The organism is Dictyoglomus sp. (assembly GCA_025060475.1).
GTDB lineage: Bacteria > Dictyoglomota > Dictyoglomia > Dictyoglomales > Dictyoglomaceae > NZ13-RE01.
Window position 1 is genome coordinate 57672 of record JANXBZ010000006.1, and the last position, 57671, is coordinate 115342.

53 protein-coding genes, 1 pseudogene and 1 riboswitch (2 of these 55 cut by a window edge) are annotated in these 57671 nt (G+C 30.7%); of the genes and pseudogenes, 19 read left to right on the plus strand and 35 right to left on the minus strand.

Going from position 1 to position 57671, the window contains the following annotated elements:
* The 6 genes from NZ841_04385 to NZ841_04410 form a co-directional block, all read right to left on the minus strand.
* A protein-coding gene (locus NZ841_04385; protein MCS7201993.1) for a cell wall-active antibiotics response protein crosses the window boundary here: on the minus strand, positions 1 to 610 show its 5' portion. Its footprint begins 242 nt before the window's first position; only the first 610 of its 852 coding nucleotides appear in the window; it begins with the start codon at positions 608 to 610; its stop codon lies beyond the left edge, outside the window.
* Between the two features lie 13 nt (positions 611 to 623).
* Positions 624 to 1040 carry a PspC domain-containing protein gene (locus tag NZ841_04390; GenBank protein ID MCS7201994.1) on the minus strand — a complete coding sequence of 139 codons (417 nt, stop codon included), beginning with the start codon at positions 1038 to 1040 and terminating at the stop codon, positions 624 to 626.
* A 107-nt stretch (positions 1041 to 1147) separates the two neighbouring features.
* On the minus strand, positions 1148 to 1780 hold the full coding sequence (locus NZ841_04395) for a cyclodeaminase/cyclohydrolase family protein (protein ID MCS7201995.1): 633 nt from the start codon (positions 1778 to 1780) through the stop codon (positions 1148 to 1150).
* A gap of 14 nt (positions 1781 to 1794) precedes the next feature.
* Positions 1795 to 2994, minus strand: coding sequence for a pyridoxal phosphate-dependent aminotransferase family protein (locus NZ841_04400; protein MCS7201996.1), 1200 nt, complete (start codon positions 2992 to 2994; stop codon positions 1795 to 1797).
* Positions 2995 to 3074: 80 nt separating this feature from the next.
* Positions 3075 to 3989 (minus strand): TIGR00269 family protein, encoded by a 915-nt coding sequence (locus NZ841_04405; protein MCS7201997.1) that lies wholly within the window; start codon positions 3987 to 3989, stop codon positions 3075 to 3077.
* A 3-nt stretch (positions 3990 to 3992) separates the two neighbouring features.
* Entirely contained in the window at positions 3993 to 4208 is a 216-nt protein-coding gene (locus tag NZ841_04410) for a MoaD/ThiS family protein (GenBank protein ID MCS7201998.1), read from the minus strand.
* 94 nt (positions 4209 to 4302) lie between these two features.
* Positions 4303 to 4413, plus strand: a riboswitch (TPP riboswitch).
* A 49-nt stretch (positions 4414 to 4462) separates the two neighbouring features.
* Here NZ841_04410 and NZ841_04415 point away from each other — a divergent pair.
* Together NZ841_04415 and NZ841_04420 are read left to right on the plus strand one after the other, a co-directional pair.
* Positions 4463 to 5272, plus strand: a complete 810-nt coding sequence (locus NZ841_04415) for an energy-coupled thiamine transporter ThiT (GenBank protein MCS7201999.1) — start codon at positions 4463 to 4465, stop codon at positions 5270 to 5272.
* Complete coding sequence (locus tag NZ841_04420) at positions 5269 to 5910, plus strand: thiamine diphosphokinase (GenBank protein ID MCS7202000.1); 642 nt, start codon at positions 5269 to 5271, stop codon at positions 5908 to 5910. The genes NZ841_04415 and NZ841_04420 overlap by 4 nt, the downstream gene beginning before the upstream one ends.
* Before the next feature lie 11 nt (positions 5911 to 5921).
* Here NZ841_04420 and NZ841_04425 read toward each other — a convergent pair whose 3' ends face one another.
* Positions 5922 to 6239 (minus strand): ABC transporter permease, encoded by a 318-nt coding sequence (locus NZ841_04425; protein MCS7202001.1) that lies wholly within the window; start codon positions 6237 to 6239, stop codon positions 5922 to 5924.
* Positions 6240 to 6394: 155 nt separating this feature from the next.
* Positions 6395 to 6601, minus strand: a complete 207-nt coding sequence (locus tag NZ841_04430; GenBank protein MCS7202002.1) for an ATP-binding cassette domain-containing protein — start codon at positions 6599 to 6601, stop codon at positions 6395 to 6397.
* Here NZ841_04430 and NZ841_04435 point away from each other — a divergent pair.
* From NZ841_04435 to NZ841_04470, 8 genes and pseudogenes are all read left to right on the plus strand, one after another.
* Positions 6585 to 6860, plus strand: coding sequence for a hypothetical protein (locus NZ841_04435; GenBank protein MCS7202003.1), 276 nt, complete (start codon positions 6585 to 6587; stop codon positions 6858 to 6860). The genes NZ841_04430 and NZ841_04435 overlap by 17 nt on opposite strands.
* A 191-nt stretch (positions 6861 to 7051) precedes the next feature.
* A complete protein-coding gene (locus tag NZ841_04440; protein ID MCS7202004.1) occupies positions 7052 to 7180 on the plus strand; it encodes a hypothetical protein in 129 nt (42 codons plus the stop codon).
* 19 nt (positions 7181 to 7199) lie between these two features.
* On the plus strand, positions 7200 to 7598 hold the full coding sequence (locus NZ841_04445) for a hypothetical protein (protein ID MCS7202005.1): 399 nt from the start codon (positions 7200 to 7202) through the stop codon (positions 7596 to 7598).
* 14 nt (positions 7599 to 7612) lie between these two features.
* On the plus strand, positions 7613 to 9436 hold the full coding sequence (locus tag NZ841_04450) for a DUF5060 domain-containing protein (GenBank protein MCS7202006.1): 1824 nt from the start codon (positions 7613 to 7615) through the stop codon (positions 9434 to 9436).
* A gap of 343 nt (positions 9437 to 9779) precedes the next feature.
* Positions 9780 to 10773, plus strand: a pseudogene (locus tag NZ841_04455) (transposase).
* Positions 10774 to 11170: 397 nt separating this feature from the next.
* On the plus strand, positions 11171 to 13600 hold the full coding sequence (gene gyrA / locus NZ841_04460; GenBank protein MCS7202007.1) for a DNA gyrase subunit A: 2430 nt from the start codon (positions 11171 to 11173) through the stop codon (positions 13598 to 13600).
* Positions 13597 to 14013 (plus strand): archease, encoded by a 417-nt coding sequence (locus tag NZ841_04465; protein ID MCS7202008.1) that lies wholly within the window; start codon positions 13597 to 13599, stop codon positions 14011 to 14013. Before gyrA ends, NZ841_04465 begins: the two co-directional genes overlap by 4 nt.
* A gap of 1 nt (position 14014) precedes the next feature.
* Entirely contained in the window at positions 14015 to 15025 is a 1011-nt protein-coding gene (locus NZ841_04470) for a DUF933 domain-containing protein (protein ID MCS7202009.1), read from the plus strand.
* Positions 15026 to 15034: 9 nt separating this feature from the next.
* On the opposite strand, the gene NZ841_04475 is transcribed toward NZ841_04470, so the two are convergent.
* The 3 genes from NZ841_04475 to NZ841_04485 are packed head-to-tail and all read right to left on the minus strand — an operon-like array spanning position 15035 to position 16533.
* The gene (locus NZ841_04475; GenBank protein MCS7202010.1) at positions 15035 to 15469 is read right to left on the minus strand and encodes an OsmC family protein; all 435 of its coding nucleotides are present in this window, start codon (positions 15467 to 15469) and stop codon (positions 15035 to 15037) included.
* Between the two features lie 13 nt (positions 15470 to 15482).
* Positions 15483 to 16109, minus strand: coding sequence for an iron-sulfur cluster assembly scaffold protein (locus tag NZ841_04480; protein ID MCS7202011.1), 627 nt, complete (start codon positions 16107 to 16109; stop codon positions 15483 to 15485).
* A 4-nt stretch (positions 16110 to 16113) separates the two neighbouring features.
* Positions 16114 to 16533 carry an Rrf2 family transcriptional regulator gene (locus NZ841_04485; protein MCS7202012.1) on the minus strand — a complete coding sequence of 140 codons (420 nt, stop codon included), beginning with the start codon at positions 16531 to 16533 and terminating at the stop codon, positions 16114 to 16116.
* A 187-nt stretch (positions 16534 to 16720) separates the two neighbouring features.
* On the opposite strand from NZ841_04485, the gene rhaI reads away from it, so the two are divergent.
* The 5 genes from rhaI to NZ841_04510 are packed head-to-tail and all read left to right on the plus strand — an operon-like array spanning position 16721 to position 22722.
* Positions 16721 to 17914, plus strand: a complete 1194-nt coding sequence (gene rhaI / locus NZ841_04490) for an L-rhamnose isomerase (GenBank protein ID MCS7202013.1) — start codon at positions 16721 to 16723, stop codon at positions 17912 to 17914.
* A gap of 13 nt (positions 17915 to 17927) precedes the next feature.
* Positions 17928 to 19400, plus strand: coding sequence for a rhamnulokinase (locus tag NZ841_04495; protein ID MCS7202014.1), 1473 nt, complete (start codon positions 17928 to 17930; stop codon positions 19398 to 19400).
* 6 nt (positions 19401 to 19406) lie between these two features.
* Positions 19407 to 20351: a MoxR family ATPase gene (locus NZ841_04500; GenBank protein ID MCS7202015.1), complete on the plus strand. Its 945-nt coding sequence runs from the start codon at positions 19407 to 19409 to the stop codon at positions 20349 to 20351.
* Positions 20352 to 20354: 3 nt separating this feature from the next.
* Positions 20355 to 21488: a DUF58 domain-containing protein gene (locus NZ841_04505; protein MCS7202016.1), complete on the plus strand. Its 1134-nt coding sequence runs from the start codon at positions 20355 to 20357 to the stop codon at positions 21486 to 21488.
* On the plus strand, positions 21469 to 22722 hold the full coding sequence (locus tag NZ841_04510; protein MCS7202017.1) for a hypothetical protein: 1254 nt from the start codon (positions 21469 to 21471) through the stop codon (positions 22720 to 22722). The genes NZ841_04505 and NZ841_04510 overlap by 20 nt, the downstream gene beginning before the upstream one ends.
* A gap of 105 nt (positions 22723 to 22827) precedes the next feature.
* On the opposite strand, the gene NZ841_04515 is transcribed toward NZ841_04510, so the two are convergent.
* The 8 genes from NZ841_04515 to NZ841_04550 are packed head-to-tail and all read right to left on the minus strand — an operon-like array spanning position 22828 to position 36026.
* Positions 22828 to 24828, minus strand: coding sequence for a cellulose biosynthesis cyclic di-GMP-binding regulatory protein BcsB (locus NZ841_04515; GenBank protein ID MCS7202018.1), 2001 nt, complete (start codon positions 24826 to 24828; stop codon positions 22828 to 22830).
* Positions 24825 to 26084 carry a glycosyltransferase family 2 protein gene (locus NZ841_04520; protein MCS7202019.1) on the minus strand — a complete coding sequence of 420 codons (1260 nt, stop codon included), beginning with the start codon at positions 26082 to 26084 and terminating at the stop codon, positions 24825 to 24827. The genes NZ841_04515 and NZ841_04520 overlap by 4 nt, the downstream gene beginning before the upstream one ends.
* On the minus strand, positions 26081 to 27538 hold the full coding sequence (locus tag NZ841_04525; GenBank protein ID MCS7202020.1) for a DUF2334 domain-containing protein: 1458 nt from the start codon (positions 27536 to 27538) through the stop codon (positions 26081 to 26083). The genes NZ841_04520 and NZ841_04525 overlap by 4 nt, the downstream gene beginning before the upstream one ends.
* Positions 27528 to 28379 carry a GGDEF domain-containing protein gene (locus NZ841_04530; GenBank protein ID MCS7202021.1) on the minus strand — a complete coding sequence of 284 codons (852 nt, stop codon included), beginning with the start codon at positions 28377 to 28379 and terminating at the stop codon, positions 27528 to 27530. Before NZ841_04530 ends, NZ841_04525 begins: the two co-directional genes overlap by 11 nt.
* Entirely contained in the window at positions 28376 to 29473 is a 1098-nt protein-coding gene (locus NZ841_04535) for a hypothetical protein (GenBank protein MCS7202022.1), read from the minus strand. The genes NZ841_04530 and NZ841_04535 overlap by 4 nt, the downstream gene beginning before the upstream one ends.
* Entirely contained in the window at positions 29473 to 30879 is a 1407-nt protein-coding gene (locus NZ841_04540) for an alpha-L-fucosidase (protein ID MCS7202023.1), read from the minus strand. Before NZ841_04540 ends, NZ841_04535 begins: the two co-directional genes overlap by 1 nt.
* Positions 30869 to 33220, minus strand: coding sequence for an alpha-xylosidase (gene yicI / locus NZ841_04545; GenBank protein ID MCS7202024.1), 2352 nt, complete (start codon positions 33218 to 33220; stop codon positions 30869 to 30871). Before yicI ends, NZ841_04540 begins: the two co-directional genes overlap by 11 nt.
* A gap of 13 nt (positions 33221 to 33233) precedes the next feature.
* Complete coding sequence (locus tag NZ841_04550) at positions 33234 to 36026, minus strand: glycoside hydrolase family 3 C-terminal domain-containing protein (protein ID MCS7202025.1); 2793 nt, start codon at positions 36024 to 36026, stop codon at positions 33234 to 33236.
* Between the two features lie 80 nt (positions 36027 to 36106).
* Between NZ841_04550 and NZ841_04555 the strand changes: the two genes are divergently transcribed.
* On the plus strand, positions 36107 to 37066 hold the full coding sequence (locus tag NZ841_04555; GenBank protein ID MCS7202026.1) for a DUF523 and DUF1722 domain-containing protein: 960 nt from the start codon (positions 36107 to 36109) through the stop codon (positions 37064 to 37066).
* Positions 37067 to 37098: 32 nt separating this feature from the next.
* Here NZ841_04555 and NZ841_04560 read toward each other — a convergent pair whose 3' ends face one another.
* The 5 genes from NZ841_04560 to NZ841_04580 all read right to left on the minus strand — a co-directional run bounded on the left by NZ841_04560 (position 37099) and on the right by NZ841_04580 (position 41779).
* Positions 37099 to 37515, minus strand: a complete 417-nt coding sequence (locus NZ841_04560) for a secondary thiamine-phosphate synthase enzyme YjbQ (GenBank protein ID MCS7202027.1) — start codon at positions 37513 to 37515, stop codon at positions 37099 to 37101.
* Between the two features lie 16 nt (positions 37516 to 37531).
* A complete protein-coding gene (locus tag NZ841_04565; protein ID MCS7202028.1) occupies positions 37532 to 38083 on the minus strand; it encodes a nitroreductase in 552 nt (183 codons plus the stop codon).
* Between the two features lie 104 nt (positions 38084 to 38187).
* The gene (locus NZ841_04570) at positions 38188 to 39891 is read right to left on the minus strand and encodes an ABC transporter substrate-binding protein (protein ID MCS7202029.1); all 1704 of its coding nucleotides are present in this window, start codon (positions 39889 to 39891) and stop codon (positions 38188 to 38190) included.
* Between the two features lie 80 nt (positions 39892 to 39971).
* Entirely contained in the window at positions 39972 to 40859 is an 888-nt protein-coding gene (locus NZ841_04575; GenBank protein MCS7202030.1) for a carbohydrate ABC transporter permease, read from the minus strand.
* Positions 40860 to 40870: 11 nt separating this feature from the next.
* Positions 40871 to 41779: an ABC transporter permease subunit gene (locus NZ841_04580; protein ID MCS7202031.1), complete on the minus strand. Its 909-nt coding sequence runs from the start codon at positions 41777 to 41779 to the stop codon at positions 40871 to 40873.
* A 166-nt stretch (positions 41780 to 41945) separates the two neighbouring features.
* On the opposite strand from NZ841_04580, the gene NZ841_04585 reads away from it, so the two are divergent.
* Both NZ841_04585 and NZ841_04590 read left to right on the plus strand, forming a co-directional pair.
* Positions 41946 to 43700, plus strand: a complete 1755-nt coding sequence (locus NZ841_04585) for a sensor histidine kinase (GenBank protein ID MCS7202032.1) — start codon at positions 41946 to 41948, stop codon at positions 43698 to 43700.
* A gap of 6 nt (positions 43701 to 43706) precedes the next feature.
* On the plus strand, positions 43707 to 45218 hold the full coding sequence (locus NZ841_04590; protein ID MCS7202033.1) for a response regulator: 1512 nt from the start codon (positions 43707 to 43709) through the stop codon (positions 45216 to 45218).
* Here the strand turns inward: NZ841_04590 and NZ841_04595 are convergent.
* On the minus strand, positions 45202 to 46641 hold the full coding sequence (locus tag NZ841_04595) for a DUF4388 domain-containing protein (protein MCS7202034.1): 1440 nt from the start codon (positions 46639 to 46641) through the stop codon (positions 45202 to 45204). The genes NZ841_04590 and NZ841_04595 overlap by 17 nt on opposite strands.
* 119 nt (positions 46642 to 46760) lie before the next feature.
* On the opposite strand from NZ841_04595, the gene nth reads away from it, so the two are divergent.
* Complete coding sequence (gene nth / locus NZ841_04600) at positions 46761 to 47393, plus strand: endonuclease III (GenBank protein MCS7202035.1); 633 nt, start codon at positions 46761 to 46763, stop codon at positions 47391 to 47393.
* On the opposite strand, the gene NZ841_04605 is transcribed toward nth, so the two are convergent.
* The 10 genes from NZ841_04605 to NZ841_04650 form a co-directional block, all read right to left on the minus strand.
* Complete coding sequence (locus NZ841_04605) at positions 47383 to 48531, minus strand: 4Fe-4S binding protein (protein ID MCS7202036.1); 1149 nt, start codon at positions 48529 to 48531, stop codon at positions 47383 to 47385. The genes nth and NZ841_04605 overlap by 11 nt on opposite strands.
* Positions 48532 to 48546: 15 nt before the next feature.
* Positions 48547 to 49311 (minus strand): IclR family transcriptional regulator, encoded by a 765-nt coding sequence (locus tag NZ841_04610; protein MCS7202037.1) that lies wholly within the window; start codon positions 49309 to 49311, stop codon positions 48547 to 48549.
* On the minus strand, positions 49308 to 50270 hold the full coding sequence (locus NZ841_04615) for a sugar kinase (GenBank protein MCS7202038.1): 963 nt from the start codon (positions 50268 to 50270) through the stop codon (positions 49308 to 49310). Before NZ841_04615 ends, NZ841_04610 begins: the two co-directional genes overlap by 4 nt.
* Positions 50271 to 50348: 78 nt before the next feature.
* Positions 50349 to 51488: a hypothetical protein gene (locus NZ841_04620; protein ID MCS7202039.1), complete on the minus strand. Its 1140-nt coding sequence runs from the start codon at positions 51486 to 51488 to the stop codon at positions 50349 to 50351.
* Positions 51489 to 51501: 13 nt separating this feature from the next.
* Complete coding sequence (locus NZ841_04625) at positions 51502 to 52500, minus strand: pectate lyase (protein ID MCS7202040.1); 999 nt, start codon at positions 52498 to 52500, stop codon at positions 51502 to 51504.
* Between the two features lie 13 nt (positions 52501 to 52513).
* Positions 52514 to 53893 (minus strand): alpha-glucosidase/alpha-galactosidase, encoded by a 1380-nt coding sequence (locus NZ841_04630; protein ID MCS7202041.1) that lies wholly within the window; start codon positions 53891 to 53893, stop codon positions 52514 to 52516.
* An 18-nt stretch (positions 53894 to 53911) separates the two neighbouring features.
* Positions 53912 to 54751, minus strand: a complete 840-nt coding sequence (locus NZ841_04635) for a carbohydrate ABC transporter permease (GenBank protein ID MCS7202042.1) — start codon at positions 54749 to 54751, stop codon at positions 53912 to 53914.
* Positions 54751 to 55656, minus strand: a complete 906-nt coding sequence (locus tag NZ841_04640) for a sugar ABC transporter permease (protein ID MCS7202043.1) — start codon at positions 55654 to 55656, stop codon at positions 54751 to 54753. The genes NZ841_04635 and NZ841_04640 overlap by 1 nt, the downstream gene beginning before the upstream one ends.
* A 65-nt stretch (positions 55657 to 55721) precedes the next feature.
* The gene (locus NZ841_04645) at positions 55722 to 56996 is read right to left on the minus strand and encodes a sugar ABC transporter substrate-binding protein (GenBank protein MCS7202044.1); all 1275 of its coding nucleotides are present in this window, start codon (positions 56994 to 56996) and stop codon (positions 55722 to 55724) included.
* 149 nt (positions 56997 to 57145) lie between these two features.
* Positions 57146 to 57671 carry the final stretch of a hypothetical protein gene (locus tag NZ841_04650; protein MCS7202045.1) on the minus strand. 659 nt of this gene lie beyond the right edge of the window, so only the last 526 of its 1185 coding nucleotides appear in the window; its start codon lies off the right edge, out of view; its stop codon occupies positions 57146 to 57148.

Genomic DNA, 57671 nt, shown 5'->3' on the forward strand with positions numbered 1-57671 from the left:
CATTACCTACACCGCCCTTTATATTTAAATAATTTAACTTTAATCCTCTGAAGTCTAATTTACAGCTACCCACTCCTGCCTCTAAGGTGAGATTTATATCAATGTTGGAAGGGAAATAGACATCTATAGCTCCTTCTTCACTGAAGAAAGAAGAGAAATTATTTTCTATTTCTATATCTAATATTGCGTTTTCTCCTTTTATTTTTCTTCTTTCTTTAATATCAAATTCTCTTAAGGACGAAATAGAGATAAGACTTTTTTTATCAAAAGATGGTCTTATATATAAATTTCTTAATCCTACCTTTAAAGTTACCTCCATACTTTTAATGTTAGGATCATAGGGAAGAAACCAATCCCTATAAATTCCCTTATGCATTCTAAAAGGCATAAAGAAGAAAATAGCGCTTAAAAAAAATATTAATACGAGGAGAGCAATCCATAAAAACCATCTTTTCTCTCCCATTAAAATATCAATACCCCAGAATATAAATATTACAGGCCAGAATTTTAAAATATCATACCATTTTATATTTAGATAACCCAACTCTGAAGCCAATAAAATTGCCCCTAAAATTATTAAAAAAATTCCAAGTAAGGATATCTTTCTCATTATTTTCACCTCTTTACTTTATCTTTATTAAGAGGATTATTCCAAGAACTAATATAAATAACGGGACTAAAATTCTAAAGGGAATAAAAAGCCATCCCAGATTCGAAGAAAGAAGAAGAACTCCTAATCCTAAAAGAAACCATCCCCAAATTTCTTTGGAAGAGCTTTTATACTGAGTCTTCATCTCATCCTTGATTTTCTCTATGTAACTCTCATCAATTTCTTTTTTAAACTCTTCTCCATTGGGAGCTTCAGGAATAATTAAGGCGGATATAAAATAAAATATTGGTAAAATAGGTCCTGTAACAAATATTAGAAGAATAAAAATAAGACGGACAATAGTTGGATCTATAGAAAAATATTCTGCTATTCCTCCACATACTCCTAAAAGTATCCTTTCCTTTTTACTTCTATAAAGTCTTTTTTCCATTAAAAATTCCTCCCTATTTAAATTTCTAATAATAATACGGAGAAAATTATAAAAAGGTTGCAGAGAGTAAAAAAGAAGATAAATGGAAAGGGGGATTTATTTACCCCCTATTTTATTAAGAATTGTTCTACTTGGTTATAAATCTGATCTGCAATTTTTATTCCTTCTAATAAAAGATTTTTTGCTTTTTCTTTTATTTCTCTAGTAAAATCCTCATCTTTTATATATTTAAGATTGATAATAACATTAAGCCAGCCACCTTGAATCGCAGATTTCATACAAAGAGCAGAAACACCAATATCACTCACAACATTAGGATTAGTTTTTCCTACACATTTCTCTAATAACTTGAGAAATGATAATCCCTTCTCCATTATGGATAAGGGAACCAAAGTAGCATCCTTTAATGCTTTTTCTAAAGCCTCTCTTCTTGCTTCCTTTTGTTCTTCAGTATCCTTTGGCATTTTATAGGCTCGAGAAACTTTATTAAAAGCAGTAGTATCTTCTTCTATTAAGTTTAGAAATTCCTTTTGTAGATTCTCAGACTCCTTTAATATTTCCAGTAAAAATTCCTCTTGATCTTTGAACTTTTCCTTCCCCATAGTGAGATTAATAACCATAGAGGATAAAGCAGAACCTATTGCTCCTAAGAGGGCAGAAGCAGAGCCACCCCCAGGTGCTGGTTCTTTAGACGCTAAAAGCATTATAAATTGCTCTACACTGTGATTAATTATTGGCATAAAAATCCTCCTTTTTATATTATTCCAATCTTTTTACCTGCCTTCTCAAATATTTCTAAGGCTCTATCAATCTGCTCCTCAGTATGAGTTGCCATATAACTTGTTCTCAATAAAGATTGATTGGGAGGAACACCAGGAGGAAGAACGGGATTACAGTATACTCCTAATTCAAAGAGTTCCTTCCACATAAATATGGTCTTCCATCTATCCCTTATATATACAGGAATTATGGGAGTACAACTATTTCCCACATCAAACCCTAAAGATTTTAAGCCCTCTCTCATTCTATTAGATATTTTCCAAAGTCTTTCTATTCTCTCAGGTTCTTCTTGCATGACTTCTAGGGCTGCCAATGCAGCTGCAGTATTTGCAGGAGACATGCTAGCACTGAATATAAAAGATCTGGCATTATGTTTAATATAGAATATTACTTCTTCGTCTCCAGCTATAAAACCCCCTAAACTAGCAAAAGATTTACTAAAAGTTCCCATAATAATGTCCACACTATCCTCTAATCCAAAATAATTAGCAGTTCCTCTTCCATGATCCCCTAAAACTCCAATGGAGTGAGCATCATCTACCATTAGTCGAGCAGAATATTTTTTACAAAGCTTAACAATCTCTGGAAGAGGTGCTATATCTCCAGCCATAGAAAACACTCCATCCACTATAACCAGTTTTCCTGCATCTTCAGGACAACTTCTCAATACATTCTCTAAATCCTCCATATCATTATGCTTAAATCTTAACATTTTACCGTAGGACATCTTACATCCATCAATTATTGACGCATGATCTTCTTTGTCTGTTATTGCAATATCATCCTTTCCAATAAGAGCTGAAATTGTACCCACATTAGTCTGATATCCTGTTGAAAAAACTATACATGCTTCTTTATGTAGAAATTCTGCTAATTTTTCCTCCAATTCTCTATGTAAGGCTAAAGTTCCATTCATAAAACGAGATCCTGTACAACTAGTACCATATTTTCTAATGGCATTAATAGCAGCTTCTTTTACCTTAGGATGAGTGGTAAGTCCTAAATAATTATTAGAACCTAGCATAATAAGCCTTCTTCCATTAATAACCACCTCAGTTCCTTCAGTTTCCTCCAATGGCAGGAAGTAGGGATAAATTCCCTGCTCAATAGCATATTTTGCATCAAATAAAGGATGCCCTGGAGCTAAATTTAAACATTTTTCAAATAAATCCATTTAAGCATCCCGACCTTTCTTTTTTTCCTATATTTTAAGCTTTAAGAAAGAGAATATCAACTAAAAGAGTTTGAATTTTATTAAAGATTTTGAAGCTTAAGTTTTAGATTACATACGGAACATATCTCAGAAGCTGAAGGTTCGTTACAAATTTTACATTTTTTTATTTTATCTTCCTTTTTGTTAATCAGCAATGGATAGATCTTTTTTAAGAAATTATTGAAAAATCTTATCTTTGTTCCTGGAAATTGCTCCTCAATATCTCCAAGGATTTTTTTATACTTTAAAGAAAGAGCTCCCTTACTTAAAGGGCATTCTTCCTCTATATATTTTATTTTCATAAGAAAAACATATATAGCACTCTCTTTCTCTGTAATTCTACAATATGGTTTTACCTTTCTAATAAATGTATTTTCTAACTCCATAAGCACAGGATATTGTCTTGAAAGATATTCCATATTCCAATTTAGAGTATTTCCAAAAAGTACAGATGTCTCATCGTCAAGATTATGCCCTGTTGCAAGAATATTATAGCCCTTTTCTTTAGCTATTTTATTCATGTAATATCTTTTTATTGTTCCACAAAGGGAACAGGCGGGTTTATTGAATATTTTTTCCTTTATAACAGGAATAGGTGCGATTTCATTTCTCAAATCAACGATATATAAGTTTCTTCCTATTTTTTCTGCAAATTCTTCTGTATATTTTCTACTTTTTTCTGAATATTCATTAATTCCTAAATCAATGTGAAGTCCATCTACCCTATAACCAAGTTTATTTAGAACAAACCATAACCCTAAACTATCTTTACCTCCAGAAACTGCAACTAATATTTTATCCTCTTTTGTAAACATATGAAATTCTTTTATGGTACTTTGTACTCTTCTTTCAAACCATTCAATGAAATGCTCTTTACATAAACTTAGGTTATAGGAAGGTAAATTTACCAATGCTTCCTTCTTAATATTTTTGGTCTTACATATCTTACAATTCATTAATTATCCTCCTGAGACTGCATTTATAACTTCTATCTCATCTTCGGGAGATAAAATACCACTTGACAACACTATTTCTCCATTCTTTACTACAAAAGCATATTCCTTTGAAAGTCCCAAAAATTCTAAAACTTCTTGAGAATTTATTCTATTTTTTTCTAAAGTCAAAGTATATACTTTCCCTCTATATTTAATGTTGAATACATGTTTCTCTTTCATAATTTTAACCTCCTTACTTTAATTTATCTCTTCTTATATCTTCTTCTCACAAGCTTTTATGATATGATATAATAATTCCTAAAAAAATTAAAGAAAGACCTCCCAGGGGAGCTCCTGATATTGGAGCTGAGAGGGTAGCAAAAGCTACCGACCCTTGGAACCTGATCTGGGTAATGCCAGCGAAGGGAGAGGGAGAAAAAAGTTCCTTGCCTTAGCTGGTAAGGAACTTAATTTTTATAAGGAGGATTTTAGAAATGGAAGGAAAAACCATTAGAATCTTAACAGAAGGTGGAATGAGTATCGCTTTAGCTTTACTTCTTTGGTATTTGAAGATTGGAGAGATGCCCCAGGGAGGAAGTATTAGTTTGCAAATGCTTCCTTTATTTATATTTGCTTTAAGATGGGGATTAATTCCTGGGCTTTTTGTGGGATTAGTTTATGGCTTGGTTCATTCTCTTCAAGATCTTTACGTAGTTCATTGGTTTCAATATATATTAGATTATCCTATTGCTTTCTCTTTAATTGGTTTGGCAGGTTTAATAAAAAATTTTAAAACATCTAAAATAGTATCCTTTATAGTAGCTCTTTTGTTTCTTTTGGGTTCAGTAATATTCTTCTTGAATATTTCTTCGGAACTTCCTCAAGCTCAAAAGAATTTAGAGGAGCTAAAATCAAAAATTGAAACTGTATCAGGGGAAGAAAGGGAAGAAATAAAAAAGGAAATTGAAGATCTAGAATTTAAAATAAGATGGTATCCTATTTCTCGAATTGTTATTCTTATTGCAGGAATTTTAGGTAGTGCTCTTCTTATTTATGGGGCACATTTAAGAAAGATAGCTGAACCTCTTGAATTAGGAATATTTATTGGTGGATTAGGAAGATTATTTGCCCATTTTCTATCAGGAATAATTTTCTTCTCCCAGTATGCTCCCCCTGAAACTCCTGCCTGGCTCTATTCTCTAACATATAATCTCTTTGTAGTTGTTCCTAGCACCTTTGTTTGTCTTCCATTAATTCTTCTAATTTATCCAAGAATACAACAAGCTCTTTCCTCGGAAAAATGAAAATATTAATCTTTGCCAATGGGGAAAACAATTTATTAAGAGAAGAGTTAGAAGAAATATTTCCAATTGATAAGATTATTTGTGCAGATGGAGGTACAAAATTTGCTTTAAATATGAATCTGACACCAGATATTATAGTTGGAGATATGGACTCTATTTCCCATGAGATTATCGATAAGATTAAAAGAGAAAAAATAGAATGGAAAATATATCCCAAGGAGAAGGATGAGACGGACTTAGAATTAGCAGTAAAAGAAGCTTTAAAGTATAAACCTAAAATTATTTATTTTGTTGGACTTTTAGGAGGAAGAATAGATCATACCCTGTCCAATTTATTTTTCTTGGAAAGTATAAAAGAAAAGGGAATAGAAGTTATAATACTTGATAGAAAAATAAGAATCACTTTGATGATAGGAGAAGAAGAAAAAATATTTTGGGGAAATGAGGGAGAAATTATCTCCCTCATCCCACTATCGGAAAGGGTGGAAGGTATAATCTTAAAAGGTTTAAAATACCCTTTGAATAATGAAACATTATATAGAAATCTTACAAGGGGAATAAGTAATGAATTCATATCAAAAGAAGCAAAAATAAAAATTTCTTTTGGGACCCTTATAGTTATTCACTTCCTTTCTTAAAATTTTTCTTTCTATGCTATACTTCTTTTAAATTCATTTCTTGCAATAAAAAGCATTATTAAAGCTAAGAATAATATATAAGAAAATCCTTTAATTAAATCTTCCATTTCCCATCCTGAAATCACAAGAGTTCTTAGAGGATTAACAACATAAGTAATAGGATTCCATCTTGCTATAGTTGCAAGCCAATCTGGCATAATTTGTATTGGAAACATGGCACTACTCGAAAACATAAGAGGCATTGTAAGAAAATTTATTACTGCAGTAAGTACTTCCATACTTTTAATTCTTGAAGCAATAGCTATGGAAAAGCCTGCCTGCTCTTTCATAAAGTCTTAATAATTTTAGAAATTCTTCGGAACGTTCCTTTATTATATCCTTAGGAATATGGTAGAACCTCCCTTGAATATATGTTTTCCCATCCTGTTAAAGTATCATCAACTGTTAGATTCTGAGACACATAACCAATATCTCTTCTCACCTCTTAAGGTTGACGAGCCACATCATATCCTAATATTTTTACAGAACCGCTGGTTTGTTTAAGCAATGTGGTAAGAATCATTATAGTAGAAGTTTTTCCAGCCCCATTAGGTCCTAAAAAACTAAAAATTTCTCCCTCTTCTACTTCAAAAGATATTCCTTTTACTGCCTCAATATTTCCAAAGGGCGAGAAAGTGGAATATAGTTCCATAGAGAAGTTTATAAGAAATTCACTACATCCTTATTCTCAAGGGATTATAGGTTCCACTTTGGATGTAGGGACAAAAGAGGTCTCCTTAAGACCAATTCCTGGAAATCCTCCAAATCTTATAAATCCCCCTATAGAATGTAGATTTCATCCAAGATGCCAATATACTCTATGTAAAGAAATTGAGCCAAAATTAGAAGGAATAGAAGACAGTCATAAAATCTCATGTCATTTAGTGAAGGGAATAAGGTTAAATGCCTAAGCTTCTTTTAGTAAAAAACTTAAAAAATATCTTCCTAGGGGAAGAAAAGTTTTAAAAACAGTAGATAATATTTCTTTTTCTATAAATGTAGGAGAGAACAGTTCTAAAAATCTACATTAGGTAGAACTATTTTAAGACTTCTTGAACCAAATGATGGAAAAATTATCTTTGATAGTGTAAACTTAAGAAGAATGGAAGAAGGATTAAGAAAAATAAGAATGTTTATGAAAATAATATTTCAAGATCCCTTAGCTTTTTTAAATCCTCAAAAGACTATAGGACAGGCTATTGAAGATCTATTGATCATTCAGAATATATGAATAAAGAAAAAAATTAGTTATGGATCTTCTTGATACTGTGGGTATTGGAAGGGAATTTATAGACTCTTTCCCTTATGAGTTCTCTGGTAGACAACAGCAAAGTGTTGGAATTGTAAGAACTTTGGCATTAAATTCCAAGTTTATTGTATGTGATGAACCAGTATCTTCTCTAGATGTATCTAAAGAAAGAACTTTTTGGAAATCTATTACACCCATATACAAATTATTCCTTTTGTCAGTACCAAAAATGCCTAAGGACGGAGACTGGCAAAAAACCTTCCCTTCATTAAAGGGAAAAATCCCATCTCCAATTGACCTGCCTGCAGAATGTAGATTCCATTCCCATTGTGAATATGGAGAAAACAAGAACCATTATTTAAAGAAATTTCTCAAGGACATTTTGTTTCCTACCATTTAGTATAGGAGGAAAAGATGGAAAAATTATATATCTTTCTTATTTTTGGGTTAATTTTTTTCCTTTTCAAGATAGTTGGCTGTATTCCTAAAGAAGAAACAAAAGAAATAGTTGAATATCAAACTTATATAACAAAATATGCTGATAATAGAACTTTAAAAATTAATGATATAAAAATTCTAAAAGAAAAAATAGAAAAATATAGCCTTTTTGAAATAATTCTTGATATTCAGGGTACATATAATAATCCCTTTGATCCAGAAGAAATAGATATATTAGGTCATTTTACTGATCCTGATGGAAAAGAAATCATTATCCCAGGATTTTTCTATCAAGAGTATGAGAGGGAATTAAAAGTAGATTACGAGGACTTAACTCCTATTTCTGAACCACAATTTAGGATAAGATTTTCCCCTATTAAAACTGGAATCTACAAATTTTATGTTTCTGTAAAGGATAGAACAGGAAAATATGAAACTTCTCAAATTTATAGTTTTGAAGTTATTAATTCTAAAAATCCAGGATTTGTTAGAACAAGTAAAAAAGATTTCCATTACTTTGAATTTGATAATGGAGAACCTTTTATTCCTATAGGTTCTAATGTTTGTTGGGCAGGAATGAAGGGAACTTTTGATTTTGATATCTGGCTTCCCAAATATGCAGAAGTAGGAGGAAATTATTTTAGAGTTTGGCTTGGACCATCTTGGACTACCTTTGCCTTAGAAAGAAGCTCTGTAAGGGAATATGATTTAAAGAACGCATGGAGACTTGATTACATTCTTGATCTTTCTTCAAAACTTGGTCTTTATGTAATGCTTTGTTTTGATAGTTATAACGAGCTAAGATATCAAAGGGAGGGATCTTATCCTTTCTGGGAATATACTCCTCATAATGTTAAAAATGGAGGACCATTAAAGGGACCAAGAGAATTTTGGACAAATAAAGAAATGCTTAAATATTATAAAAATAAGATAAGATATCTTATTGCAAGATATGGCTATAGAACTAACGTATTTGCTTGGGAATTATGGAATGAAGTAGACATTATATCTCCTTCCGCTTATATCCCTGAAGAGGTAAGAAATTGGCATGATGAAATGTCTAAATATATAAAATATTTAGATCCATGGGATCATTTAATTACTTCAAGTTTTGCATCATCACTAGGAAAATCTGATATTGATAGACTTTCTAATATTGATTTTGTTCAAACACATATTTATCAAAATAAAAACTATATAGAGTCATTAATGAGCCTTATTGAGTATAAAGAGAAATATAAAAAACCTCATCTTGTAGGAGAGTTTGGACTTGATGCAGGAGGTAATGATCCTTGGATAGATCCTCAAGGATATGCAATCCATAATGCCATATGGACTACTTTACTGTCTGGATCTTGTGGTTCTGCTATGTCATGGTGGTGGGATAACCATATTCATCCTAATGATCTCTATTTCCATTACAAGGCTCTTAAGGAATTTATAAAGGATATTAAATTTACTGAGGAAGATTTCAAAAGAGTTAAGGATTGTAAAATATCAGGAACAAATAGAAATTTAAAGGTCTTAGGATTAAATGGTAAAAATTATACTCTTCTTTGGCTTTATGATTCCAATATAGTTTACACTTATAAAAAAGAACTTCCTAAAATTTTCCCTGAAAATATCTTAGGAATTCTTTCTCTTCCTATGGAAAAAGGAAAATATAAAGTAATAATCTTTGATACTTATAAAGGAGAAGTAATAAAAGAGGAAATAGTTGAAAATTCAATTAATGAACTTAAAGTAAATATTCCTAATTTTGAAAGAGATATGGGTATTAAAATTCAATTATTGAGGTGAGGAATTAGACATGAAAAAAATTTCTAATTTTATTAATAATTATCTTAATTTTTATAGGGAGGATTTCTGGTATATATAAGCAATGGGGTGTTACTAGATGTAGGATTTGACCATGTAAGAATACCTATGAGGGGGAATTCTTATGCTGAATATAAACAACCCTATAAAATATCTACTTTTATCTTTGAAAGGGTAGATTCCTTAATTAATGAAACTTGCAAAATAATATATATGTAATTAAATATTCATCATTATGAAGAAATTATGCAGGAGCCAGGAGTTAAAATAATTTTGTGTCTATTTCTAATATCATGAATATATAATAAAATTCTAAATATTAATACCAGATCGTATAGCAATAAGAAAACTTCTGGAATATTTCTTACAAAGAATTATGATATCTGAAAGAGATATCCATCTACAGAAAAAAGAAGAAGACAAAGGAAATGGCTTCTATGAAAGAACTTTAGCAACATCCCTTGGTAAGTTGGAAATCTTTGTTCCAAGAACAAAAAAAGGAAACTTTAGACATAATATTCTTCCAGAACCTTACAAAAGAGTTGAAAAGTCTTATACTGATCTCCTTCTATCTTTAGTTGCAAATGGATACTCTGAATCTTCTCTTACCTCTACTCTTAAGAGTATTAATTTGCCCTACTCAGAAGAAGAGATGAATAAAATCAAAGATGAACTCAAGAATAAATTAGAACTTTTCAAGATTAGAGAACTTCCAGAGGATGCTTTTGCATTAATTATAGATGCTTATCACTGTGAGATAAGGGAGAATACAAAAGTTAAGAAGGCTACATGCTATGTGGTATTAGGGATAGACATGGAAGGAAGAAAAGATAATTTTTGAGTCTATACCTTCTTTGGAAAAGAGAACAAAGATACATGGAGAATAGGATTTGAAGACTTAATAAGCAGAGGACTAAAAAGAGTCTTAGTAATTGTTAGTGATGACTCTCCTTTGATAATAGAGACAATTAAGACAATATTTCCCTTAGCAGATCACCAACTCTGCTTTGTGCGTCTTAAGAGAAATGTGAGAAGACATATGAGCAAGGAAGATGCAAGTCAATTTAATAGAGAATTATCAAGGCTGAAGACTGAAAATTCTTTAGAAGAGGTAGAAGAGAAATTAGGCTTCTTTGTGAGAAGTAAAGGTCAGGAGGATACTTTAATTCCATTAATAATTTGGAAATAAATATTTATCTTCAAAGGGAAAACTTAATACAAACAAAATGGAAACATTCCATACTAAAGATAAATCTCCTTTGTATGAAATAAATCAACTTTTCCAATTAAGGTATCTATGCCAGACACAAAATTCTTGATAAGTCTCAGTTTACCTCAGAAGAGTGATGTTTTCTTCTCCTATCTAAATACAAGGACTTGCATCAATTTGGACTAACATTATTTTCTTCTTCTCTTTTTGATAGGAGAAGAATAACCAAAAGATTTAAGAATTCTTTTGATAGATGAGAAAGAGATTTATTCCTTGTTTGAATAGAATCCCCATACTGCTAAATGAATAATTTTTATCCTTTCCTCTTCTTTTTGAGACAAACAAATACAATCCTTTCTCATAGTAACGTCATTTTCTCGGATTACTTCTCATATGATAATGTCATAAATTGATAACACATTTCAAATTATAGAAAAATTAATTTTTATATGATAAAATAAAGAAACTATTAGAAAAATCTTTATGAATTAATTGATGGGTGATTTATGGAAAAAAATAAGATCTTTTTAGTGGGATTAGAAAAAGAAATGGAAGCATCGTATCTAGATTACGCTATGAGCGTAATCGTAGGACGTGCTTTACCTGAAGCAAGAGACGGACTAAAGCCTGTACAAAGAAGAATTCTTTATTCCATGTATGAATCTGGTGTCCATGCAGGAAAACCATATAAGAAGAGTGCCCACATTGTGGGAAATGTATTAGGAAGATACCATCCCCATGGAGATGCTGCAGTATATGATGCATTAGTAAGAATGGCTCAGGATTTTTCCTTTAGATATCCCCTGGTAGATGGTCATGGAAATTTTGGGTCCATAGATGGAGATGAACCCGCTGCAATGCGATATACTGAGGTAAGATTAACTCCTATCTCCATGGAGATTTTAGAAGATTTAGATAAAGATGTTGTAGATTTTGTTCCTAATTACGATAATTCTTTAAAGGAACCTGTTGTATTACCCTCAAAAGTCCCTCAACTACTAATTAATGGTTCTTCAGGAATTGCGGTAGGGATGGCAACAAATATTCCTCCCCATAATCTTTCAGAAATAATTGATGCCCTTCTATATATAATAGAAAATCCCAATTGTGATATTGAAGAGATATTAAAAATAATTTCCGGTCCTGATTTTCCCACAGGAGGAATAATTATAGGTAAGAAGGGAATAAGAGAAAGTTATCTTACGGGTAAGGGGAAAATTATTATAAGAGCAAAATTAAAGGTAGAAGAAAATAAAAAGGGAGATAAAAGCATAATAATAACGGAAATTCCATATCAAGTTAATAAAGCAAATCTATTAACTCAAATTGCAGAACTAGTACAAGAAAAAAAGATTCAAGGAATAAAAGATTTAAGAGATGAATCCGATAGGCATGGAATAAGAGTGGTTATTGAGCTGAAAAAAGAGGCAGATCCTAAGATAATAATAAATCAATTATATAAGCATACACCTTTAGAAACAACTTATGGAATTATTCTTTTAGCAGTCCTTGATGGACAACCCAAATTATTTAATCTCTTAGAACTTTTAAAAGTTTTTTTAGATCATAGAAAAGAGGTCGTAACAAGAAGAGTTAAATATGATTTGGAAAAGGCTCAAAAAAGGGTCCATATATTAGAAGGACTATTAATAGCCTTACAAAATCTTGATGAAGTAATAAGAATTATAAAAAGCTCTCAAAATACAGAAAAAGCAAAGGAAAATTTAGTTTTGAAATTTAAGCTCTCCCATAATCAAGCTCAAGCAATATTAGAGATGAGGTTACAACAGTTAACCACATTAGAGCGAGAAAAATTAGAAAAAGAGTCAAAAAATCTGTATTCAGAGATTGAAAAATTGAAAAGCATTCTTGAAGATGAAAAACTATTATGGAAGGAAATTTCTGAAGAGTTAAAGGAAATAAAGAAAAAATATGCTGACAAAAGGAGAACAGAAATTCAAGAAGAAGAAAAGGAAAGTCTTACCATTGAAGATTTACTACCCGACAATCCAGAAGTAGTATGCATAACCCAAGAAGGATATATAAAAAGACTTCCTCTTTCCACTTATCAGCTTCAAAGAAGAGGAGGAAAAGGTTTAAATACCTTAGCAAATCAACATCAAGATATAATTACAAACCTTACAATTACTTCAACAAAAAGTAGCTTATTGTTCTTTAGTAATTTAGGAAGGGTTTATTCAATAAAGACCTATGAATTACCAGAAACCTCAAGACAAAGTAAAGGAGCATCTTTAAGGGAATATATCAATTTAAGCGATGAAGAAAAAATTACTGAGATAATTTCTATAAATTCTGATCTCAAAGGAAAATATCTTTTCTTCATTACTTCTAGGGGGACAGTGAAGAAAACATTATTTGATGAGTTTTTAAATGTGAGAAAGGGAGGAATAAACGCTATCTCTTTAGAAAAAGGAGATTTCTTAGTAAATGTTCTTCTAACCTCTGGAGAGGATGAAGTTATGCTCTTTACTAAGAAGGGATTTGCTATTAGAATAAGCGAGAAACAGGTAAGAGAAATGGGAAGAAATGCTCAAGGTGTGATCGGAATAAAACTACAAGAGGAAGATTATGTTATTGGAGGCATTATTGTAAAAGAAGGGAAAGATATCCTACTGGTGACTTCTAATGGTTTTGGAAAAAGGATTAGTATTAATGAGTTCCATGTTCAAGGAAGAGGAGGAAGAGGAGTAAGAGCCATAAAAATCTCAAAGAAAACAGGAGAATTAATTCAAGTTAAAGATATAGCAGAAGATGATGAAATTCTTTTAAGCACTTCAAGAGGGCAAATTATAAGACTTGCAGGAAATTCCATACCAGTTCAGAAGAGGAATTCTCAAGGAGTTAAATTAGTTTCTCTTTCATCTGAGGATCAAGTCATAGCCTTAGATTTAATAGGTGATATTAATAAAAAATGAAAAGGTATGAACTTCTAGACCATACTGCAGATATAGGAATCATAGCTTATGGCCCCACAAAAGAATCTGCCTTTGAGGCTTGTGCAGAAGCAATGTTTGATTTAATTACACCAATTTCTGAGATTTCTGAAAAAACAAGATTTGATATAGAAGTTGATGCTGAAGATTTAGAATCTTTACTAGTTACTTGGCTAAACGAGTTATTGTACGTTTTTGAAGTAAAGGGACTTATCTTCAAAAGATTCGAAGTTGTTTTAATAGGTAATGAGCAATTGATTAGTCATGGCTACGGTGAAAAATTTGATCCTAAGAAACATGTTTTACAAAGAGAAATTAAAGCAGTAACTTATAATTTATTAAAGATCGAGAATCAGGGAGACAAATGGTGTATCCAATTAGTCTTTGATATATAAAATGGCTATTTTAATCATAGGAAGAAAGGGCTCAGGAAAAAGTACCCTCTTAAAGATTCTCTCTCAAGGAAAAGGAAATATAAAGCCCTTTGACATAAATATTCATGCTGTACCTAAAGAGGATGATAGATTAATTCACCTCTCCAAAGTTTTTCAAAGTAAAACTTTAACTCCTATTCATATGGATTTTATAGATTTTCCATTGGATGCAACCTTCACAAAAAAGACTCCTCAACTTACTACGTACGTCCAAAGATCTGATCTTATTTTATATATAATTCCCCTTTTTCTTGAAGAAAAAAATCCTTTAGAAGAAATAAAAGAGGAAGAAAATGAAATTATATTGAATGACTTAGAAATCTGCGAAAGGCTTCTTAAAGATAGAAGAATAAATATTGCGGAAAAAACTCTTTTAGAAAAAGTCCATCAATATTTAATGGAGGAAAAACCTTTAAGTTCTTGTGATCTAAGATTAGATGAAATAAAAATGTTAACTGCATGGAATTTTTTAAGCCTAAAACCTATATTTTATTTAATTAACGTTTCTCAAGATTTTATGGAAAAGAAAGAAGAGATTGATTCAATTAAAAATTCACTGTATGTAGAAAAAAAGCAATATCTTGTTTTTTCTGCAAGTTTAGAAGAAGAAATCTTAGAGATGGATATAAAAGATAAATCAGAATATCTTTCTTTATTTGGTTTTGAAAAAACTATAAAAGAAAGATTATATGAGATAATTTTTAATTATTTTGACTTGATTACTTTTTTTACAGGAAATGAAAAGGAAGTAAGAGCGTGGAAACTAAAAAAGGGAAGCTCTGTATTAGAAGCTGCAGGAACAATACATACTGATTTAGCAAAGGGATTTATAAGAGCAGAAGTTATCTCTTGGGATAAATTAGTTTCAGCAGGAAGCTGGAAAACAGCCCAACAAAATGGCTTAATATCCCTTGAAAAAAAAGAATATATTGTAAAAGAGGGAGACGTAATTTTTATAAGATTTCATCTTTAAAGGAATCTTTTAGTCTAAAGTGATATTAAGATTTACTGGGTTTTTAATAATATCAGATACAGGACATCTTTTCTCTACTAATTGAATTAATTCTTCTAATTTCTCTCTTTCTAGGGGGGAATCAATCTTTATCTTTACTCTTACCTCTTGATAACCTGCTCTAATATTTGGATTTCCCATAAATCCTTGGGGATCTAAATCTCCTTCCGCTAAAATCTTTATACTATTGATAGGAATATTTTTTTCCTTTGCTACTATAGAGATCATAATACCTAAACAGCCAATTAGAGATGCTAAAACTACTTCTACTGGATTGGGAGCAGAGTCTTCTCCTCCGAGAGATTGAGGTTCATCCACCATTATAGTAAACTTTTCTCTAATTTCTGTTTCTACTTTTAGACCTCCCAACCATTTTCCTTCTGCTTTAAAAGTAATAGTTCCCATACAAATTTCCTCCTTAATATACAAACTTTATCTCGATCTCACTAATCTCCGGAATTTTTCTTAATCTTTCTTCTATCTCTTCCTTTATATGATTCTTGAAAGGATCCTCTGGCGAAATTAATAATTCAATATATACCTTTCCTTTTTCATTTACATTTAAATAATTTACCATTTTTAAGGAAAGAATATCCATGGATAAATTGGGATATAAAATTTGAGATAATATTTCAATAATATTTTCTTTAGTTAACTTTTCTTCTTTTTTCTCTCCTAAGTAATTTTTAATTGCGGATTTTAGTCCATCCACTGCCAACACAGAACAATGCATCTTTACAGGAGGAAGACCTCCAAGAGCCTCTGTTACATCCTTCCATGTAATTTTCAAGGCTTCATCTATAGTTTTTCCTTTCACCATTTCTGTAAGCATAGATCCCGTAGCGATATTGGAAGCACATCCAAAGGACTGAAACTTAATATCTATTATTTTTCTTGTCTCTTTATCTACTTTTAAATAAACAACTATTTGATCTCCACATGCAGGACTTCCCTCTATAGCCATGGCATCTGCATCCTCTATTACTCCCACGTTTCTTGGATTTCTAAAATGCTCAAGAACTATGTCCGAATATTGTAATGGCATATTCTTATACCTCCAAAGATTCCTTTGAAGCAATAAAATCCTTCAAAGTATATTTTTTAAGAACACTTTTCATAGCATCATTTAATTCCTTCCAAAGGGGTCTTGTAAGACAAGTAGGAGCCCTTTTACATTTTGATCCATTTTCTATACATAAGACTAAGGTTATTCGACCTTCTAATGCTTCTATAACTTCAAAAACACTAATATCCTCAGGTCTCCTATTTAAACTGTATCCCCCTTCTGCACCTACTTCCGCTTTCACAAATCCCTTTTGAGAAAGAATTCTCATGATTCTCTCTAGATATCTCAAAGGAATTTCCTCGTTTTGAGCTATAGTTCTTACACTGATAGGGGATTTTTCTTGATTATTAGCAAGATAAATTAAAGCTCTTAAACCATATCTTGACCTTGTTGATAATTTCATTATTCATGCACCTCTTTTAAAATTACTACTTTTTTAGGATTATTTTATGCTTTAATAAAAAGAATGTCAATAGAAAAGGAATTTTAATTTTTGACAGAAATCATAGGATAATGATATATTGAAGATAAAAAAAATTGAAAGCTTATATGAAAAACAATTAAAAAAATTTGAACAAGGAGGAATTTTTATGATGAATTATGAAAAAAGTTATGAGATATTAAAAAGTAAGTTAGAAGAGAAAGGAATTGATATTAGAAAAGTTGAGGAAAAACTTAAAAGCTTCAAGGTTGAAACTCCTAGCTGGGGATATGGTGATTCAGGAACTCGTTTCGCAGTATTCAAGCAAAAAGGCTCCGCAAGAAATGTAAAGGAAAAAATTCAAGATTCCGCTATAGTTCATAAACTTACTGGGATATGTCCTACTGTTGCTTTACATATTCCTTGGGATATGTATGATGATTGGGATGAACTTTTAAATTATTGCAAATCTTTGGGGGTAAGACCTGGAGCTATAAATCCTAATCTTTTTCAGGAAGATGATTATAAACTGGGAAGTTTGTGCCATCCCGAAAAAAGGGTAAGAGAAAAAGCTATAAAGCATATACTAGAATGCATAGAAATTGCTAAAAAATTGGGTTCAAGAGATATTTCTTTATGGCTTGCAGATGGAACAAATCATCCTGGACAAGATGATTTTAGAAGAAGAAAAAAAAGATTAGAAGAAAGTTTAGAAGAAGTTTATAAACATTTAACAGCAGATATGCGTCTTCTTATTGAATATAAATTTTTTGAACCTGCTTTCTATCATACTGATATTCCCGATTGGGGAACAGCCTTTATGCTATGTAATAAATTGGGAGAAAGAGCCTATGTACTTATAGATTTAGGGCATCATCCTTTAGGTACAAATATTGAACAGATTGTCGCTATTCTTTTAGATGAAGGGAAACTAGGTGGTTTCCATTTTAACAATAAAAAATATGCAGACGATGATTTAACTACAGGTTCCATAAATCCCTATGAGCTTTTCTTAATATTTAATGAATTAGTATCTGCAGAAGAGGATGGTTTAAAGGTAGATATTGCATATATGATAGATGAATCCCATAACCTAAAACCTAAGATTGAGGAAATGATTCAAAGTGTAGAAAATATTTATAAGACTTATGCAAAGGCACTAATAATAGATAGAAAAATGCTAAGAAAATATCAAGAAGAACAAGATATTGTGATGGCAGAAAATGTCCTTATTTCTGCCTTTGATACCGATGTAATGCCATTAATATATAAAGTAAGAGAAGAAATGGGGGTTCCTTTAGATCCACTAAAAGCTTTTAGAGAAAGCGGATATATGGAAAAAATAATTAAGGAAAGAAGCTAAAGGGGGATAAAAAATGGAAGAAAGACAATTTCTTGCCTTTGATTTAGGGGCTGAAAGTGGAAGAGCATTGGTTGGAATTTTAAAAGAAGATAAGTTGGTAGTAGAAGAGATTCATAGATTTGTAAATAGACCTGTAGAAATATTAGGAAGATTATACTGGAATGTACCCCAGATCTTTCAAGAGATAAAAGAAGGAATAAATAAAGCTTTTTCAAAATACCCCCATATTGAAAGTATTGGTATAGATACTTGGGGGGTTGATTTTGGATTAGTCACAAAGGAAGGATATTTAGCAGGTCTTCCCGTATGTTATAGAGATCATAGAACTGATGGAATACTAGAAAAAGCTTTTAAAGTCATGCCCAGGGAGAGGATATATGAGTTAACAGGAATTCAAATAATGCAAATAAATACATTATTTCAATTATATAGTATGGTGCTTGAAAATTCATCTTTATTTAAATCAGCCTATAAACTTCTTTTTATGCCTGATCTTTTTAACTTTATGCTCACAGGTGAAATGAAAACAGAATTTTCCATTGCTACTACCTCTCAACTTTACAATCCTATAAAAGATTCTTGGGAAGAAGAAATATTTGAAAGATTTAGAATTCCTATAGAAATTATGCCAGAGTTAGAAATGCCAGGAAAGGAAATAGGAAAAATTTCTGAAAGCATAAGAAGGGAATTTAATATAAAGGATATCTCAGTAATCTCTCCCTGTGGACATGATACCGCTTGTGCAGTAGCTAGTGTTCCTGCAGAAGGAGAAGACTGGGCTTATTTAAGTTCAGGAACTTGGTCTCTTATGGGGGTAGAACTTAAAGAGCCAATAATTAACAAAGACTCTTTAGAGGCAAATTTCACCAACGAAGGAGGGGTAAATAAAACTTTTAGATTCTTAAAGAATATAATGGGACTTTGGCTTCTCCAAAGTGTAAGAAGAATATGGATGAAAGAAGGAACAGAATTTACTTATTCAGAAATAACAAAAATGGCAGAAGAAGAAAAACCTTTTCAATTTTTTATAAACCCTGATGATAGTTCTTTTCTTAATCCTCCTAATATGGTTCTCGCCATAAGGGAATACTGTGAAAAAACAGGACAAAAAATTCCTGAAACCAAGGGAGAGATTGTAAGATGTATTTTAGAAAGCTTAGCCTTTCGCTACAAAGAAGTCTTTGAAAGTTTAGAGAAAATTATAGGAAGAAAAATAAAAATACTTCATATTGTAGGAGGAGGTTCTCAAAATGCCCTTCTTTCTCAATTTACTGCTAATGTTTTAGGTATTCCTGTAATGACAGGTCCTGTTGAAGCAACAGCCATAGGAAATATTATGATTCAGGCAATATCAAGGGGCGCTATAAAAGATTTGTCCTCGGGAAGAAGAATAATCAGAAATTCCTTTGAACCTATCATTTATTATCCAAAGGATACTGAAATTTGGGAAAGAGAGTACAAAAGATATAAAGAAGTGATAAAATAAATATTAATGAATATCGAAGCCTATTTAGAATTTAAAAATAAAATTATAAATAACCTATCTAAGGTTATAGTAGGAAAGGAAAATATTATCGAATTAATTACTATAAGCTTTATTTGTGGAGGACATGTGCTTATTGAAGATGTTCCTGGTCTTGGTAAAACTTTAATGGTTAAAGCCTTTGCAAGAACCCTTGGAGGTAATTTCAAAAGAATACAGTTTACTCCTGATTTGCTTCCTTCAGATCTTACAGGAATAAATTTTTATAATCAAAAAACTGGAGATTTTGAATTTAAACCTGGACCTCTTTTTGCTAATATAATATTAGCAGATGAGATAAATAGAGCAACTCCAAGAACTCAATCGAGTCTATTAGAAGCAATGGAGGAAAGACAAATAACTGTAGATGGAATTACAAGAAAACTTCCCGATCCCTTTATGGTACTTGCTACTCAAAATCCTGTTGAAACTTATGGAGTTTTTCCTCTTCCTGAGGCGCAACTAGATAGATTTTTTATGAGAATAAAAATAGGATACCCAAAAAGAGAGGAAGAGGTAGAGATTATAAATAGGAATAAGCGTTTTGATTTGCTTGAAGATATAGAAACAGTAATAACTAAAGAAGAGATAGATTATGTAAGGAAAAATTATAGCAATGTAAAAATATCAAAGGAAGTGATGGATTATCTTTTAGATATAATTGATAAAACAAGAAATTCTGATAATATTCAATTAGGAGTAAGCCCACGAGGAAGTATTGCCCTTTTTAAGGGATGTCAGGTTTATGCCCTCTTTCGAGGAAGAGATTATATAATCCCTGAGGATATCAAAGAACTTGCTCCCTATATTCTTAATCATAGGATAATAACCTTAGGAACAATGAAAAGTAAAGACATATATGGATTTATAAGAACAATTATTGAAAGTATAAAAGTTCCTTTGGAGGATATTTAAAGATTGCTTTATGTACTTTTCTTTCTTATTCTTTTGGGAATTTTAATAAATATTTTCGCAAAAAGATATATTTTATATAATGTTTATTATAAAAGAGAAATTTCTAAAAAAATAGTAGAAATAGGAGAAGAATTTACTATAACTACCACTATAGAAAATAGAAAATTACTTCCTGTAACTTTTTTACAAATAATAGAACAACTTCCATCTGTTCTTGAATATAGATTTAAAATAGAAAGATTCATTGTTAAAGGCTTTTTTTATCATACTATGACCTTTTTTCTTTTGCCCTTTCAGAGGATAAAAAGAAGTTATAAAGCAATTTGTAATACTAGAGGAAGATATATATTTGGAGAAGTTTCCCTATTAGGTGGAGACTTTTTAGGATTAAATGTAATTTCTCAAAATTTTTTCCTTAATCAAGAGATTATAGTATTGCCTAAGAAGATTGATATCGAGAAGGAAATTATTCCATATGGAGATTACAATGGAGATATCTCTGTTAGAAGATGGATTATTGATGATCCTACAATGATCATTGGAATAAAAGAATATACAGGACAAGAACCTGCAAAAACTATACATTGGCCTTTATCCCTTAAGCATGGAGAACTTATGGTAAAAAATTTTGATTTTACCTATGAAAATAATTCCATGATAATTTTAAATGTAGAATGTTCAAAACCTTATTGGCTAAGAATTGATGAGGACGGAATAGAAAATTGTATATCTATAGCACGAGGAATAGGAGAGATTTTTTATGAGAGAAAAATACCCTTTGGTTTTGTTACCAATGCATTAATACATGGTTTTTCAAGAGAAGAAAATATAATCTATCCATCTTCAGGAGATCTGCATTTTTCTATTTTTATGGAATACTTAGGCAGAATTTCTTATAATGTCAACTTACCTTTAGAGAATATATTAGCAAGCTATTTGGATAAAAGTTCTCTCATTTCTACATATGTTATCATTACCCCTAAAGTTTTAAAGGAGTATATTAATTATATAAACTCCTTAAAAAATGACTTAAATGAAATTATTGTTATTTCAATATATCCTGATAATCTAGAATTTATTTCTAATAGAATAATAAAGTATTTTACAAAAAGAGAAGATGTTGCTTTTATATCTTAAACTAATATCTTATCTTTCTTTAACATTTTCTCTTCTATCCTTTGCCTTTACTCTTATTTCTAATTTTAGCTTAAATGAATTTATTTTTTTAATATTTCTTCTTATTTCTTCTCTTTCTTTTCACTTAAGAAAAAATAGGCTCCTTTTTTCTTTATCTTTTATTCTTTTCCTTATACCTATCATTTTATTTCCTTCCTTAGTTAATACTATTTTCAATATGATTTTTATCTTCTATATTTTTAATCTAATCAATAATAATATGAAAGAAGTTAGCTATGGAAATTTTGTAGATTATTTTAAGAAGTCCCTTCCCATAATATTTATCATCATCTTTACATCTATATTTCTAAGATATTATCCAGAAAAATTCTCAAATATAGAGAGATTTGTTCTTCCCTATATTTTTATTTATCTTGTAACCTCTGTTCTTTTATTAAGAGTTTTAAGATATCTTGAATATAATCCCCTAGACAAAGGGCTTCTTATAATAAACTTGAGATATACTGTAATTATCATACTTTTAGCTCTAATTCTTAGTTTCCCCTCTATTAGAAATGTAATTTTTTCTTCCTTTTCAAAGATTTTTCAGTTTTTGGTAAATATTTTTACCATTGTTTTTGGTATATTGTTTATAATTGTTGGATATTTCCTTCAAAAATTAGTTTATTATATTATTCTTTTCCTTTATTCTAAGAATATAATAAAATCAGAACACCAAGTAATTGAATCTCTAAGCTCTAGACTTGAAAATATTTTAAGGCTATTTATGGGACAAAAAAAACTTTCTTGGACCTTTCTTGATACTTTTATAACAATAGTTTTTTCTTCTTTAATTATATTGTTAACAATAATACTTATTTTTGGGCTTTTAAAAAGAAATAACTTTATCTCTAAAAATAAGGAGACATATAAAGAGGAAAAGGAGTTTATATTTCCAAAGAAAAATATCTTTCAAAGTATTTTTTTGAAAATTAAAAGGGAAAAAGATCTTAATATCGTAAGGATATATTATAAAAGGTATCTTAAAGAAAGTACGAAAAGAGGCATAGAAATTCTTCCCTCCTTTACCTCCCTTGATATATACGAAAAAACTAAGCATATATTTAATCCTGAAATATTAACCCGTATGAGAGAAATATATATCTATGTAAGATATAATATAAAAATACCCTCTTCTGACTTAGTTAAAGAATTTCTTTCTCTTTACAAGAAACTTAAAGAAAAAAAGTCTTAGTTAAAAAACTTGCCATAAGGAGTATGTGTTAGTAATGCAGAGTATACCAAGTTTTGAGCTCAGTCTATGAAATTATCAAGTTATATTAAAGTAATTTAAGCTTCACTATATTCTTTTCCTATTCCAAATTACTAAGATTATACTTAATATAATGATAGCTAATAAAACTATTAAATATAGAATTAATGGGCTAATTTCAAATATAATTCTATATGAAATCTCTGGACTTGCTAAAATTTCAGAGTAAACATTACCAAGTTTTGTTATAATAGTTATTTGACCTGTTATTTTGTTAATATTCTCAGTTTTATTTAAAAAATTATTCAATCTTATCAAGGAATCTGCCTCAGAATAAAATATAGAATATAAAACACCCTTAAAAGGAGACTTCTCTGCTTGAAAAATTACATCTGTAGTAAAACCATCAAAATAAATATCTAGATCTTTTTTAAATGTAAATTTATCTTTTGAAGGTATAATCCAAAGATAATTTTTTATTTTTTCTATTCTTTTATCATCAAACTTTCCAACAAAGATAATATCCTTTCCAGAAAGTATAGTTTCATCTATTATATCTCCTAATATAATCTTAAAATTATATCTTAATCCCATATTTTGACCTATCTTTCCAACGAGAGTTGCTAACAAAGTGAGCTCATAAAGATTTACATCATTCATTAACCAGATATAAATATCATTAGCGCTTCCTCGAAATAAGTTCTTCAGATTAGGATATTCCTCTTTATAGTCTTTAACAAAATAAACTAAAGAATTTCCATCTATTTTAGTCCAAGCAACCTCCTCAAATCTCTTATCACAAGGAGCATTTTTTAAATCATGATACACTTTTATCTCCACAATCCATTCTTTTTTATCCAGTTCTTCTTGAGGGAAATATACTTTTATTCTTCCCTTTTCCACATTTCTACCATCTAATTTTTCACTTTTTACAGGAATGCCATTGATATAGACAGTGATTACTGATCTATCCTCTAATACGGGAGAATGACTTAAATATAATTCTAAAAATGATCCTTTTCCAATCCCCTCAAAGCCAACAGGAGATTTAATTAAAAAGGATTTTCCTTGGTAAAAAGCTCCCGATAAAACTAAGTTATCAAATCCTAAATCTACTAGTCTTATTACATTTTGTTTATTCTCTTTATCATATTTTTTATCCTTTGAAGTTTTAACAATTATAGGATTATCCTCTGCGACCTTTATTTGTTCCTCATCAGTTATATATTCTAAAGCTTTCCATATTCCTCTCTTATCTCCTGATATATATAGTCTTAAGCTGTCATGATAAGACATATATATTAATCCATCTCCTGATTCTAAATATTTTAAAAATTCTTGTTTTTTAAGGAATTCCCATTTATCAATTTTTCCAATTAGTATCTGATTTTCTCCTCTTTTCTCATAGGGATTGTCAAAAGATACCCTATAAGATAAATTCTTATATCTCTCTCTTGTGGCAAGCTCATTAGCTAAATATAATAAGACTTCGATCTCATCAGTATCAAAATTTTTAGGGAGATAAAAAACAAAATTGCATACATCTTTTTTTAAAAAATCTAAAAAGGGATAAGGGAAATAAGAAATCTTATAGGATTTATCAATAGTCTCCAAATGCAACATAGAAGTATTATGTAAAAGGACCCAATTTGCATCGTTATCTAAATCTTCACATATCCCTTCTATACTTCTTTGTTTTGTAGATATAATTATCTCATTATATCCTTGCTTAATTCTTGCTTTAGGAATTCTTATCTTTAAACTGATAAAACCTTTTCCTGGCTCTACAATGTTTCTCGAAAATATGGGATATCCATTCAAGTAAATAGTTACCATTGATAACTTTGTAATTAGAGTCTCAGAATAAGAATATTCCAATTTTAGATAACAATTATCAATAACTTCTACTCCTTTTGATATAAAAAACCAAAAGGAGTATTTATTTAAGGGAAGATTTAGAAGAACCCCCTCTTTAAGTATAGGAATATTGTAAATATTAATTTTTCTGGATCTATCAAAAGAAAATGCAGGCAGAAAAATAGTTAAAATTAGAATAAAGATTATAAAGATAAAGTTCTTCTTTCTCATGATACACTCCTTTCAGTTTTATACCATCTCATTGTTTTCCCTGTTAACCTATCCCTAAAAGCAAGATAGAAGGCTCTTAAAACTACATATAACCATAGCTGACAGTAGGTAAAATACATTAAAGCAATAAGAAGTAAATTTTCTAAAGTTCCCTCCCCTTTTTCTAAACTTAAGGATATAAAAGTTTCTGTAATAAAAAGAATATAAGCTAGTATCCAAATTATTAATAAAGGACCTCCTACATTTAACTTTATAATTCCTAAAAGTCCCAAAATAAAAATAAGATCTGAGATTAAAATGCTAGAAAATGCAACTAAATAAATATAAGTGAAATAAATTAGATCAAAAGCAATTTTGCTTTTTAAGAAAAATATATTTTTTAGATAAGTAGAAATTACTGAAATATTTCCCCTTGCCCATCGAGTTCTTTGCTTTATCCAGACTTTTAGTTTCTCGGGTTCTTGTTCCCAAGTAATTGCTGAAGGTACCCACTTAATTTTATATCCCTCCTGATAGATCCTTATAGTCAACTCTGTATCCTCTGTTAATGCATGTACATTCCATCCTCCAATTTTTTCTAGCAAATCTTTTCTAATAATAAAATTAGTCCCAGGAATAGTGGTAAGACCAAGAAAATAATTTCTTGCTGCTTGAACGAGCCATTGGAAACTCAAGGTTTCTATGTTTATAAATTTTGTTAAAATATTTTTATCCTTATTCCTTGTTCTAAACTTTCCAACCACTGCTCCAAGACTTGGATCGCTTATTATAAATCTAACTAAATTAAGTATTGCTCTTCTTTCTGGAGTATTATCTGCATCATATACCGCTATATACTCTCCCGTTGATATTTTTAATCCATGATTTAAGGCATTTGATTTCCCTTTAGCACCAAGAGGTGGTTTTATTTCAAGGACTTTCAGATTATTATATATTCTTTGCTTTTCTCTTAGAATATCTCCTGTTTTATCTTGAGAGCTATCATTTATAACTATAATCTCTAATTTATCCTTAGGATAAAGAGAACGAGCTATTGCATCTATAGTATTTCCTATAACCTTTTCCTCATTATGGGCAGGAATAAGCACTGATATCTTAGGATACCAAGGTAATTCTTCTTTTTCTTCTTCAGAAGAAAAACTTTTTAAAAAGTATCTGTAACCAAAATAAGTTAATATGATATGATAAAGAAGAACTAGCCATACCAGGCCCATAGAGATGACAAATAGATAATCCCAAAGGGTTAACACTTTCATTTCTTTAGTTCTCTTTCATAGAGTTTACGTTTATTATTTATCAACAAGATAATTATTAAAAGAAAAGATATTATTACAACAATCAAAAAAATTTTCAAATAAGCTATAAATCTATCAAAAAATTTTTCAATAGCAGTTTTACTATATGGTGAAATCTTACTTACAACCCATTTTTTACCATTTTTATTGGTAATGATTAAGTTTTCATTAGCCACCTGATAAGGCTCCTGAGAAAAATCCAGAAAGTCATATCCTAAATCTTTTAAATTGGAAATTAGTTCCTCTATATCCTCAGAAGAAACATAGGAAGGAATAGATATTCCGATAATTATATCTCTAAAAGCTAAAAATTCTTTTGCTTTTTTAAAAACCTCTATTTTATTCTTAGGATCCCTTGGATTATATTTTCCTAAATTTACAGGATATATTAAGGTGTAAAGATCTTTTGTGAGAATTAAACTATCATCTAATATTATTTTAAAATATTTACCCGCATCTACACGCTTTTCTTTATAAGGAATATCATACATCTTAAAAGCAACAGGATATAATTCGCAACTTGCTAAAAGGTTTAAATCATTATTAATTCTAGAATTGTAATCATTCTCATAAAATGAACCCTGAATAATGAATCCTCCAGACTCTTCAACTTTTCTTAATAACGAGAGCAATTTCTCATTATCCCATAAATAGAAGATCTTTCCATCTTTTTTTATTGTAGGATGAACCACAAGAAGATAAGGAACACCTTGACAACAGTAAGTTTTTAATTTTTCTTCTAAAAATTCTGCTGAGGTTAAAGGACTTATATCGTCAAGAATAATCATGGCTTTCTTAGAGTTTTTATGTTTAACCTCTAGAATTTCATGGAGAAGATCAAGAAAGATAATACCAGTGTTATCTCTGAAATCCAGTCGACCAAAGTAATATAAATTATCTATATTAAATACCCAAGGATATTTATTGATGCCATCGCTTATATAGGATAGAATTTTTCCTTTTTGAGGTTTAATAATATAAACGGAATTTTCTGGCTCAAAAGGAATTTCTTTATTTTTATATATTAAACTTGTAAATCCTAATTGCTTACCTTCTCCTTTAAAATCCTTACATCCAATATATTTTACGTAATCATAAATATTTGCTTCTATCCATATGATTTTTCTAGCTTTTGAAATTTCCTTTAAAAAACTTTTCTTCAGAAATTTTTCCTCAAGTCCCAAATAAATAATTAAATCATATTTCTCTACGTTACTTATAATATCGGAAGAAACACTTCCCACCTCCACATTATAATGCGATAGATACTTTTCCAACAGTTTTCCCAAAGAATAGTCTTCTCCAATCCTTGTTAAAACATCATATATAATTAATACCTTTTTCTTATCTTCACAGAAACTTATGGATGATATTAAAATAAAAACTAAAAGAATTATTAAGAATTTATAAATCATACTTGCTATTCTCTTTAGCTCTTTCCCAGAAAATTAAATAATCTTCACCTAAATTATATTGAGTTTCTCCTATTTTAATTTTTAAACTAATGATTTTCCTTTTACCATCGAAATCCACGCTGATTCTATCTAAGAATTTATGAAGTTTTTCTTTAACTATTTTAGCAGAGTTTAAATCTGTATTTGGTAATATAATTCCAAGAGAAAACTCATCAATTATACCTTTTACATCTATCACCCTTGTATTTTTATTTATTTCTTCAGCAATTCTTTCCAGAATTCTTTCATATCCCTCTTTACCATAAATATTTTTCAATTCCTTATAATCAGAAATATCGATATAAAGAATAGATAAAGGCTCTAAAATCCTGTTTGCTCTACTTACTTCTTCTTCAAGCCTTTGAAAAAAACCACTTGCATTTAAAAATCCTGTTATTTCATCTAAAAGTATTAGTTTCTCTTTTTCTTTACTCTTCTCTATACATTCCTTTAACTTGTCGAATTCCCTTCTCAGACTCCCCACAAGATACGTTCCTATAGGAAAAACTAATAACCAAAGGGCATATTTTAACTCAAAATCAGTTATAGAAGCTGTTACTAAAATATTGTATATAATATAAGTACCATATCCTAATATTACAAAAAGTGAAAATATTAATCCTTCAATTAAACCTAAATTATAGGCTATAATTAGACTAATTACCAAAAAAGACATTAAAATAAAGCTCTCAAAATCCACATTAAAACTCCAAGAAAATAAGAAAACTAAAATAACAAACCAAAAAATCATGAATAAATTAAATATTACAACATCTTTAACATTCTTTATTTTCTTATTCATAACTCACTCCTTACAATAGCTAATGTTAATAAGTTTTCAAGCTGATCGAAAGCATAAAAATTATAATTATAATGATCTCCTAATCCCATATTTTTTCCTTTAAATCTCTTTATAAAATTTTTTAATTTATTTAAATAAGTTCTTTCATTAAGTTTATGATATAATCTTAATACTAACGTATAAACCCCAGAACTTTCTTCTTCTCTTATTCTTCTTCCCAGCCAATCATATTGGATTGAAATTTTATTATATTTATTTATCTCCATATTAACAAAATTTAAAAAATTTTTAAAGAGAGTCTTATCTTTTATATATAAGGCTATCAAAACTTGTTCTATAGTATTTATCTCTCTAGGTTTTATAAATTCATTTTTCAAAAGATCATATTTTATAGGAAAAAAGATATCAGAACATATTAAACTCCCCAATAACAATCTTCTTGAATTTTCAAAATATTTTTTAATTTCAGAAAACTCGTCCGCTACATATTGGATTTTATCTATATCAAGATAAAAAAGAGAAATTGTAGTAGAAACCTTTTTAATTCTACCATCATAGAAATCTACAAAAAAATTTTTATAGGTATTGTATTTTATTATCCCCTCCAAAATCCTTCTTCCTTCTTCCAAATAATCTCTATCCTTAAAAATATGAAAAGCCTTCACTAAAGAATATAAAATTCTAAGAGAATCTAAAAAGGCTGTGGAATTATCAGGCTTTAAAGTTCTTCTATTTATTCTCCAATAGAGATACCCTTCCTTAGACAAAAAATACCTTTTAATATTTCTATAAAGGACATCAAAGAGCCTTTTGTTCTTAATTAAGAGGGAATATTCCATTAACTGTCCAAAAGACTCTAGCAGAGAATAATCCGAGGATGAATTTTTTTTAATCTCTGAAATTAATAATCCCCTATAATCAACCAGACTTTTTTTTACAAATATCAACAATGAACCTTCATCTTCAGAAACCTTTTTTGCAACCTCTCCTAAAATGAACTTTAATCTCAAACCCCAATATATATCCTCAATAAATACCTTAAAAATTAATAAGCCAGTTGCTATTAATAAAATAAAAAGAATTAAAAATTTCATTATTTGCTAGTTATTTTAAAAGTTATAGGATAATTTAACTTATCATGTTCAGGAACTTTAATTATCAACCCCTTTTCATTTCTCTCAAAGGGAACTTCCAATTTCTTCTCCAAAAGCTCTACCTTTAATACATCCTTTTGATAGAGAGTAAGCTCTGTGCTCAGAGATTTAATAAAAACTTCATCTTTTTCTGGTTTATTCATTAAAATAGCGTATAATATATCTTCCTTTGTGGTAAATCTAAAATCTTTTCCTGTGTATGTTATTTCCTTTTCACTAAAAGAACCTCCAGCACTCCTAGTAGGACCTTCTCCATATATTTTCCAAGGTTTTGCTCCATATATAGCCTCACCATTTTTAAGAAGCCATTCTCCTATCTCAAGCAGAATCTTCTTAACAGGCTCTGGTATTGTTCCATCTGCTTGAGGACCAATATTTAAAAGTAAATTTCCATTTTTACTTACAATATCAACAAGTTCCCATATTAACTCTTTGGATGATTTATAAATATCTTTTTCTATATATCCCCAGGAAAGTCTTGAAATAGAAGTATCAGTTTGCCAATATATAGGATCAATATCTGACAGCTTTCCTCTTTCTACATCAAAAACTGCACATTCTCTAGGTACAGCATTCAACTTGTAGTTTATTACTACACTCTTCTCCCATTGGTATGCCTTATTGTAGTAATATGCAAAAATCCTCTTTAAGTAAGGCTCAAAAGACGGTTGTTCTATCCACCAGTCAAAGTAAATAAGTTGAGGTTGATATTTGTCAATAATCTCAGTAAGTCTTAAATACCAATCTTCTAAAAACTCCTCGGTAGGTTGCATGGTTTCAGGTTGAGCAGGTCCATATAGATCAAAATATTCCCTTTCTCTTACATCGGAATCAAATTTCATTCCCTCATTAAAGAACCACCAGTGTTCAGCTCTATGATATGATATTCCAAATGTTAAATAATTTTCTCTTACTGCTTTAGCTAATTCTCCAATAATATCTCTTTTAGGACCTATTTTGGTTGCACACCATTTAGTATAACTGCAGTCATACATAGCAAAACCATCATGATGTTCTGCAACTGGGACTATATATTTTGCTCCTGCTCTTTTAAATATATCCACCCATTCATAAGGATCAAATTTTTCTGCCTTAAAAAGAGGTATAAAATCTTTATATCCAAATTTTTTATGCTCTCCATAGGTTTTTGTATGATGTTCAAATTCAGGTGTTTCTTTTATATACATATTTCTTGGATACCATTCATTACCAAAGGCAGGTACCGAATAGACCCCAAAATGAATAAATATTCCAAATTTTGCATCTTTATACCAATCGGGAATTTTGTAATTTTTTAAAGATTCCCATGTAGGTTCAAAAGGACCTTCAGGAATTTTAATTTTCATTACTATTATCCCCCCTATTTTCAATTATTATCTCTTTTACTCCCTTCTCAGGAGTAATCTTTACACCTTTCTCAGTCTTTTCCCCTTTTCCTCCTTTTATAATCTTTACATCGTGAATGTTAAATAAAATAATAGAATATGCTTTTCCTGAATCTTTTTCCACATTAATTTTTATCTTCTCTTTTTCTTTTCTTAAAATTACTTTCAACTCCAGCTCCTTCTCCAGATTGTATACCTCACAAAAAGACTCTCTCCCTTCTATAGGCTCAAAAATATAAAGAGTAACATTTTCTGCATAATCGTAATCTGGTCTCTCTTTGTTATTTCCTATAGCAATAACACTTCCTGGTCTTACCATAAGGGGTAAAGAAAAATAGTCAAACTTTTCTTTATACCACTTTCCCCCAAAACGCTTTTCTCCTGTAATAAGATTTGTCCATATTCCTACATCAGGAAGATAATACTCTACTACTCCTTCTTCGGAGAAAATAGGAGCAACGAGTAAATTATCTCCTAACATATACTGTCTATCAAGAAAATGACAGGTTGGGTCCTCTTCAAATTCAAGAATCATAGCTCTCATCATAGGTATACCCCTATTCACTGCCTCTATAGCTTTGGCATAAAGATAAGGCATCAACTGACATTTGAGATTAACAAAAAATCTGAGAACATCAACTGCTTCTTCATCATATAACCACGGTACTTTGTAATCATGATTACCATGGAGTCTTGAATGAGAAGAAAGAAGTCCAAAAGCCACCCATCTTTTGTAAAGATCAGGAGTTGCAGAACTATCAAATCCTGCTATATCATGACTCCAGAAGCCAAAACCACAAAGTCCCAAAGAAAGACCTCCCCTTAGAGTTTCTGCCATTGACTCATAAGTGGACAGACAATCTCCACCCCAGTGAACTGGAAACTTTTGACTTCCAGCTGTTGCAGATCTTGCAAAAACAATAGCATTTTCTTCTCCCAATTCTTCTTTTAAAGTTTCAAAAACAGTCTTATTATAAAGATAAGTATAGAAATTATGCATTTTTTCAGGATCAGATCCATCATGATAGACTACATCTACAGGAATTCTCTCCCCAAAATCTGTCTTGAAAACATCAACTCCCATTTTTATAAGTTTTCTTAGATAATCTGAGTACCATTTTCTGGCAGAGGGATTTGTAAAGTCTACAATTCCCATCCCAGGTTGCCACTCATCAGTCTGCCAAACTCTTCCGTCAAGTCTCTTCAATAAGTATCCTTTTTCTTTTCCCTCTTCAAAAAGCTTTGATCTTTGAGCAATATATGGATTTATCCATAAACATATTTTAAGTCCTCGTTCTTTTAGTCTTTTCAACATCTCTTCGGGATTAGGAAATACTCTTTCATCCCACTCGAAGTTTACCCAATGATATTCCTTCATCCAAAAACAATCAAAATGAAATACATGTAAAGGAATGTTCCTTTCTTTCATGCCTTGGATAAAGTTTGTAACTGTTTCTTCATCATAATTGGTAATAAAAGATGTAGTGAGCCAAAGTCCAAAGGACCATGGTGGAGGAAGTACAGGTCTTCCTGTAAGAAGAGTATAATTTTCTAAAACTTCTTTTAGATTGTTTCCTCCTATAATGAAATAATTTATCTTTTCTCCTTCTACACTAAATTGTATTCTTTCTATATTCTCTGTAGCTATTTCAAAAGAAACTCTTTCAGGATGGTTTACAAATACCCCATAATCTTTATTAGTCACATAAAAAGGAATATTCTTATATGCTTGATCAGAGATAGTCCCCGCATCAGCATTCCACATTTCTATACTTTGTCCATTTTTTATAAAAGGTCCAAATCTTTCCCCAAGCCCATAAACCATTTCTCCTACAGAAAGATCTAAGCTCTCCACCATATAAGTTTTTTTGTTCTCATCAATAGCATATGCCATATGTTTGTATCCTGAAGAGGTTAATTTTTTATTTTTCCAGTAGAAAGTATATGAAAAAGTTCCTTTTTTGGTAATTCTCACCTCTAAATTTCCAGACTTTAAAATTATGTTATTATCTTCTTCCATAATTTCTGGTTTATAGTTTTCGTTCTTGTTTAGTTCGAAATAGGGACCTTTTTCAAAGAGTCCCTTAAAGTGATAAGATGTTACTTCAATAATATTAGGAAATTGGGAAGAAAAGTGAATTTCAAATAAGGGCCCAAAAAGAGTTTCCCCTCTGTTCTTTACAAAAACCGATGGAGCATAAATTATAATTTCTTTCTCTTTTATTTCGTAATCCCAAACTACACATGGATGATAAATTTTTATTCCTTCTTTTATTCTCCAATAACCATCAGTAAATTTCATAAAAATCCTCCTTTTACTCAAACTTAAACCAGTTAATTTTTAATTCTTTACTTCCTTTTATATACATATCTTGCATTCCTATTAGACTTTCTCCTAATAAGAAAGAGAATTCTTTCCAACTATTAGAAGTATCTATCACTTCAAAGGAAAATTCTTTATCAATTTTGCTAAAATATAAAACTATTTTGGATTTTTGGGAAGAGCATAATTCAATTATTATTTTGCTTGAAGGTTCAATAAACTCTAGATCTTGAAATAGTATATACGAGTTCTCATTATTAAAAATAACATAGGTCTCTCTGAAATTTTCTTTAGTATTAAAACTTATATCCCAACAATCATCAAAATTAAAGGCTTTGTTTTTCTCTAAAGGATTCCTTCTACAAAGTTCCTCTCCATCCACATACACTCTTCCTTTTAGTTTAATATCTTCAGAAGAGGATCCAACAAGTATCTCATATTCTCCCTTTTCTACTAAGTATTTTTCTCCTCTAACATCCCATATAAAAAGTTCTGACACCGGAATAGACATTTTTACCTCTACCTTTTCTCCTTTAGTTATAAAAATCCTTTCAAAAGCTTTAAGTTGGAGTTTTGGTCTTTTTAATTTGGAATTTAAGGCCTTAATATAAACTTGTGGCACCTCATCGGAGTCCATTTCTCCAATATTTTCTATCTCGAAAGAAATATTTATTTCTTCATTAATCTTATAATTATAAGAATCTAGTTTTAAATTTTTATAACTAAATTCGGTATAAGTAAGCCCGTGTCCAAAAGGAAATAGAGGTTCTTTGTCAAAATACATGTATGTTCTCTTTCCTCTTATAATGTCATAATCAGTAATAGAGGTTAAATCATTTATTGATTTGTACCATGTCATATTTAATCTCCCTGATGGAGAGTACTCTCCTACTAGAACGTCTGCTATTGCATTTCCCATTTCTTGCCCTCCATGAGAAGACCATATTATGGCAGGAATATGCTCTTTAGCCCAGGTTAAGGCATAGGGATAGCTACTTATTACAAGAAGAACTACGTTAGGATTTACTTTATAAATTTCCTTTATAAGCTTTTCTTGATGGTCTGGGAGTACAATATCTAACCTATCTATTTCCTCTCTACCATTAACTAATGGATTATTTCCAACACATAATATAACTAAATCGGAATTTTGAGCAATACTACTTGATTTTTCTATTCCGTTTTCTAATTTCTCAATTATAAATTTTTCCTCAGGTAGATCCTCAAGATTATCCTTGAATTTAATTACGTTTCCTTCTTTTTCATCTAAATAAAGGTATTTTCCATTCCATGTCCTAATCACAAAAGTTCCATCTCCTAGGGAGTCAATATTGAAAAGTTCCTTTACAAACCACCCAAAAACCTCTTCGGAAGAAGAGAGAATTCTTAGAGTTGATTCATCGCAAGTTAAAAATTTATTATTAGCTAAAGATTGTAAACTTTTATTTCCCCATCCCCAATCTATGTATTTAAAAATTTCTTTTTCAGTTATATTATCGCTTATTGCCCATACTGGACTTATATTAGATTCTAATACCCTTAAGTATTTATTATTTTTTACAGATTTTATGGCAACTAGATCATAGGAATCATGATAAAAAATCTCTTTCTCATAGAGTTTATTAACTATGCCTTGTAGGATGGATACCTTATAGGGATAAGTACCACTATACCAATCATTGTAGTTTTTATTGGCTAAGGGGCCTAGAACAGCTATCCTTTTAATTTTTTCTTTTCTTAATGGAAGAAACTTATTATTATTTTTTAAAAGAACTATAGACTTTAGAGCGGACTCATAGGCAAGTTTTGAATGTTTTTCATCGCAAATTTTAGTAGGAAAAATATAAAATTTCCTATTAACTTCATCATCAAACTCTCCAAGCCTAAATCTCACCTTTAACGTGTTTGATATTGCTTTATTAATATCCTCCTCTGTTATAAGACCTAACTCTAAAGCTTTCCAAGCGGAAGATATAACTAATTGGGGATCATCAGTGAAAGCATCGATGCCAGCTCTTAGCGCATAGGCTATTGTTTCATAATGGTTTTTAAAGGTATGGTGAGAAGTAACTGTTTGGCTGAAATCTCCTGCGTCAGTAACTACACATCCTGAAAGGCCAAATTTTTCTTTTACTATTTCTTTTACTATTGGATTGATAATACAGGGTACACCATTTACTGCATTATATGCTGTCATTATACATGGGGCTTTTCCCTTTTCTATTACTCTTCTAAATACGTCTAAATAATATTCATACATATTTCTCGGATCTATATTAGCAGAGAATTTATCTCTATCTTTTTCATTGTTATTTGCAAAGAAATGTTTAGGAGTCATAGCTGTTTTTAAATAGATAGGATCATCCCCTTGAAGTCCTTGAATATAAGCTGATGCCATTTCTCCTGCTAAAAAAGGATCTTCCCCATAACCCTCTTCTGTTCTTCCCCATCTTGGATCTCTTTCCATATCTACAGTAGGAGCCCAAAGCATAAGCCCACCAATTTTCCCTCTCATATAATAATAAGCTCTTGCCTCGGTAGCTACCACCTCTCCAACTCTTCTCATTAAATTTCTATCAAAAGAGGAAGAAAGTCCAATGGGTTGAGGAAACACAGTTGCTCTTCCAAGCCATGCTATACCATGGGCTGCTTCACCACCAATATAGAACTCTGATATTCCAAGTCTTGGTATACCTTCTTGTCTTGTGGGAAGAAGTTTAATTTTTTCCTCGAGAGTAAGTTGAGAAATTAGCTTTCTTACTCTTTCTTCAATGGAATTTTTCATGAAAAACCTCCTTAAATACGCAAAAAATATTTAATCTCAAATTATACTACAACTTGTTATATAATATAATGGCTGTTTTAATGGTTAATTTAGTAGAGAAAAATTCAAATATTAGACCTATATTAGTATTAAGCAGGTGCCTTAATAAAGAAGCAGTAAGATATAATGGTGGAATTATAACAGACGATTTTACTAAGAAATTAGAAAAATACATAGAAGTAATTAGAGTTTGTCCAGAAGTAGATATAGGTATGCCTGTACCACGCCCCCCTGTTCTTCTTGCACGAATTGATGAGAAGATTCATATGATAGAACCAGAATCTAAAAAAGATTATACGGAAGAAATAGAAAAATTCTCAAGAAAATTTCTGTACTCTATAAAGGAAGTTGATGGATTCATTTTAAAAGCAAAATCTCCAAGTTGTGGAGTTAAAGATGCTAAACTTTATCAAGAGAATTTTAAAAATATAATAGGAAAAACTGATGGGTTATTTACAAAAATTGTAAGAGAAACTTACCCTTATCTTCCCGTAGAAGATGAGGGAAGACTTCATGATTTTTGGATAAGACAAAATTTCCTAACAAAAGTTTTTGCCTACGCGGATTTTAGAGCTTTAAAAAATAAAATAGAAAAAGTAAAAGATCTCATAAAATTTCACCAAAACTATAAGTATCTGTTAATGTTATATTCTCCATCGAATCTTAAAAAAATGGGATATTTAATAGCTAATTGGGATAGAAAGGGATTAGAAGAAACTTTAAGAGAGTATGAAAAACTCTTTAGAGATACCTTTTCGAAAAATCAATCAATAAAATCTCATATTAATGTAATACAACATATATATGGGCACTTTTCTGATCTTTTGAAATCTAACGAAAAAAAACACTTCCAAAATCTAATAAAAAAGCTAAGAGAAGATAAAATTTATCTCAAGATTATTCTAGAACTTATTAGAAACTACGTCTATAGGTTTGAAGATGAGTATCTATCCAAACAAAGGTATTTATATCCTTATCCAGAAGAATTAGAAGAGATTTAATATTGAAAAAGCAAGGAATAAGAATCTTTTTTCTATTCCCCAATAATCTTTACTAGTACTCTTTTTCGCCTTCCTCCATCAAATTCTCCATAGAAAACTTGTTCCCAAGGACCCAGATCAAGTTTTCCATTAGTTATGGCAATAACTACCTCTCTTCCCATTATGGTTCTTTTAAGATGGGCATCAGCATTATTTTCTCCCACATTATGGTAATATTGATCGTAAGGCTTTTCAGGAGCAAGCTTCTCAAGCCATATTTCAAAATCTTTATGTAGTCCAGGCTCATCATCGTTTACAAATACACTGGCAGTTATATGCATGGCATTACAAAGAAGAATTCCCTCTCTAATACCACTTTCTTCCACACATCTTTGCAAAACATCTGTAATATTGACGAAAGCTCTCCTTGTTGGGATTTCAAACCAGAGTTCTTTTCTATAAGATTTCAATTCTCTCACCCCAATTTTAATCTATTATATTGAAAACATCTTCTCTTTTCTCTTTCTTTTCTGGTATTTCTTTAATATACCCAAAAGCTCCTGATGCATAGATTTCGTGATTCTCTGGAATTCTTAATTCTCTTTTTATTCCTTCACCCTCTTTTGAATTTAAGATTCTTATTATAGCATGAATCCAGCATGCTCCGACTCCAATAGACCAAGCAGAAATCAACATATTTCCCATAGCAAGAATACAATCATACATTGCTGTGGGAACATTTTTATCTCCAGAAATAACAATTACTAAAGGGGCATTATAATAAACACAAAAATTAGGATCTTTTGCTCTTTCAAATCCAGCATTTATCATATCTTGTCTACATAATTCATTTATTCTCTTTAAAATATCTTTATTTTTAATTACAGTAAAAAGCCATGGTTGTCTATTCATACCACTGGGTGCATGCCTTCCAGCATTAAGGATTGTTAAAAGATCCTCTTCGGATAAAGGATCTTCTTTGAAAGATCTAATACTTCTTCTTTCTAAGATATTTTTTATAACCTCATTATTTCTCATATTTGACACTTTTTTAAGAAATTTTTTCTCTTTATTATAAAATAAAAAGGGGAGTAGGGAAATTCCCACTCCCCTTTCTAGTATTTTTTTACTTAATAGACTCTTTACTTTTTCCAGAATTCTACCATTTCTCTTATTTGTTTTGTCTTATAATCTTCATACTTCTTTGCTCCCAAATCTTCCATACCCTTTAAGAATTTAGCCCATTCTTTATCAAATTCTGTGGTGGGAGCCATAATAACCTTTGGTATATTTCTTATCACATATTCAAACAACTTATTTCCTATCGCTCTTATATCTTCATCAGGAGTAGGATACATCCAAAGATAGCCCCAACTCTTCACTGGATATTCCTCTGCTTTAGGGAATAGATCTTTCCAGATCTCAACCTTATATGCAGAAAGAACTTGTTTTTCTACTTCAGTATAATTCTTTCTTATATCTTCCTTTCTTGTATCAGGAACTACAGGATTTCCAGTGGAGTCTATTACATAATTGGGAAGTCTTGGCCATGGATAAATATACACTCCTATTCCTGTTTTTCTTCCAAAATATGGATCTGTCTGTCTTTCTTTCTCTACTTCTGGTAAGAACACTCTCTTTCCATCTATATAGGTATGATGAATTCCTTCTATTCCCCATTGCCTCAAAATATTTGAATCCTCTGTGCAGAGCCAATCTAAGAACTTTATAGCTCTAACTGGATCTTTACATTTCTTTGTAATAGCTATACCCCATCCTCCTGTATATCCTGTTCTAACATCAGGAGGAGCCTGTTTTATTTTTTCACTTACCGTTACAGGATAGTATCCATACATTCTATCATACTTTCCAGCCCTTCTTAATGCAGTAATTGGCTCTCCCACTGCCCAGCCTGCATCAATTAGTGCAAGAACCCTTCCACTGGCAATTTTAGCTTTATATGTATCCTCCTTTTGTATAAAGGTTTCTTTATCTAATAATCCTTGATTCCACATACGATTCAACCATCTGAAGTATTCTTTCTCAATAGGTCTCTTATAATGGAAGATACATCTTAATGTCTTTGGATCCACGTATAATTCTCCATCATCGGGAGCACCCGTAGCAATAAAGGCTGGATTTGTTACACTTATTACTGTTCTCCAGTCATCTGCACATAAAGTTAGAGGTATTGTGGGAAGTCCATCGGTAGTTGGATGTTTCTTATAATAGGCTTTTATTGCATTTTCAAAGTCTTTTAGGGTTCTAATCTTGGGATATCCAAGTTCCATTACTACTCTGTGCTGGAGCATAAAACCGCCATTTACATCTAATACTCTATCATTATCAGTTCCATAAGCACCTAAACAATAAATTCGAGGATCTTCCTTACTCCACTTTAATCTTTTTAAATTCTCTCCATAGGCCTTCTTAATATTTGGAGCATATTTTTCAATAAGATCATCTAAAGGAATCAATGCTCCTGCATCTTTAAGAAGGGCTAAATCACCTTTTGCATAAACAAGATCGGGATAATCTCCGCTTGCTGCCATAATTTGAATTTTTTCTCTTACTGCTGCCTGATTAGGTGCATATTCAATGTCTAAGGTTACTCCTGTTAATTCTTTAATCTTTTGTGCTACAGGACTTCTAAATTGATCATCATTGGGATTTACTTCTCCTATATATACTTTGAAAGTTATTGGCTTACTTGCTTCAGGAGTTGGTGTCATGGGTTTATAAAGCTTTACTTGAGCATTTACTATATTTATTTTCCCACCAATACTTAAAATAAGAATTAGAGATAAAATGGAAAACCAACTTAAGATTTTTTTGAACCTTTTCATTTTCCTCTTATCCTCCTTTTAAATATCTTGGAAAGAGATAATTGAAGGGAAATATTAATTTACCCTTACACCCCCTTTCCTTAACTCTTTATAGCACCTAAAGTCATGCCCTTTATAAAGTATTTTTGTAGGAAAGGATATACAAAAATGATAGGTAAAGTAGTTATTATAGTCATTGCCATTCTCAAAGATTGGGGAGTTACCCTCATGGTCTTCATGGGATCAAGAATACTATAATAGTCTATCGTCGAAGATGCAGCTGCATTTGCTAATATTTTCTGAAGCTCATATTGTAAAGTAGTTAAAGCCTTATTCCCTCCACAATAAAGATAGGTATCAAACCAAGAATTCCAATGACCTACTGCAATAAAAAGAGCAATAGTAGCCAAGACAGGAAGACAAAGGGGAAATACTACTTTGAAGAAAATTGTTATATCATTTGCTCCATCAATCATAGCGGATTCCTGAAGTTCCATGGGAAGCTGATCTATGTAGGCACGAACAAGAATAATATTAAAGGGATTAAGAAGGCCAGGAAGGATATATACTAAAAATTTATTCATCAATCCAAGGCTTCTTATAAGAAGATATTCAGGAACTAATCCTCCACCTACATACATTGTTATTAGGAATAAAATGGTTACAAATTTATTGGCGAAGAAATCCCTTCTACTCAAGACATAAGCAACCATAGCAGTAGATACAACGCTTACAATTGTACCTATTACTGTTCTTAGAGTAGATATTAAAGCTGCCTGTCCAATTAAAGGATAATTAAAAATCTCTCTATAATTATCTAAAGTAAAAACTCTTGGAAATATAGTAATTCCTCCTTTTATAGCATCAAAGGGATCATTTAGAGAAACTGCAAGGACATACAAGAAAGGATATATAGTAACTACTACTAATAAGACCATTAAAGAATAATTTATTACATCAAAAATCTTATCTCCAAGACTTCTTTTCATATTTGATCCTCCTAAAAAATTCTGTAGCCTGTTATTTTTCTACTTAATCTATTAGCAGAGAATAATAATATTAAGCTAACAACAGACTTAAAAATTCCTGCTGCAGTACCAAAAGAGAATCTTCCTGCTCTTATTCCATAATCCAATGCATAAAGATCTATAACGTCAGAAACATTTCTCACTGCAGATGTTCTCAAAAGAAATTGTCTTTCGAATCCGATGTTTATAATATTTCCAATAACAAGAATTAAAATAACTATAATTGTAGGCATAATACCAGGTAAAGTTATATGCCACATCTTTTGAAATCGATTAGCTCCATCCACTTCTGCAGACTCATAAAGCTCAGGGTTAATAGATGCGATTGCTGCAAGAAAGATAATTGTATTCCATCCAAGCTCCTTCCAAATATCTGAAAAAACCACTATCCACCAAAAATATTTTGGATCTCCAAAAAACAGTATAGGTTCTCTTATAAATCCCAGTCTCATTAAAAGATAATTAACTACACCATCGGGAGCAAGCATAGCATGGACAATACTTGCTACAATCACCCAAGACACAAAATGAGGAAGATATGAAATAGTCTGAACAGTTCTCTTAAAAACATTATGTCTTATTTCATTTATAAGAAGGGCTAATATTATGGGAAGGGGAAATCCAAAAATAATTCCCATAATACTCATGGCGAGGGTATTTCTCATAACAAGATAAAATTCAGGATCAGAAAACATCTCTCTAAAATACTTCAAACCTACCCACTGCTGTTGAAATATAGGAATACCTGGTTTGTAGTTTTGAAAGGCGGTGATCCAACCCCAAAGAGGTATGTAACGAAAGATGATAAGCCAAATTACAAAGGGTAATATCATAAGGATTAGATATTTCTGCTTCTTAATAATCTTAATGGTTTTCTCCATCTTTCCCTCCAATAATCCCTTTTCTCAATCAAAATTAAACAAATAAAATTTCTTTTAGAAAACCTAAAATTTTAGACATTTTTATCCCCAAAAATTAGAGAATTTTACGATTTACAGGGATAAATTTTTCATTTTATACTTAAAAAGATAAGAAGGAGAAATTTCAATGAGATTTTGTGATTTTAGAATGTATGAAAAACTCATAATAAGTTATATTTTAGTATCTCTTATACCCATATTGATTCTTGGTTCTTTTGCCATTATTCATTTTAGAAATTTTGCCTCAGAATCAATCTCCCGTGAAATTTACAATAATCTTGAGACCATCAAGTTAAAGATGGAGGAAATGAATGACGAAGCTGTAAATATAGCAAATAAATTAATGATAGATCAGAGATTAAAGGAACTTCTTTTACATAGATATAAAACTCCTTTGGAGGCTTATTTAAAATACTCTGGATATAAAGATATCGAAAATTATAAAACTCTGTATGCAAAAACTATCTCTCATATAAGGATATATTCTGAGAATCCAACTATACTAGAAAATGGCATATTTTATAAGGCAACAAAAGATATTAGACAACAACACTGGTATAAGTTGGCTCATAGGCTTAATGGTTTTATAAGATGGGAACTTATTTACGAATATAAAGATTTATATCCCCAATATTACTTAAGTCTAGTAAGACTTCTCAGGGATGTATATAATGAAAAATTTGGTGTATTAGTTATAAATCTAAATAAACTTGAAATAAATAAGATTTTAAGACATCAGCCTTTTGATACATTTGTTGTAAATAATGAGAAATTAATAGTTGCAAGTAGTGACGATCATTTATTAAACACAAAATTAGAAATAGACTTAAAAAAAATTTTAGGAAAAAATGATAACTTTATCTATCGAAATGGGAAAAAATACAAAGCTATTGGGATATACTTACCTTTAACAGGAGATAATAAAGATTTTTACATTGTCAGCATGGTTCCTTTTGATTTAATAATGGGAGCACCAATAAGAATGCAAAACTTTGCTATTTTTATTATAATTATTAGCTTCCTTGCCTCTATCTTTTTAATCTTTATCTTTTCAAGAAGTACTAGTAAAAGATTATCTATTTTAACGAAGGCAGTAAGAGAAATATCTCATGGAAGTTGGGATTTGGATATTCCCCTTGAAGGAAGGGATGAATTTGCTCAGCTTTCTGAAGATATTAAAAATATGGCAAAGAATATAAAAAAACTCATTGAAGAAGTTTATATAGCAAATATTCAAAAGAATGAACTTTTATTAAGAGAAAAAGAGATAAAATTAAAGCTCTTGACTAACCAATTAAATCCTCATTTTCTATTTAATACCCTTGAGACTTTACATATGATGGCTATTTGTAATGGACAAAAAGATATAGCAGATATGGTTTTAAAATTGGGTAATATTTTAAGAAAAAATATAGAATTGAAAGGAAATTTAGTTAAACTTGAAACAGAACTAAATCTTGTTAGGGATTATTTAGAAATTCAAAAATATAGATTTGGAAAAATAAATTATAAAATAGAAACTCACGTTGATCCTAGTAGAATTTATATTCTTCCCTTTCTTATCCAGCCTATAGTCGAAAATTCTATTATACATGGGTTAGAAAACAAAATAGATGAAGGATTTATATACGTTAAAGTTAAAAAGGAAGAAGAAAGACTTATTATTTCCATAGAAGATAATGGGGTAGGAATGGAAAAGGAGACTTTAGAATCTTTAATGTCTAAACTTTCAAAGGAAAATAACAATGAGAAAATAGGATTAAGAAACATATGGGAAAGAATAAAACTTTATTACGGAGAAGAATATGAGTTAAAAATCACAAGTGAAAAGGAAAAGGGTACTAAAGTAGATATCATTATTCCCTATATAGAGATGGGATGAGACAAAATGTATAGAGTTATTATCATTGATGACGAGCCTTTAATAAGAAAAGGCTTAAGAAAAATTATAGATTGGAATAATTTTGGATTTAACATTATAGGGGATGCAGAAAATGGAATTGATGGTTATAAAAAAATATGTAGCTTAAATCCAGATCTATGTATTATTGACATAAAAATGCCTGGAATGGATGGTTTAAGCCTAATTGAGAAGATAAAAAACAAAAATATCAACACAAAAATAATAATTCTTACAGGATATCCTGAATTTGAATATGCAAAAAAAGCTATAGATTTAGGTGTAGAAACTTATCTTCTAAAACCCATAGATCCAGAGATATTAGCAGAAAAGATTAAGAAAATATATTTGGAATTAGAAAGGGAAAAAAGTATTAAAAAACTTATTAATAAAAGTATAGAATTCACAAGGGAGAAAATTGTTGAGAAAATAATAAAGAGAGAACTTGAAGGTATTTCCATAGAGGAATTAGAGGAAATGTATAATATAAATTTCACTTGGAAAGCTTATCAAGTTATATTGGTAGAACCAAATAATGAGGAAATATTTAGAGAGATTAAAAACATATTTTCCTACTATGCCTTTCATATAGATAATCTTATCGGAATTCTTGTAGAGGATATTTCAAAACCTCATCTTAAAAAGAAAATTATTGACATGAAAAATAAAATTAAATCAAAATATTTATTAGATATTTATATTTCCGTGGGAGAAAAGGTTTTTAACATACAAGAATTATATAAGTCTTATAATTCTGCTCTTAATCTCTTTAAGAAAAAATTTTTATATAATAAAAAAGGAATAATCTTATATCAAGGAGATAGAAAAATAAAAACTGCAGAGGAGATCTCCGATGAAAATATAGTCAAAGAATTGATAAGATCAATAGAAAAGCTTGATATAAATAATATCAATGATATTTTAGATAAAAAAATGAAATTCTGTATATCAGAGGAACTAAATGAAGAAGAAATTAAAACAAGCTATCTTAAAATCTTTTTAAATATTATAAATCATTTTTCCACAAATTATTCAAAATTTAAAGAAATTTCTAAAAACTATCTAACAGATGCTCTAATAAAAGATTTTTACAAAAAAGAATCTCTCTTTGAACTAAATTGTTTTATGAAAAGTTTAATATTAGATATCACTGAAAACTTTTCTAAAATATTTGGTAGATCGATAATTTCAAAAATCTTAGAATATTTAGAATGTAATTATTATAAAGATTTAAAGATAAAAGAGGTTGCAAAAATCTTTGGATATAATAGTTGCTATTTTGGAAAGATTTTTAGAAGATATACAGGTGAAAATTTTAATACCTATTTAGATAAAATAAGAATAAATAAAGCTAAAGAATTACTTCTTCAAGGAATTAAAGTTGTAGAAGTTGCTGAAAAAGTTGGATATAAAGATATCGATTACTTCATTATGAAGTTTAAAAAGTACACAGGAAAATCTCCCAAAAATTATAAAGAGGAGCTTATAAATTCATCTTAAAGTTTCTTATTTTTTCTCCTAAGACACCATCCTCTTTTAAAGAAAGAGAAGCCAATAAATTCTTTAGAAATCCTCTTATTTCTTCTTCGGATACAAAGGATAGATTTTTATAAATATATTCCCAGTTAGGAGTTAAATTTAAAATTATTTTATCAAAAACATATCTTATATCCTGTACATTATTCTCTAAAAATCTTTCCCATTTTCTATAGAGAACTTCCCATTTTTCTCCTTTATATTCCTTTTTAACTTCTTTCCAAAGCTTCCAAAATCTATAAATTAATTGTAATTTTTTATCCTCTTCAACAGCTATGATTTTTCTACTCTCTATCAATTTCCAAGAGATCACTCTAGTTTTCAAATCATCAAAAACAAAGTCTTCAATTACATCCTCAAGAGATCTTTCACCATCTAAAAACCAAGAAAATAATTGTTCCTCAAAATACTCTTTCTTTCCAATATAAACGAAAACATTACCTAAAGCTTTCGTTATAAAATCAGATATCTCTGGAGACTTTGATGCATCAATAATATTATCAAGGGTTGTTTTTCCTAAAGAAAAAAGATATCTTAAAGCTACCTTTGAAAAATCTTTTATTGCAGAAGCAGAAAATTGCTTTACATTTTTATAAATGTTATCCCAAAGAACCTTTTCTCCTGCTGTCATATTCTCAAACACTTCTTTTACTTCTTCTTCGGAAGGAATATACTCTTCCTTCATATATCGGTAAAAGTAAAGACGAGAAACTTCCTCAGGAAAGGTTATCTCCTGAAATATGGATTTAACCTTTGTGTTACTTTTATCTAAAAAGTTTTTCCAGTTTCTTTTTATATTCCTTTCACTTAATCCTTTCTTTGGAAACTCTTCTAAAATATAGTTCCAAGATCTCCAAAAAATATAGAACCAGAATAGATTTTCATCTTCATCAATTCTAATTAACTTCTTTTTTTCTATTAATTTATTAATTAATTCTAAGGACTTAATCTTTGAAAAACTAATCTCATTAATAACATCCCTAATACTTTTTTTTCCATCGAAGAAAGTTACAATATTTTTTTCCTCTTCAGATAAACCCTCCATATTTATGGGAATTAAAAGGAAATCACCTAAGTAATCCAAAAGATCTATATATTTTCCTGAACTTATTAATACCTCAAAGGGATCTAAATTTATAGGAGAAGTAGGAGCTTCTTCATCAGGAATAAAAACAAAGCTTCCTTTACTCCATAAAGCTAAATCCAATAAAGCATCTAAATTTTCTAAATTGCCACCTTTGGCATAAACAATTCTTCCCTCCTTAAAAAATACCTCCATTATATTACCGTTATCCTCTACTTGAAATTTTCCTGTTTTTCTTCCCGAAGAAAGAAGTTGCAAAACTTCCCATAAAGGTAAACTCAAAAGATCACCTCTTAAACTCATTTTTTTCCTCCTTTCAGTTTTAGTCTTTAAATAATTATAGCACTTTTTAACTCTTGCTCTTCTATTTGAATTAATTGTATACTTTTATACCTTTGAAGGAAAAACCTAGGAGAAAATTTATGGAGAGAGAAAAAAGGATAAATGAAATCTTAAAAAGACTAAAAAAAATATATGAACCTAAAACTGCTTTAATTTTTTCAAACCCCTGGGAACTTTTAGTAGCAACAATTCTTTCTGCTCAGACCACAGATGAAAGAGTAAACATGGTTACTAAGGATCTTTTTAGGAAATATAAGAATATAAAGGATTATGTAGAGGCTCCTTTGGAAGAATTAGAAAAGGATATTAAATCGGTGAATTATTATAAAACTAAGGCAAAAAATATAAAATCCTGTGCAGAAATTGTTTTAGAAAAGTACAATGGAAAAGTTCCTGATAAAATGGAAGATCTCTTAAAACTTCCAGGTGTAGCAAGAAAAACCGCCAATGTGGTTCTATCCGCAGGATATGGAAAAAATGAGGGAATAGTTATTGATACTCATGTTTTTCGACTTTCTCATAGACTGGGACTTTCCAACGAAAAGGATAGAGTAAAATTGGAATTTGATCTTATGAAGGTAATACCAAGAGAAGAGTGGGGAAATTTTTCCTTTCTTTTGATTTCTCATGGAAGAAATACTTGTAAGGCTCAAAAACCTCTATGTAGTAAATGTATTCTTGCGGATATTTGTCCTTCGGTAATTAAAGACTAACCATACTAATAGCCTTCTTGGGACAAAGTTTTACACATAATCCACATCCATCACAAAGCTCAGTGATAAAATATTTTCCATTTTTCTCTATGGGAGCATCATAAATACATATTTTTTTACATATACCACATGCATTACACGAAGAGGAATCGATAAGGGCCTTAAATAGATGTCTTCTATCAATCTCATAATTTCCTAGAATTGCCTTACCAGAGACTTTTCCTTTAAATTCTAATATAGAATTATAACCTTTCTTCTCCATAAATTTTTTAAAATCTGAAAGAATCTTAGAAATTATTTCATATCCTGTTAGATAAATAATACTACATATTTGAACCACATCAGCACCTGTTAAAATATATTTTGCTATATCTTCTCCTCTTCCTACCCCTCCTGAACCTGCAATAGAGATTTTAAGATGGGGACGAGCACTGGAAATCCATCTTAAAACATAGTTTAAAGCCCACGGACCTCCATGTCCTGCATATCCTCCATGAAGAATGGGTTTTTCTATTTCAAGATCTATATCAAGACCTGTCAGTCTGTTAAACATAACCACACCATCTATTCCAATTTCTTCTAATTGCTTTGCTATTGCTAGAGGAGAGGAAAGTTGCATAGGCAATTTTACAATAAGAGGAATTTTAACATTTTCTCTAACTATTTTGGAAACTTCAAGGATTGTATCATCTACATCCTGCCCTCGAAAAGAAATAGATGCATGGGGACAGGATACATTAAGTTCAAGGGCAGGAGCATTTATTTTTTCTGCCATCTTAGAATATTTTAACCAACCTTCCTGGGTTATACAGTTTATGCTAGGAATTACAGGAATAGATAAAGTATTTAATGCTTTATCAATTTCTCTAAAATATTCTTCTGGAGAAAAAGGGCTTGCTTGCTCAAAGGAATAAAAAGTTTGAGATCTCAAAGGTCCCATAGATCGATCAATAATTTCAAATCGTGGAGTAGGCGAAATTCTACAAATTTCCTCTTCAAAGAGGGATTTAACCACTAATGCTCCTGCTCCATTTTCCTCGCACTTTTTCATATTTTTAAGATTCTCTGTAAGACCAGAAGACGCAACGATAATAGGATTTTTTAGCTTAAGTCCTACATAATTACAAGATAAGTCCATAAAATAAATCCTCCTTTAAGTTTTACTTCTCAATATGTTATTGATCTTTTCGCATGTTTTTAATAATTCAGAAAGAAGTTTTTCTTTATTTTCTCCCTCAAAGGATAAATAATATCCTGATATGGAAACAGCTGCTACTACATTTCCCGAAAAATCAAATATAGGAGCGCCAATGCATTTAATTCCCCTTTCATTTTCCTCTTCATCAAAAGCATATCCTCTTTCTTTTACCTTCTTAAGCTCCTCTTTCAATTCCTGTGGATCTGTTATAGTATTCTCTGTTCTTGGAATAAGAGGTACTCTCTTAAGATACTCTTCAATATATTCATCGGAACTATAGGCAAGAAGAACCTTCCCAAAGCTTGTAGAATAAAGAGGCATTCTCATACCAATTCTCGACATCATGGGAAGAGTGCCAGGACCTTCTACCTTGTCAATATATACTCCTTCAAACCCATCCTTTATAGTTAAATGAACCGTTTGTTTCGTTTTTTCCATAAGTTCAATAAGATAAGGACGAGCAACATCTCTTAAATCGAAACTTTGAAGAATATAGGAAGAAAGTTCCAATATTCTAAAACCAGGTTTATAAAAACCGTTAGGAGTCTTTCTTACAAATCCTTTATTTATGAGGGTAGAGAGATATCTATGGACCGTTGAAATATGAAGACCAATTTCTTCTGAAATTTCCTTTAAAGATAATTCTCTTCCAGAAAGAACAATATATTCTAAAATATCAAGAGTTTGCTCCGCAGAATTAATTCCTGTTTTTGTTTTCATCTTTCCACACTCCTATCATTATTTAATGATTCTAAGTAATTTTTTAAAGTCTTTTTATCAAAGGAAGGAAAATCTCCAAATACACTCATCTTCAATGATGCCAGAGCATTACCCAGTTCTGCAGAACATGCTAAATCTTTTCCAGTAAGATATCCATATAAGAAGCCTGCTACAAAAGCATCTCCTGCCCCAATTCTTTCCACCATATCCGTAGAAAAAGCAGATCTGGAAAAAATCTCATCTCTAAAAAGTACACTACATCCTTCTTCTCCTTTAGTTAGTATATATATTTTATCTCTTCCATATAATTTTTGAAGACGAAGAAGAATAGCCTCTTCATCTTTTTCTTCATCAAATAAAACATTAAAATCTTCTTTTTTAATAAATAAAATATCTATAAAAGAAATAATTTCCTCCAAAAACTTCCTACATTCTTCTTTACTCCAAAGCTTCTGCCTATAATTTACATCGAAGGATAACTTCTGGTCTTCACCTTTTTGTCTACAAATCTCTCGAACATTCTCTTTACATATATCACTTAAACTAGGTGTTACTCCAGTAAGATGAATAAGACGCGCTTTCTTTAAATAATTAAAATCTTCCTCATCAAGAGGAGTTAAGGAGAATGAGGAATTTTTTCTATCATAAAGAACTTGAATTCCTTTTGTCTTATGATGAAGTTCTACAAAATACATTCCCATTCTTCCATTAGAAACCATCTTTACCCGTTCAACACCTATACCATATTTTCTTAGCTCATACAATGCTTTATAACCTAAAAAGTTATCAGGAAAAGAAGAAATGAATTCAGTTTTCAATCCTAAGATAGAAAGTCCCACAAGAACATTGGCCTCAGTCCCTCCAATCTCGATATCCCAGCTATTACTAGAGATAAAGGTTTTAAACCTCTCAGGAGTTATTCTTATCATTACCTCTCCATAGGAAACTACATCAACCATAGTCCCTCCTTGTATCATATAAAAACATTTTGCATATAAAAACTTAAAAAAATCTCTTTAAAATCAAAAAATTTCCAGCTATAGTTTTAATTTTACTAGATATATCTCACTATTTGCTACACTAAAGGATTCTGACCTTCCTACGAAAGTATAGTGATAAATATCCTTAATAAAACTCCAACCTTCATCAAGATCTCCACCCCCAAAAAATCCTTCATAGATAATATTCCCAGCTTTATCTATTTTAACTATATAAAGATCAGAATTTCCAGCTCCTGAGGAATTAGATCCACCAACAATTAAATATTCCTGTTTTCCTATATGTCTTATATAAAAACCTGTGTCATATCCTTTACCACCATATGTTTTTTCCCAGATTTTTTCTCCTTTTTGATTTATCTTTAAAATATAAAGATCAGGAGTATCAGAAAAAGAATTAGAGTTTCCAACTATAATATAGCCATCTCCTGCATAGACCAAAGAATAAGCATAATCAAACCCTTTTCCTCCAAAGTTTTTTTCCCATATCAGATTTCCATCTTTATCTATTTTAACTACATATACATCTTGGGTTTCTGAAAAAGAATTAGAAATTCCAACAGCAACATACTTTTCATCAAAGGTAGAACAAATATCATATCCATAATCACTACCTTTTCCCCCAAAGGTTTTCTCCCAAATCTTATTGCCATTCTTATCAATTTTTATTAAATAAAGATCATATTGCCCTCTTCCAAAGGATGTAGTTCTTCCTACAATTATATAATTTTCGTATTTATCTTTCGTTATTCTCCATCCCTCTTCAAATCCTTTCCCTCCAAAGGTTTTATTCCATAAAATCTTTCCATCTTCATTTATTTTTAGTATTAAAACATCACTATTTCCCTCTCCAAAGGATCTAGTCCCTCCAACAATTACATACCCATCTTTATCTTTTATTATTGAATAAGCATAATCATCCTTAGAACCCCCAAAGGATTTTTCCCAAACCTTATTTCCTTTCTTATCTATTTTCAATATATATACATCCTTTCCACCCTCTCCAAAGGATAAAGTCTCTCCCACGACAATATATCCATCAACAGCCATTGCTATCCCATATCCCTTTTCACTTTTTGGACCTCCATAGACCTTTTCCCAAATTAACTCTTTCCTCTCCAAAGAAAAAGAAGGAAGAACCACTACTAGAAGAATAATCAAACTAAAGATTTTCCTCATATTTTCTCACCCTTTAAGGGAGTAAAACCTTTTTTCCTGCTCCAGCTTCCTTTAAAAGTAATTCAGGAATACTTTCAGCATCATCTAAATAATAGTCGTAGGGAATAGAATAATCATCTAACTCCTGAGTAATATTATTTTCACCACAATTTACATAAATATTTCCCCACTCCATTAAATAACCATCTTGGGGACTTTCAAATTGAGTGGTTATAGGAAGAGGAACTTTCTCAAAGTAGTTATTTTCAACTATTACTTTTGCTCCCATTCTTGATGCAATCCCATAAAGAAGAATATTTTTATAATAATTATTAAAAATATGAACTGTACCAAATCTTACACTAGGATGTCTTGAGTTTGTATTTCTAAATATATTATGATGATAGGTCACCCTTGCATCCACATCCACAGTAGATGTGTCACTACTTCCCACCTGAGTACATTTCCAACTATTTTCAAAAATATTCCATGAAACAGTTATTCCTTTTGAGGCTCTAATAATATCAAGGAGAGCATCTACCTTATCTTTTTCCTTTTCCCTCTCTGGAGTTACAATCATATCACTACTTAAAGTACAATGGTCTATCCAAACATTTGTAGAACTTTCAATAGTTATTGCATCATTTCTTGAGTTTTCAAAAGTATTTTTAATGGTCAAATTTCTAATTATTACATTATCTACTCTTCTTAGATAAATACCCCATCCAACTATTCCTGCATTAGGGGTTATTCCTATTATAGTTTTATTTGATTCTATATTAACTTGAGCAGACTCTTTACTTGTATCAATTACTCCTTTTACTAAAATAATATATGGCTCCTTTGCTTGAGCATACTTTTTAAAATCACTTATATTATCAACAGTTACAATTCTTCCCCCTTGTCCTCCTGTAGTATTCTCCCCAAAACCTAAAGGTCTATCCTCTAAGGTTAATATAACTTCTTGAGTAGATCCAGAAGTGAAAAGAAAAATACTAAAAAGAGCTAAAATTGTTAAAAGCTTAAACTTCATTAAACCCACCTCCCTACTTTTCTCCCCCTAAATACTTAGGAACAAATCTTTTAGTACCTTCTATCATCTCATTAAACATTTTTCTTGCAGTATCTCTATCTATTTTGCTTTCAACTAATGGATCATTATAAAAGGCACGAAAAATAAGCTCTATATCTTTATTTAGAACTCCTTCAAGAATCATTTCCTGATTCATAACATGTCTCAAAACCCAAGAATTCACGTCATAAGGAAGTCTTCCAGAGTATATTGGCAAAATATTATCTTTTGTAATATATACATTAGTTTCCACAATAACATCTTTGGGAAGAGAATCCATTTGTCCCATATTGGGAAAATTTACATTGGTTATAAAATCAGAAAGACCTAGTAAAGCCTTCATTATTTGAACCCCAACTTCTCCCGAAGGTTTAATGGGAAACTCCATTTCTCCTCTTGCAAGTTTTTCACTCATTTCATTAAGAAATTTTGACTGTTCTTTACGAAAAGAAACGGGAGTAAGAGAAAATTTCCATTCTTTTACCTTTTCAGGATTTTCTAGATACCATTTTGCAGGGAAAAACTCTGCTAAATGTCTGTCTCCTGCTGCTGCAATTATTCCAAATCTTTTGTAAAGATCAAATTTAACTCTATTAGCAGATGCAAAATAATCTTTCTTCCATCGATCTTTTTCTTCCTCATATCCTTCATAGTAATATCTTTCAGCAAATTCTCCATAAAGAGGCAAAAGATTTTTTCCATTCCAAGATATTTTATCTACCCATGTAAAATGATTTATACCAAGCACATTTTGTTTAATCTCTGATGGATTTACTTCTATGCCTTCCTTTTCCTTTAACATTAAGGAAAGAATTTTTGGGATTTTAAAAACCTCATGACAACAACCAATAGCTTTTATCTTAGGAAATACTGCGTATAATGTTCTAACACATAGAGCCATAGGGTTTGTATAATTTATCACCCAAGCGGATGGAGAATATTTTTTTATTGCTTCTGCAAATTCCATATATATAGGAATTGTTCTTAAACTTCTAATCACTCCTCCCGGTCCTGGAGTATCCCCTACTGATTGATAAATTCCATATTTTTCAGGAAGATGAACATCTATCTCCATTTCTTCGAGAGTTCCAGGAAGAATAGATATGATAACAAAATCCGCTCCCTCTAAAGCTTCTCCTATTTCTTTTACTGCTCTATATTTCCATTTACTTTTTGCATCCTTTTGTTCACTTATCCTATTTCCTATAACTTCATTAATTTTTGCCGATTCATAATTTATATCATATAATCTTACTTCTCCTGAAAAACTTTCTTCCAAGGCAAGATCTGACATAAATCTCCAAGCCCAACCTTTAGATCCCCCACCAATATACCCAATTTTTATATTTTCCACCTATAAACTCCTCCTTTCTTATCCTCGAAGACCAGTAGTTGAAACCCCTTCCACAATATATTTTTGGAAGAACACAAATATTATTAAAACTGGGATTAGAGATAAAGTAGACATAGCAAAAACTGCTCCCCAGTTAGTTACCGCAGAGGGATCAGAAAAAGCACGGAGAGCAACAGAAACAGTATATTTTTCAGGACTATTTAAATAAACCAAGGGTCCCATAAAATCATTCCATGCCCAGTAGAAAGAGAAGATTGCGGCAGTAGTTATTACAGGCTTTAAATTGGGAAGAATTATATGATAGAAAATTCCAAATCTTCCTGCCCCATCTATAAAAGCGGACTCATCAAGCTCCTTAGGAAGACCCCTTATAAATTGCATTATCATAAAGATAAAGAAGGGACCACCTAAGAAAGCAGGAACAATCAGAGGTCTGAAGGTATTCACCCAGCCTAACCTCATGAAAAGAATATATCTTGGAACAATTTGAACCTGCATAGGAAGCATTAATGTGAGAATTACAGTAGTAAACCAGAGTCTTCGACCTATAAAGGGAATCCTTGCAAGTCCATAGGCAACAAGAGTAGAGGAAATCACAGTACCAATAGTGCCTAAACCTGCTACAATGAAGGAATTTTTAAAAAATGTAGCAAAAGTTATTCCTCCAAAACCTTGCCATCCTTCTTTATAGTTATGAAAATTTGGTTCCTTAGGAATAAGATTAAGAACATCAGAAAATATTTCCCAGGGTTGCTTTAAGGAACTGCTAAACATCCAAAGAGCAGGATAAACCATTAAAAAGGCAACAAGGGTTACAAAAAGATAGTAAATAAATTTATTTAAAGTTTTATTTCTCACTATACTCCCTCCTCTGCCTCATAATAGACCCATCTTCGAGAGGTCTTAAAGATTATAATAGTTAATATTCCGACAAGAGCTAACATAAACCACGCAAGAGCAGAAGCATAACCCATTTCAAAATCATTAAATCCTTTTCTATACATGTAAACCGCATAAAACAAAGTAGAATCCAAAGGTCCACCTTGAGTAATAATATAAGACTGAGTAAATGCCATAAAACCATGTATCATTTGGTTTATCAAGTTAAATAGAATGACTGGCGTAATCATGGGAAGAGTTATAGTAGCTAGTCTCTTCCAAAAACCAGCCCCATCAATATAGGCAGCTTCATATAACTCCCTTGGGACTTGCTTTAATGCTGCTAAAAATATTAGCATGGGAGATCCAAATTGCCAAACCGCAAGCAAAATAAGGGTCCATATAGCAGTTCTGGGATCACCAAGCCAGTTCATGCCTTTTATACCAAAAATGGAAAGTAGAGCATTAATAATTCCATCTACTCCCCAGACTTGTCTCCAAACAACTGCAATAGCTACACTTCCTCCAATAAGAGAAGGAATATAATATATAGCACGATATAAATTCAAAAGTTTACTTTCTCTTAAACTAAAGATTAATGCAACTAAAAAAGCAAAAATAAGTCTTAAAGGAACCTCAAAGATCACAAATTTAAAAGTTGCCTTTGTTGCGTTCCAAAATCTTTGATCTTGAGTAAACATTCTTATCCAATTAGCAAATCCTACTATTCTTGGTGAAGATAAAATATCATAACTGGTAAAAGAAAGATAAAGAGATGTTATTAAGGGAAAGACTATAAAAGCCAAAAATCCAATTATCCAAGGGCTTACAAAAATGTATCCCATAAGAAGATCATGTTTTCTTTTTCTTGTAAGTTTTTTCATATAATTCTCTATACCTCCCTATGAAAAAAAATAAGGGGGAGGGATTTTCTCCCTCCCCAAAAGTCTTATTTTCGTAGTATTGCAGTAACTTGCTCTCTAAACCTCTTTGCAGCTTCTTCTGGAGTAATCTTCTTATACATAATCTGATCATAAAGAGGAGTAAATACATTGTTGTAAATTTCTGGCCATCTTTCTGGGTCTGGTGGTGGAGTTGGATGACCATATTTTGTCATAAAAGCTATAAAGTTAAACATCTCTTTTTCAACAGCTGTTAAGTGAGGTTCAAGAGCTTTTTGAACCTTCCTAGAAACTGGAACTCCTCTTTCTGCCATAAGAATTTTTGCTGCTTCAATATCATTAATAAAGAAGTTAATAAACATAGCTGCTTCTTTTGGATACCTAGTTTTTGCATTTATAGTAAAGAACATGGAAGGTTTTAAGAAGTTGCCAACTTTTCTATTTAGTGTTGGAATCATGTATAGTTTTAATACTTTTCCTTGTAATGCTCTGCTCATTGCTGTTAACTGATTACTCCATGTAAATTGCATTGCAGCTTTTCCAAGACAGATAAACCTTTGCTCAGGACTTACACTACCCCTTGCTACTTCTACTTCCCTTGAAGGTATTACTCCTTCATCTTGCAATTCAAGAAGCATTCTGTAGAAGCTTGCATATACCTCATCATTTTCATATCCTAAGGATTTTCCATCTTCACTGAAGAGATATCCACCATGTTCCAAAGTCCATACTCTAAATACATTGTGATCTCCTAAGTTCTCAGCAGCGCCATAAATTCCAAGTTTATTTTTAATAATTCTTGCAATTCTCTTGAAATCTTCCCAAGTCCATAGAGCTGGAGGAAGAGGTATTCCTGCTTTTTTGAAAGCATCAGGATCAATAGCAAAAGCTTGAGAGTTATTTCCCAAGTTTATTGCATAAAGTTTTCCATATAATTTTCCTGAATCAATTATAGACTGAGGTACATCCTTTAAGTTAATTACTCCTTCTGCTACTAATTCATCTAGGGGAAGAAGTAAGCCTTTATCTACCCAACCTCTAATATAGGCATGATCTTGTTGCATTATATCTGGAATATTACCACCTGCTGCCATAGTAGTAAGTTTTGTATAATACTCTGACCATCCTGTATACTCTGCTACAAGTCTAATATGAGGATATTTCTTTTGGAAAAGGTCAATAACTCGTAGGGTTCTGTTGTGCCTGTCTTGAGAACCCCACCACATTATTCTTAAAGTAATTTGTTGTTGGCTTTGAGAGACTGATAATATAAAGGTAATAAGAATGGAAATAAGTAAAAAGACTTTTAAAAATTTTTTCATTCTATATCCCTCCTAAATTTTTATAGCCTAGAATACTCTTAAAAAGTCTTAATTTAACTATCTTTTAACCACCTCCTTTGTAAATAATGCAACTACATTGTATAGTTTAAAATTAAATTTTTGTTTTGTCAAGGGACACTCATTTTTGTTTATAATTCTCCTTTAAAATTTAATTTAAGTATTAATACATCTGAAGCTTGAGCTCCCCAAGATCTTGTCAAACCCCCAACCAAAAGACTTCCATCTTCCAACTCTAGAACAGTTCTACCTTCGTCATCTCCTTCTCCATCATAAACTTTGTACCATAAAGGCTCTCCTGAAGAAGAAATCTTAAGAATATAAACTCCAAGTCCCATAACCCCATAAGATCTAGTACTTCCTACTATAACAAATCCTCCATCTTTAGTATTAACCACACAAACACCTTCTTCTGACTCTTCTCCTCCAAAATTTCTCTCCCAAATGATGTTTCCCGCTGAATTTACTTTTAATACATATATGTCACCTTTACTCCCATAAGAAAAAGTTGAACCTACCAGAAGATAATTTCCATCTATAGTTTTTATAATTGCAGATGCAGAATCATCCCTTGCTCCGCCATAAGTTCTGTACCAAACTAGATTTCCATTCTTATCAATTTTAATCAAAGCTATATCCTTTCCTCCACCCCCGAAA

Bases quoted from the DNA above. Each gene is read 5' to 3' on its own strand.
- NZ841_04390 (MCS7201994.1), bottom strand. From the start codon at position 1,040: ATGGAAAAAAGACTTTATAGAAGTAAAAAGGAAAGGATACTTTTAGGA.
- NZ841_04395 (MCS7201995.1), bottom strand. From the start codon at position 1,780: ATGCCAATAATTAATCACAGTGTAGAGCAATTTATAATGCTTTTAGCG.
- NZ841_04400 (MCS7201996.1), bottom strand. From the start codon at position 2,994: ATGGATTTATTTGAAAAATGTTTAAATTTAGCTCCAGGGCATCCTTTA.
- NZ841_04405 (MCS7201997.1), bottom strand. From the start codon at position 3,989: ATGAATTGTAAGATATGTAAGACCAAAAATATTAAGAAGGAAGCATTG.
- NZ841_04410 (MCS7201998.1), bottom strand. From the start codon at position 4,208: ATGAAAGAGAAACATGTATTCAACATTAAATATAGAGGGAAAGTATAT.
- NZ841_04415 (MCS7201999.1), top strand. From the start codon at position 4,463: ATGGAAGGAAAAACCATTAGAATCTTAACAGAAGGTGGAATGAGTATC.
- NZ841_04420 (MCS7202000.1), top strand. From the start codon at position 5,269: ATGAAAATATTAATCTTTGCCAATGGGGAAAACAATTTATTAAGAGAA.
- NZ841_04425 (MCS7202001.1), bottom strand. From the start codon at position 6,239: ATGAAAGAGCAGGCAGGCTTTTCCATAGCTATTGCTTCAAGAATTAAA.
- NZ841_04430 (MCS7202002.1), bottom strand. From the start codon at position 6,601: ATGGAACTATATTCCACTTTCTCGCCCTTTGGAAATATTGAGGCAGTA.
- NZ841_04440 (MCS7202004.1), top strand. From the start codon at position 7,052: ATGGAAGAAGGATTAAGAAAAATAAGAATGTTTATGAAAATAATATTT.
- NZ841_04445 (MCS7202005.1), top strand. From the start codon at position 7,200: ATGGATCTTCTTGATACTGTGGGTATTGGAAGGGAATTTATAGACTCT.
- NZ841_04450 (MCS7202006.1), top strand. From the start codon at position 7,613: ATGGAAAAATTATATATCTTTCTTATTTTTGGGTTAATTTTTTTCCTT.
- gyrA (MCS7202007.1), top strand. From the start codon at position 11,171: ATGGAAAAAAATAAGATCTTTTTAGTGGGATTAGAAAAAGAAATGGAA.
- NZ841_04465 (MCS7202008.1), top strand. From the start codon at position 13,597: ATGAAAAGGTATGAACTTCTAGACCATACTGCAGATATAGGAATCATA.
- NZ841_04470 (MCS7202009.1), top strand. From the start codon at position 14,015: ATGGCTATTTTAATCATAGGAAGAAAGGGCTCAGGAAAAAGTACCCTC.
- NZ841_04475 (MCS7202010.1), bottom strand. From the start codon at position 15,469: ATGGGAACTATTACTTTTAAAGCAGAAGGAAAATGGTTGGGAGGTCTA.
- NZ841_04480 (MCS7202011.1), bottom strand. From the start codon at position 16,109: ATGCCATTACAATATTCGGACATAGTTCTTGAGCATTTTAGAAATCCA.
- NZ841_04485 (MCS7202012.1), bottom strand. From the start codon at position 16,533: ATGAAATTATCAACAAGGTCAAGATATGGTTTAAGAGCTTTAATTTAT.
- rhaI (MCS7202013.1), top strand. From the start codon at position 16,721: ATGATGAATTATGAAAAAAGTTATGAGATATTAAAAAGTAAGTTAGAA.
- NZ841_04495 (MCS7202014.1), top strand. From the start codon at position 17,928: ATGGAAGAAAGACAATTTCTTGCCTTTGATTTAGGGGCTGAAAGTGGA.
- NZ841_04500 (MCS7202015.1), top strand. From the start codon at position 19,407: ATGAATATCGAAGCCTATTTAGAATTTAAAAATAAAATTATAAATAAC.
- NZ841_04510 (MCS7202017.1), top strand. From the start codon at position 21,469: ATGTTGCTTTTATATCTTAAACTAATATCTTATCTTTCTTTAACATTT.
- NZ841_04515 (MCS7202018.1), bottom strand. From the start codon at position 24,828: ATGAGAAAGAAGAACTTTATCTTTATAATCTTTATTCTAATTTTAACT.
- NZ841_04520 (MCS7202019.1), bottom strand. From the start codon at position 26,084: ATGAAAGTGTTAACCCTTTGGGATTATCTATTTGTCATCTCTATGGGC.
- NZ841_04525 (MCS7202020.1), bottom strand. From the start codon at position 27,538: ATGATTTATAAATTCTTAATAATTCTTTTAGTTTTTATTTTAATATCA.
- NZ841_04530 (MCS7202021.1), bottom strand. From the start codon at position 28,379: ATGAATAAGAAAATAAAGAATGTTAAAGATGTTGTAATATTTAATTTA.
- NZ841_04535 (MCS7202022.1), bottom strand. From the start codon at position 29,473: ATGAAATTTTTAATTCTTTTTATTTTATTAATAGCAACTGGCTTATTA.
- NZ841_04540 (MCS7202023.1), bottom strand. From the start codon at position 30,879: ATGAAAATTAAAATTCCTGAAGGTCCTTTTGAACCTACATGGGAATCT.
- yicI (MCS7202024.1), bottom strand. From the start codon at position 33,220: ATGAAATTTACTGATGGTTATTGGAGAATAAAAGAAGGAATAAAAATT.
- NZ841_04550 (MCS7202025.1), bottom strand. From the start codon at position 36,026: ATGAAAAATTCCATTGAAGAAAGAGTAAGAAAGCTAATTTCTCAACTT.
- NZ841_04555 (MCS7202026.1), top strand. From the start codon at position 36,107: ATGGTTAATTTAGTAGAGAAAAATTCAAATATTAGACCTATATTAGTA.
- NZ841_04565 (MCS7202028.1), bottom strand. From the start codon at position 38,083: ATGAGAAATAATGAGGTTATAAAAAATATCTTAGAAAGAAGAAGTATT.
- NZ841_04570 (MCS7202029.1), bottom strand. From the start codon at position 39,891: ATGAAAAGGTTCAAAAAAATCTTAAGTTGGTTTTCCATTTTATCTCTA.
- NZ841_04575 (MCS7202030.1), bottom strand. From the start codon at position 40,859: ATGAAAAGAAGTCTTGGAGATAAGATTTTTGATGTAATAAATTATTCT.
- NZ841_04580 (MCS7202031.1), bottom strand. From the start codon at position 41,779: ATGGAGAAAACCATTAAGATTATTAAGAAGCAGAAATATCTAATCCTT.
- NZ841_04585 (MCS7202032.1), top strand. From the start codon at position 41,946: ATGAGATTTTGTGATTTTAGAATGTATGAAAAACTCATAATAAGTTAT.
- NZ841_04590 (MCS7202033.1), top strand. From the start codon at position 43,707: ATGTATAGAGTTATTATCATTGATGACGAGCCTTTAATAAGAAAAGGC.
- NZ841_04595 (MCS7202034.1), bottom strand. From the start codon at position 46,641: ATGAGTTTAAGAGGTGATCTTTTGAGTTTACCTTTATGGGAAGTTTTG.
- nth (MCS7202035.1), top strand. From the start codon at position 46,761: ATGGAGAGAGAAAAAAGGATAAATGAAATCTTAAAAAGACTAAAAAAA.
- NZ841_04605 (MCS7202036.1), bottom strand. From the start codon at position 48,531: ATGGACTTATCTTGTAATTATGTAGGACTTAAGCTAAAAAATCCTATT.
- NZ841_04610 (MCS7202037.1), bottom strand. From the start codon at position 49,311: ATGAAAACAAAAACAGGAATTAATTCTGCGGAGCAAACTCTTGATATT.
- NZ841_04615 (MCS7202038.1), bottom strand. From the start codon at position 50,270: ATGGTTGATGTAGTTTCCTATGGAGAGGTAATGATAAGAATAACTCCT.
- NZ841_04620 (MCS7202039.1), bottom strand. From the start codon at position 51,488: ATGAGGAAAATCTTTAGTTTGATTATTCTTCTAGTAGTGGTTCTTCCT.
- NZ841_04625 (MCS7202040.1), bottom strand. From the start codon at position 52,500: ATGAAGTTTAAGCTTTTAACAATTTTAGCTCTTTTTAGTATTTTTCTT.
- NZ841_04640 (MCS7202043.1), bottom strand. From the start codon at position 55,656: ATGAAAAAACTTACAAGAAAAAGAAAACATGATCTTCTTATGGGATAC.
- NZ841_04645 (MCS7202044.1), bottom strand. From the start codon at position 56,996: ATGAAAAAATTTTTAAAAGTCTTTTTACTTATTTCCATTCTTATTACC.